General features: G+C 60.2%; 53 protein-coding genes, 1 tRNA gene and 1 pseudogene. 35 read left to right on the forward strand and 20 right to left on the reverse strand.

The genetic code is table 11. The features are described from left to right. Window positions 1-156: 156 nt before the first annotated feature. The gene (locus QM659_RS08145; protein ID WP_415188022.1) at window positions 157-1257 is read right to left on the reverse strand and encodes a tyrosine-type recombinase/integrase; all 1101 of its coding nucleotides are present in this window, start codon (window positions 1255-1257) and stop codon (window positions 157-159) included. 799 nt (window positions 1258-2056) lie between these two features. Then, complete coding sequence (locus QM659_RS08150; protein ID WP_415188023.1) at window positions 2057-2494, reverse strand: XRE family transcriptional regulator; 438 nt, start codon at window positions 2492-2494, stop codon at window positions 2057-2059. Window positions 2495-2660: 166 nt separating this feature from the next. On the opposite strand from QM659_RS08150, the gene QM659_RS08155 reads away from it, so the two are divergent. The 7 genes from QM659_RS08155 to QM659_RS08185 all read left to right on the forward strand — a co-directional run bounded on the left by QM659_RS08155 (window position 2661) and on the right by QM659_RS08185 (window position 9606). Next, complete coding sequence (locus tag QM659_RS08155) at window positions 2661-2807, forward strand: hypothetical protein (protein WP_415188024.1); 147 nt, start codon at window positions 2661-2663, stop codon at window positions 2805-2807. Then, entirely contained in the window at window positions 2804-3010 is a 207-nt protein-coding gene (locus QM659_RS08160; RefSeq protein WP_415188025.1) for a hypothetical protein, read from the forward strand. The genes QM659_RS08155 and QM659_RS08160 overlap by 4 nt, the downstream gene beginning before the upstream one ends. 343 nt (window positions 3011-3353) lie before the next feature. Next, entirely contained in the window at window positions 3354-3641 is a 288-nt protein-coding gene (locus tag QM659_RS08165; RefSeq protein ID WP_415188026.1) for a hypothetical protein, read from the forward strand. Between the two features lie 206 nt (window positions 3642-3847). Next, entirely contained in the window at window positions 3848-4342 is a 495-nt protein-coding gene (locus QM659_RS08170; protein ID WP_415188027.1) for a hypothetical protein, read from the forward strand. Further along, a complete protein-coding gene (locus QM659_RS08175; RefSeq protein WP_415188028.1) occupies window positions 4343-4801 on the forward strand; it encodes an NUDIX domain-containing protein in 459 nt (152 codons plus the stop codon). Window positions 4802-5005: 204 nt separating this feature from the next. Then, complete coding sequence (locus QM659_RS08180; protein WP_415188029.1) at window positions 5006-8221, forward strand: efflux RND transporter permease subunit; 3216 nt, start codon at window positions 5006-5008, stop codon at window positions 8219-8221. Then, complete coding sequence (locus tag QM659_RS08185; RefSeq protein WP_415188030.1) at window positions 8218-9606, forward strand: efflux RND transporter periplasmic adaptor subunit; 1389 nt, start codon at window positions 8218-8220, stop codon at window positions 9604-9606. Before QM659_RS08180 ends, QM659_RS08185 begins: the two co-directional genes overlap by 4 nt. Before the next feature lie 507 nt (window positions 9607-10113). Here the strand turns inward: QM659_RS08185 and QM659_RS08190 are convergent. Then, window positions 10114-10791: an NUDIX domain-containing protein gene (locus QM659_RS08190; protein ID WP_415188031.1), complete on the reverse strand. Its 678-nt coding sequence runs from the start codon at window positions 10789-10791 to the stop codon at window positions 10114-10116. Between the two features lie 101 nt (window positions 10792-10892). Here QM659_RS08190 and QM659_RS08195 point away from each other — a divergent pair, with 101 nt between their 5' ends. Genes QM659_RS08195 through QM659_RS08205 form a run of 3 tightly spaced genes read left to right on the forward strand, consistent with a single transcriptional unit; the run spans window position 10893 to window position 16620 of the window. After that, window positions 10893-13136 carry a TerB N-terminal domain-containing protein gene (locus QM659_RS08195; protein WP_415188032.1) on the forward strand — a complete coding sequence of 748 codons (2244 nt, stop codon included), beginning with the start codon at window positions 10893-10895 and terminating at the stop codon, window positions 13134-13136. Window positions 13137-13139: 3 nt separating this feature from the next. Next, window positions 13140-14447, forward strand: coding sequence for an ATP-binding protein (locus tag QM659_RS08200; RefSeq protein ID WP_415188033.1), 1308 nt, complete (start codon window positions 13140-13142; stop codon window positions 14445-14447). Continuing rightward, complete coding sequence (locus tag QM659_RS08205; protein ID WP_415188034.1) at window positions 14422-16620, forward strand: DEAD/DEAH box helicase; 2199 nt, start codon at window positions 14422-14424, stop codon at window positions 16618-16620. Before QM659_RS08200 ends, QM659_RS08205 begins: the two co-directional genes overlap by 26 nt. A gap of 44 nt (window positions 16621-16664) precedes the next feature. Here QM659_RS08205 and QM659_RS08210 read toward each other — a convergent pair whose 3' ends face one another. The 3 genes from QM659_RS08210 to QM659_RS08220 form a co-directional block, all read right to left on the reverse strand. Beyond that, window positions 16665-17402 (reverse strand): hypothetical protein, encoded by a 738-nt coding sequence (locus QM659_RS08210; protein ID WP_415188035.1) that lies wholly within the window; start codon window positions 17400-17402, stop codon window positions 16665-16667. A 2-nt stretch (window positions 17403-17404) separates the two neighbouring features. Further along, window positions 17405-17674: a helix-turn-helix transcriptional regulator gene (locus tag QM659_RS08215; protein WP_415188036.1), complete on the reverse strand. Its 270-nt coding sequence runs from the start codon at window positions 17672-17674 to the stop codon at window positions 17405-17407. 308 nt (window positions 17675-17982) lie between these two features. Next, the gene (locus QM659_RS08220) at window positions 17983-18564 is read right to left on the reverse strand and encodes a recombinase family protein (protein ID WP_415188037.1); all 582 of its coding nucleotides are present in this window, start codon (window positions 18562-18564) and stop codon (window positions 17983-17985) included. Between the two features lie 397 nt (window positions 18565-18961). On the opposite strand from QM659_RS08220, the gene QM659_RS08225 reads away from it, so the two are divergent. Further along, the gene (locus QM659_RS08225; protein ID WP_415188038.1) at window positions 18962-19672 is read left to right on the forward strand and encodes a hypothetical protein; all 711 of its coding nucleotides are present in this window, start codon (window positions 18962-18964) and stop codon (window positions 19670-19672) included. A gap of 178 nt (window positions 19673-19850) precedes the next feature. Here QM659_RS08225 and QM659_RS08230 read toward each other — a convergent pair whose 3' ends face one another. From QM659_RS08230 to QM659_RS08240, 3 genes are read right to left on the reverse strand one after another with little or no spacing between them, the layout of a single operon-like run. After that, the gene (locus tag QM659_RS08230) at window positions 19851-20321 is read right to left on the reverse strand and encodes a DUF2269 family protein (protein ID WP_415188039.1); all 471 of its coding nucleotides are present in this window, start codon (window positions 20319-20321) and stop codon (window positions 19851-19853) included. Window positions 20322-20323: 2 nt separating this feature from the next. After that, the gene (locus QM659_RS08235) at window positions 20324-21562 is read right to left on the reverse strand and encodes an SDR family oxidoreductase (RefSeq protein WP_415188040.1); all 1239 of its coding nucleotides are present in this window, start codon (window positions 21560-21562) and stop codon (window positions 20324-20326) included. Then, window positions 21559-21939: a hypothetical protein gene (locus tag QM659_RS08240; protein ID WP_415188041.1), complete on the reverse strand. Its 381-nt coding sequence runs from the start codon at window positions 21937-21939 to the stop codon at window positions 21559-21561. Before QM659_RS08240 ends, QM659_RS08235 begins: the two co-directional genes overlap by 4 nt. A gap of 156 nt (window positions 21940-22095) precedes the next feature. Here QM659_RS08240 and QM659_RS08245 point away from each other — a divergent pair, with 156 nt between their 5' ends. From QM659_RS08245 to QM659_RS08255, 3 genes are read left to right on the forward strand one after another with little or no spacing between them, the layout of a single operon-like run. Further along, window positions 22096-22251 (forward strand): hypothetical protein, encoded by a 156-nt coding sequence (locus tag QM659_RS08245; RefSeq protein WP_415188042.1) that lies wholly within the window; start codon window positions 22096-22098, stop codon window positions 22249-22251. Then, window positions 22236-23747 (forward strand): sensor histidine kinase, encoded by a 1512-nt coding sequence (locus QM659_RS08250; RefSeq protein ID WP_415188043.1) that lies wholly within the window; start codon window positions 22236-22238, stop codon window positions 23745-23747. The genes QM659_RS08245 and QM659_RS08250 overlap by 16 nt, the downstream gene beginning before the upstream one ends. Then, window positions 23744-25075: a sigma-54-dependent transcriptional regulator gene (locus tag QM659_RS08255; RefSeq protein ID WP_415188044.1), complete on the forward strand. Its 1332-nt coding sequence runs from the start codon at window positions 23744-23746 to the stop codon at window positions 25073-25075. The genes QM659_RS08250 and QM659_RS08255 overlap by 4 nt, the downstream gene beginning before the upstream one ends. 29 nt (window positions 25076-25104) lie before the next feature. Here the strand turns inward: QM659_RS08255 and QM659_RS08260 are convergent, their stop codons facing one another. The 3 genes from QM659_RS08260 to QM659_RS08270 form a co-directional block, all read right to left on the reverse strand. Continuing rightward, complete coding sequence (locus tag QM659_RS08260) at window positions 25105-25578, reverse strand: terminase small subunit (protein WP_415188045.1); 474 nt, start codon at window positions 25576-25578, stop codon at window positions 25105-25107. 8 nt (window positions 25579-25586) lie between these two features. Then, window positions 25587-26885 (reverse strand): hypothetical protein, encoded by a 1299-nt coding sequence (locus QM659_RS08265; protein WP_415188046.1) that lies wholly within the window; start codon window positions 26883-26885, stop codon window positions 25587-25589. Window positions 26886-28494: 1609 nt separating this feature from the next. After that, window positions 28495-28746 carry a hypothetical protein gene (locus QM659_RS08270; RefSeq protein WP_415188047.1) on the reverse strand — a complete coding sequence of 84 codons (252 nt, stop codon included), beginning with the start codon at window positions 28744-28746 and terminating at the stop codon, window positions 28495-28497. Window positions 28747-29113: 367 nt separating this feature from the next. On the opposite strand from QM659_RS08270, the gene QM659_RS08275 reads away from it, so the two are divergent. After that, window positions 29114-29308 carry a hypothetical protein gene (locus QM659_RS08275; protein WP_415188048.1) on the forward strand — a complete coding sequence of 65 codons (195 nt, stop codon included), beginning with the start codon at window positions 29114-29116 and terminating at the stop codon, window positions 29306-29308. Window positions 29309-29457: 149 nt separating this feature from the next. Here QM659_RS08275 and QM659_RS08280 read toward each other — a convergent pair whose 3' ends face one another. Continuing rightward, window positions 29458-30093 carry a hypothetical protein gene (locus QM659_RS08280; RefSeq protein WP_415188096.1) on the reverse strand — a complete coding sequence of 212 codons (636 nt, stop codon included), beginning with the start codon at window positions 30091-30093 and terminating at the stop codon, window positions 29458-29460. Between QM659_RS08280 and QM659_RS08285 the strand changes: the two are divergent. The 9 genes and pseudogenes from QM659_RS08285 to QM659_RS08325 form a co-directional block, all read left to right on the forward strand. Continuing rightward, window positions 29990-30808: pseudogene (locus QM659_RS08285) on the forward strand (alcohol dehydrogenase catalytic domain-containing protein); the annotation flags it as partial. The gene QM659_RS08280 and the pseudogene QM659_RS08285 sit on opposite strands and share 104 nt — an antisense overlap. 477 nt (window positions 30809-31285) lie before the next feature. Further along, window positions 31286-33214: an FTR1 family iron permease gene (locus QM659_RS08290; protein ID WP_415188049.1), complete on the forward strand. Its 1929-nt coding sequence runs from the start codon at window positions 31286-31288 to the stop codon at window positions 33212-33214. A gap of 48 nt (window positions 33215-33262) precedes the next feature. Continuing rightward, window positions 33263-33790, forward strand: a complete 528-nt coding sequence (locus tag QM659_RS08295; RefSeq protein ID WP_415188050.1) for an iron transporter — start codon at window positions 33263-33265, stop codon at window positions 33788-33790. Between the two features lie 136 nt (window positions 33791-33926). Beyond that, window positions 33927-35399 carry a Fe-S-containing protein gene (locus tag QM659_RS08300; RefSeq protein WP_415188051.1) on the forward strand — a complete coding sequence of 491 codons (1473 nt, stop codon included), beginning with the start codon at window positions 33927-33929 and terminating at the stop codon, window positions 35397-35399. Window positions 35400-35402: 3 nt separating this feature from the next. Further along, window positions 35403-36704, forward strand: a complete 1302-nt coding sequence (locus QM659_RS08305) for an ABC transporter permease (protein WP_415188052.1) — start codon at window positions 35403-35405, stop codon at window positions 36702-36704. Beyond that, a complete protein-coding gene (locus tag QM659_RS08310; RefSeq protein WP_415188053.1) occupies window positions 36694-37896 on the forward strand; it encodes an ABC transporter permease in 1203 nt (400 codons plus the stop codon). The genes QM659_RS08305 and QM659_RS08310 overlap by 11 nt, the downstream gene beginning before the upstream one ends. 4 nt (window positions 37897-37900) lie before the next feature. Beyond that, the gene (locus QM659_RS08315; RefSeq protein WP_415188054.1) at window positions 37901-38626 is read left to right on the forward strand and encodes an ABC transporter ATP-binding protein; all 726 of its coding nucleotides are present in this window, start codon (window positions 37901-37903) and stop codon (window positions 38624-38626) included. Beyond that, entirely contained in the window at window positions 38623-39132 is a 510-nt protein-coding gene (locus QM659_RS08320) for a TlpA family protein disulfide reductase (RefSeq protein WP_415188055.1), read from the forward strand. Before QM659_RS08315 ends, QM659_RS08320 begins: the two co-directional genes overlap by 4 nt. A 218-nt stretch (window positions 39133-39350) precedes the next feature. Beyond that, a complete protein-coding gene (locus tag QM659_RS08325) occupies window positions 39351-39650 on the forward strand; it encodes a c-type cytochrome (protein ID WP_415188056.1) in 300 nt (99 codons plus the stop codon). Between the two features lie 221 nt (window positions 39651-39871). On the opposite strand, the gene QM659_RS08330 is transcribed toward QM659_RS08325, so the two are convergent. The 4 genes from QM659_RS08330 to QM659_RS08345 form a co-directional block, all read right to left on the reverse strand. Beyond that, a complete protein-coding gene (locus QM659_RS08330) occupies window positions 39872-41560 on the reverse strand; it encodes an alkyl sulfatase dimerization domain-containing protein (protein WP_415188057.1) in 1689 nt (562 codons plus the stop codon). Window positions 41561-42070: 510 nt separating this feature from the next. Next, entirely contained in the window at window positions 42071-43291 is a 1221-nt protein-coding gene (locus tag QM659_RS08335; protein WP_415188058.1) for a hypothetical protein, read from the reverse strand. Between the two features lie 454 nt (window positions 43292-43745). Then, complete coding sequence (locus tag QM659_RS08340; RefSeq protein WP_415188059.1) at window positions 43746-45251, reverse strand: primase-like DNA-binding domain-containing protein; 1506 nt, start codon at window positions 45249-45251, stop codon at window positions 43746-43748. Window positions 45252-45411: 160 nt separating this feature from the next. Then, window positions 45412-45497, reverse strand: a tRNA-Lys gene (locus tag QM659_RS08345). A gap of 132 nt (window positions 45498-45629) precedes the next feature. On the opposite strand from QM659_RS08345, the gene QM659_RS08350 reads away from it, so the two are divergent. Continuing rightward, window positions 45630-46988, forward strand: a complete 1359-nt coding sequence (locus QM659_RS08350; RefSeq protein ID WP_415188060.1) for a tyrosine-type recombinase/integrase — start codon at window positions 45630-45632, stop codon at window positions 46986-46988. 15 nt (window positions 46989-47003) lie between these two features. On the opposite strand, the gene QM659_RS08355 is transcribed toward QM659_RS08350, so the two are convergent. Then, the gene (locus QM659_RS08355) at window positions 47004-47930 is read right to left on the reverse strand and encodes a toprim domain-containing protein (RefSeq protein WP_415188061.1); all 927 of its coding nucleotides are present in this window, start codon (window positions 47928-47930) and stop codon (window positions 47004-47006) included. Then, a complete protein-coding gene (locus QM659_RS08360; protein ID WP_415188062.1) occupies window positions 47927-48139 on the reverse strand; it encodes a LexA family protein in 213 nt (70 codons plus the stop codon). Before QM659_RS08360 ends, QM659_RS08355 begins: the two co-directional genes overlap by 4 nt. Window positions 48140-48609: 470 nt before the next feature. On the opposite strand from QM659_RS08360, the gene QM659_RS08365 reads away from it, so the two are divergent. The 3 genes from QM659_RS08365 to QM659_RS08375 all read left to right on the forward strand — a co-directional run bounded on the left by QM659_RS08365 (window position 48610) and on the right by QM659_RS08375 (window position 50988). After that, window positions 48610-48855 (forward strand): helix-turn-helix transcriptional regulator, encoded by a 246-nt coding sequence (locus tag QM659_RS08365; RefSeq protein ID WP_415188094.1) that lies wholly within the window; start codon window positions 48610-48612, stop codon window positions 48853-48855. Window positions 48856-48990: 135 nt separating this feature from the next. Then, complete coding sequence (locus QM659_RS08370; RefSeq protein WP_415188063.1) at window positions 48991-50307, forward strand: AAA family ATPase; 1317 nt, start codon at window positions 48991-48993, stop codon at window positions 50305-50307. 390 nt (window positions 50308-50697) lie between these two features. Further along, complete coding sequence (locus QM659_RS08375) at window positions 50698-50988, forward strand: HGGxSTG domain-containing protein (RefSeq protein ID WP_415188095.1); 291 nt, start codon at window positions 50698-50700, stop codon at window positions 50986-50988. On the opposite strand, the gene QM659_RS08380 is transcribed toward QM659_RS08375, so the two are convergent. Beyond that, complete coding sequence (locus QM659_RS08380) at window positions 50985-51596, reverse strand: recombinase family protein (RefSeq protein WP_415188064.1); 612 nt, start codon at window positions 51594-51596, stop codon at window positions 50985-50987. The two genes, QM659_RS08375 and QM659_RS08380, sit on opposite strands and share 4 nt — an antisense overlap. 199 nt (window positions 51597-51795) lie before the next feature. On the opposite strand from QM659_RS08380, the gene QM659_RS08385 reads away from it, so the two are divergent. The 7 genes from QM659_RS08385 to QM659_RS08415 all read left to right on the forward strand — a co-directional run bounded on the left by QM659_RS08385 (window position 51796) and on the right by QM659_RS08415 (window position 56694). Further along, window positions 51796-52155 carry a hypothetical protein gene (locus QM659_RS08385; RefSeq protein WP_415188065.1) on the forward strand — a complete coding sequence of 120 codons (360 nt, stop codon included), beginning with the start codon at window positions 51796-51798 and terminating at the stop codon, window positions 52153-52155. 392 nt (window positions 52156-52547) lie between these two features. Then, window positions 52548-53237 carry a hypothetical protein gene (locus QM659_RS08390; protein WP_415188066.1) on the forward strand — a complete coding sequence of 230 codons (690 nt, stop codon included), beginning with the start codon at window positions 52548-52550 and terminating at the stop codon, window positions 53235-53237. A gap of 21 nt (window positions 53238-53258) precedes the next feature. Next, window positions 53259-53576, forward strand: coding sequence for a hypothetical protein (locus QM659_RS08395; protein WP_415188067.1), 318 nt, complete (start codon window positions 53259-53261; stop codon window positions 53574-53576). A gap of 11 nt (window positions 53577-53587) precedes the next feature. Continuing rightward, window positions 53588-54847 carry a hypothetical protein gene (locus QM659_RS08400; RefSeq protein ID WP_415188068.1) on the forward strand — a complete coding sequence of 420 codons (1260 nt, stop codon included), beginning with the start codon at window positions 53588-53590 and terminating at the stop codon, window positions 54845-54847. 4 nt (window positions 54848-54851) lie between these two features. Then, a complete protein-coding gene (locus QM659_RS08405; protein ID WP_415188069.1) occupies window positions 54852-55298 on the forward strand; it encodes a hypothetical protein in 447 nt (148 codons plus the stop codon). Further along, a complete protein-coding gene (locus tag QM659_RS08410) occupies window positions 55295-56026 on the forward strand; it encodes a hypothetical protein (RefSeq protein ID WP_415188070.1) in 732 nt (243 codons plus the stop codon). The genes QM659_RS08405 and QM659_RS08410 overlap by 4 nt, the downstream gene beginning before the upstream one ends. Window positions 56027-56169: 143 nt before the next feature. Then, the gene (locus QM659_RS08415) at window positions 56170-56694 is read left to right on the forward strand and encodes a hypothetical protein (RefSeq protein ID WP_415188071.1); all 525 of its coding nucleotides are present in this window, start codon (window positions 56170-56172) and stop codon (window positions 56692-56694) included. Window positions 56695-56756 lie beyond the last annotated feature (62 nt).

Genomic DNA, 56756 nt, shown 5'->3' on the forward strand with positions numbered 1-56756 from the left:
TTGGTGAGCCCAGATGGATTCGAACCATCGACCCTCTGATTAAAAGTGTGATGTGCGCTCATCGCAATCATTGATTTTTCTGGCCTTTCTGGTCGAAAGCGGCTCGATTCTTCCCGTTTTGTTCGCACCTTTTCGATCGTTTCATTCGCCAATCATTCACGCAAAAGAACGCTTCGGAACACGTTTCGGGGCGATCGCTGATGCTGCTTTGGTTTGATAATCGGGGCAATGGTGCCCATAGACCTTTTCGATCGTTTTCACAGACATGCCTACGTATCCGGATACCTCCCAAATCGGCACTCCCGCTTGTAGCATCCACGTCGTCGCTGTGTGCCTGAAACTGTGCAGGACAAAGTGCTGATCGAAGCCAGCGATTTGGCGTGCCGAATCCCACGAGCGCCGAAGCTTCTTCACTGGGCCTTGATTGAAATGAATGACATGGGTGATGCCCCGCGCCACGTCCTCTTCGCGCCAGCGGCGCAAGTGGGGTAGAAGTCGGGCGTGAATGCGAACGGGCGGTGTGCGCTTCTTGGTTTCCGATTTGCCCCTGCCACGCCGGTACATGAGATCGTGTTCGAGATCGATCCATCCCCCATCAGTAGACGGCATCCACCGAAGGCCCAGAATCGCGCCTGATCTCGTGCCGGAGTAAACTCCGATCAGAATAAGCCGCACGAGGTGCGCGGATTTCGGTCGTTTCCGGACGACACGAAGTAGATGCGCAACCTGATCTCGCGTGAGCCACTCGTCACGCGGATCGGAAGGCTCGGGGATTGAAACCACGGGAACCATCGAAAGCGTGTGCTCCTTGTGCCAAAGCCGAATAGCGGCTCTGAGTGTCGCGAGATCTCGACTTGCAGTCGTGTCACCCTTCGCGCCGTAAGCAGCACGCGACCGGCGCCACTCGAAATACTCGCGGCAGCTTTTCCCTTTCACATCAGCGACGGTTTTCCCACCCCACCATTCGACCAAGTCGCGAACATGCCGCCGAGGATTCGCCTGCTCGCCTAGACTGGGAACATGCAGGCGGAGGTAGTTTTCCAAAACCTCGGCTATCGAGACCGCAGCGGGATTACTGCTCCCACTGGGCTCATATTTTTCAGAGATATAGGCTTCGAGGGCGCGCGCGGCTCCTTCAGCATCCGCTCGATCGATGCCCGTGCTGATTTTTCGGCCGGAGTCGAGAATGATCCATTTCGATTCCCGACCTTCGCGCTCTTCAAGCCAGAGGCGCGGCGGCTTTGCTCTGCGAGGCATGTCACCATCTCCTTCAGATCTTCACCACGAACGAATTTTTTCCGACGAACGGATATGACTGAAAGCTTTTTTCTCTTCGCGAGCGCACGGAGATCGTCCGGCGTAACGCCTAGACCGGAGAAGAAGCGCAAACATGCCTCTTCCAGAGTGTAAAGATCGAGCGGGGATGGCTCAGAAGGAGCGGCGTTCGCGTGCGACTTCTCCGAAGTCTCGCGACGCACAATCTGCCGCTCAGGTGCGGGACGCCACAGCCCTTGTTCATCGCGCTCCAAATATTCAAAGGTGCCGTCGCTGCGGACGCGGAAGGTTTGGGGGCCAAAGCGATAGTGTTGCACCTCATAATCGCCGCCGTACATTTCGTCCGATGGGTCAATTATGGTCATGTCCGCGCCTCGTCCAATGTCTGGGTGGTGGCGTCGTCAAGCCGATCGACGGCCGCATCGAGCGCGCGGACATCCCAAAGAACGCGCGCGTCGATCCTTTTCGGCTTGGGCATTCGCCCATCCGCGACAAGTTCGTCAAATTTTCGAACTGAGAGGCCCACGAACGCCGCCGCAGCCTCGCGGCCGATCAGGCGCGGCTGAAGAGTCAGGGGCGATGGGAGTGATTTTCGAGGTTCGCGCTGCACGGCGGCTTCTCCAGGGGTTGGATTAACCGACCGAACGAGGTGAGGGGAATGGCGTGTGACACGCAATAGATAGGGTTCGCTGAGTGCATGACACACAACATCCTGCGTGCGCGTACGGAACGTCAAGGTCGTGTGCGCCACGGTGCGCGGTTATGCACAGGCGCGCGCACCTCATGGCCGTGCCGCTAGGTCGTCAAGCGCGCGCGGATCACCGAGCGCCGCCTCGGATATCGCCCTGCGACCTTCGTCGGACAGGCGTGCGAGTGCTTCGGGGTGTTCGATCCAGAAGTCTGCGAGTTCTGGGTAGAGAGCTTTCACCCCGTCGCCAGCTTCGCCGTCATCGGACGTTCCCTTCTTCTTCCGCGCCAGATCGGCCTCGACGCCAGGTTTGAAGCGGACGCCACTTCCCCCATTTTCATCGGCCTCGATAAACGTAATCCCTTGCCCTTCCAGTATCTCTTGAAGATGAAGGAGGGTCAGGCGATTTGCCCTCGCTCCGGCCTCGATCCGGACAATCGTCATCTTGTTGATGATAGCGAGATCGGCGAGTTCTTGAATCGTGAGGCGGGCGAGTGCTCGCGCCGCCCGTAGCTGATCGCCTGTGATCATGCGTATTTCATCCAAACTTTAATATTTTGTATTGATGTGAGGCCACTTTGATATAAAGTAGGCATATCCATACTTTTTACTCAAGCGGAAAGGCCAATTCGCAATGCCCCTGTCCATTGCTGAAATCCGGTCGATTTCGATTTTGATCTCCCGCGCATGCCAATACGTGGACGACGCCCTATCTGTCGCCGAAAGCGGTAGCGATGTCGCCGTAACCGCCCGCGTCAAGACGCTCCTTTTCCGAGCGAAGGATGTCGAGCGCGACATCGACGCTCGCCTTGCGGCTGCCGAGAAGGCGGAGCGCGAGCCATGATTTTCACGCGCGCAGAAATTCACGCCGCCCTGCGGTTCGCCCTACAGGCGCGAACCTTGGCTGAGACTGCCGCCGAAATTCTGCACTGTGGTGGCGATGAGGAAGGCGCTGAGCGAATGTATTCGATTGTGGAGGCACTCGACGTGGAGGTCGAGCGTCTCGGATATCTGGCAGCCGCGACACCGATCGGCGGACGGGCATGACAGAGATAGATGAAGAAAGCGGCCGCGCGTTCGACAGTCTGACTGAAATCGAAAAGCGGGCCGTCCTTCAGGCGATCGACGCCGCTCGTGGGGAGCACGCTGTGCATGGCGTTCGTCTCCCCGATGGGCGCCTAGCGATCGCTTGGCCAACGCCCGCGTTCGGAATCGTTTGGAGTATCTCGCGCACGTCAGGCGAGAGGATTTCCGGGAAATTCCGTGCGTCCGGGTCCGCATGCCCGGACGAGCGGTAGCGGGGGCGGGGCGGGCGCTGTGGCCGCGTCCGTCCCGCAGCATCCTGCGCCACCCTTTTCAACCGGGCTGCGGCTCAACATGGAGAACGAACATGAAGGATATTACGGCACTCGAAAACGAGCTAACGCAGCTACGTGGAATCTACCAATTTTTAGCCGATCTGGAGCGCGAGCAGATGGAAGCGGCTGGCTTCTTCAACGATCTTCCCGCATATCGAAACGGTCCCGGCGCCAAATTCGGCTTTCTGGTCGAGAGCATGAAAGCGCGCGTTGATGCGCTCGCTTCTATCGTCGAGCGAGTAGCATATAAGGCGTCGGGATCAGACGCGTTCCAGCCAGAGAACGAAGTCGAGGAGGAGCCGCTGAAAGAAGCGGCATAGTCCATCTGACCACAAAATTGATAAAGCCTGCCTCGTCAGCGGGCTTTTTTCATGCCAACCTCCTGAAATTTTCAAAATATTATTTGAAAATGCGTATACTTTTTCAGAATATTCGACGCACACAGCATGAATGATGGGGAATGATATTGAACGTCGCAGTCGGAAACCGTGACGAATCCTTGACGCCAGCGGAGCGTCGAGCGGAGATGGCCGCCGTCAATCTTGCACTCTACTCGGACCAGTTCGTCGGGTGCCGTGATAAACAGTTCGATTTCGCTCGCGGCACGCTCCTGGCAAAGCTGCACTCGATCGGAAAACTTGACGAAGTGCAATTGCGCGCTGCTCACCGCGTCCTCGCGGACTTCGAGCGGGCGTCCGGTGCCTCCGGCGGCGTGACCATGATGTGGCGGGACAAAATTGACGCCTCCTCGGCAGGGTCACGTTCACCGCGCCGGGCGTGGACGAACACTGCGCATGACCGATTGACGGCACTTGTCGACGGCGAATTGACCGCCCGTGAGCGACAGCTGTTCGTGGATGTGTTCGTGAACGATTACTTCAAGCGCTGGAGTGGCGAACGGCTTGCCGAAATGGGCTTCCTTCTGTCTGGATATGCGGGAAAGGATCAAGCCACAAGTGCCGGGGTGAGCCGCGTTCAGGCGCTCTTTGATCGGGTCGCACGCTACTATGGCGAGGTTTGAGTGAGCCGCACAAACACGATCGAGGTGATCGCGCGAGCTGTCATCCGCAGAGGGGACAAGCTTCTGCTCTGCCGGATGAAAGAGGGCGCCAACTGGTTCTTTCTTCCCGGCGGCCACGTCGAGTTTGGCGAGCCGATCGAGGCTGCGCTTCTGCGCGAGCTTGAGGAAGAACTCGGGCTGAGGCAGGTGACGATCAAATCGCTGATCGGCACCGTTGAAAACATGTTCTCCATCGGTGATCGCATTCAGCACGAAGTGAATTTCGTTTTCGAAGTCGAAGAAAGCGAAGGGCTGCTGCCGATCGAGAGCCGGGAAGCACATCTCGATTTCGCCTTCCTCGATGTGCGTTCCCTCGACAAGAAGCTCATCCTTCCCAAGGCGCTGCATGACGGCTTACTGGAGTGGTTGAACAGCGGAAAGACCTTCTGGAAAGGGCTTGAGCCGTCACTTGTGCACTAGCGTCGAGGCATAGGACTTGTCGAGACAAACCGTGAAGTCGCAAGTTATTCTTCCCCCGGCTTTTGCCTTACCGCTCAGTGCGACAACCACTTTCTAAACACGAGAACGTGAACGCAAGGTGCGAACAATCAGCGACGTGTAAGGTTGCGCCTCTGTGCCGTTCATGCGCTGGCACGGAAAAGAAACTTGGAGGCCGAAATCTCCATGGGCATCGTTCGGTTCGCGCTCCGCTTTCCCCATACTTTTTATGTCCTCGCAATTCTTATCGTCTTTCTCGGCGCAAACGCCATCCTGACGACACCAAAAGACATCTTCCCACAGGTCAACATCCCGGTCGTTTCCGTCATCTGGCAGTATACTGGTCTAAGCCCGAAAGAGATGGAAGCTCGTGTCGCGACCTATAGCGAGTTTTCGATAAGCTCGAACGTGACGGGTATCAAGAACATCGAGTCTCAGACACTCGAAGGCATCGTTGTCGAGCGCATTTACTTCCAGCCGAACGTCAACATTGAGTTGGCAATCGCGCAGATCGTGTCTGCGTCAAACTCCATACGCGCCCTGATGCCGCCCGGAATCCAGCCGCCGATCGTCGTCCAATACAACGCTTCAAGCGTGCCGGTGCTTCAGCTCGTCCTGTCATCCGACACGCTCAACGAGCAACAGCTCTACGATTACGCCCTCTACCGCGTTCGTCAGGCGCTGGCCCCCATACCGGGGCTTACACTGCCCACTCCGTACGGCGGCAAGTTTCGTCAAATCATGGTGGACATTGATCCGGCGGCCCTGCTTGCGCACGGCCTGCGTCCGACAGACATTGTAAATGCCGTCAATGCTCAGAACCTCACTGTTCCAGCCGGCGACGCCAAGATCGGCGACCGGCAGTATATCGTCAGCGTCAATTCTCAGCCACCCAACATGGAGGCGCTGAACAACATTCCGATCCGGCAGGTGAACGGGGCGACCATCTATCTGCGCGATGTCGGCAATGTTCGAGACGCATGGGCCGTGCAGCAGAACATTGTGCGCGCCGAAGGCAAGCGCAGCGTGCTCCTGACCGTCATCAAGAATGGCGATGCGTCCACGCTTGACGTTGTGAACGGTGTTAAGGCAGCGCTTCCCGCGATCCGGGCAGCCGCGCCACCCGGCATGGAAATCAAGGAACTGTTCGATCAGTCGGTCTTCGTCTCGAATTCCATCGACGGAGTCTTGCGCGAGGCAGCGATCGCGGCGGGGCTCACGGCGCTGATGATCCTTGTTTTTCTCGGAAGCTGGCGGTCGACGCTGATCGTGCTGATCTCGATCCCGCTGTCCATTCTGACATCCATTGCGATCCTCTCCGCGCTCGGCGAAACGATCAACACCATGACGCTCGGCGGACTGGCGCTCGCTGTCGGCATCCTCGTGGACGACTCGACCGTTACCATCGAAAACACGCATCGCGTGCTCGAGGAGGGTATGGAATACGACAGGGGGATTGAGGAAGGCGCGGCGGGCATAGCGCTGCCGACGCTTGTCTCGACGCTGGCGATCTCCTGCGTGTTTGTGTCGGTGGTCTTCCTTCAGGGCGCGCCGCGCTACCTGTTTTCGCCGCAGGGATTCGCTGTTGTTTTCGCCATGCTTGCATCATACGGCATCTCGCGAACACTGGTGCCGATCGTCAATCGCATCCTCCTGCGAAAGGAATACGAGCCGGGCTACCGCGAAAGCCTAGGAGCCTTCGGCCGGTTTTCGGATTTGTTCAATCGCGGTTTCGAAAATTTCCGCAATTTTTACGCCTGGCTGCTCGAAGGCATTATTCGGGCCCGTTTCGTGATACCCGTGATCGCACTGGCGGCCCTGACGGGGGCCGGTTATCTCGCAACCTTTGTCGGGCGCGACTTTTTCCCGACCGTCGATGCGGGGCTGATCCAGCTTCACGTGCGCGCCCCGGCGCGCATGCGCATCGAGGATACGGAGAAGTATTTCCAGCGCATCGAGGATCGCATCCGGGATTTGATCCCGGAATCCGAGCGCGATCTCATCCTCGACAACATCGGCCTCCCCGCGCGTGCCTATAATCTTGCCTTCACCGACGGCAGCACCATCGGGGTAAACGACGGCCTCATCCAGATCTCGTTGAAAGAAGGCCACCGGCCGACCAGCGAACACATCGCCCGGCTGCGGCGCGAATTGCCCGAAGCTTTTCCGGACGTATTGTTTTACTTCCAGGCCGCCGACATGGTGACGCAGATCCTGAATTTCGGCGTGGCGACGCAGATCGATTTGCAAATCCTGGGCCGAGATCCGCAAAACGTCGAGCTTATCAAGGAAGCGCTCAAGCGGATGTCCAGCATTCCCGGCGTCGTGGACTCGCACATTCACCAGGAACTTGATGCGCCGAACCTCTATTTCGACATCGACAGGAGCCGCGCACAGGGGCTGACGCTTCAGGCGTCCCAGATCGTCAGCGACATGACCATCAGCCTCAGTTCATCGCAGCAGGTCTCTCCAAACTTCTGGACCGACCCAGCCCAACAGAACCCTTACTACCTCGCGGTGCAGACTCCGGAGCGCCTCGTCTCCACCGTGAACGATTTGCAGAACACGTCAATCGCCGCTGCGGGAGGGAGCGCGCAATCTCCCATTCCGAACACGCTCGGCAACGTGGCGACGATGTCCCGGCGCTATATCCCGTCGGTCATCAACCACAACAACGTGAACCCAGTGTTCGACGTTTATGCAAGTGTCACAAGCCGCGATCTCGGCAGCGTCTCGTCCGAAATTAACAAGATCATCGAGGACATCAAACCGCAGCTGAAGCCTGGCAACACGATTTCATTGCAAGGTCAGGCGGCGAGCATGGATTCGGCGTTCAGCCGCTTCACCATCGGGCTCCTCTTTGCCGCCGTGTTTGTTTACCTCCTCATGGTGGTAAACTTTCAGGACTTCCTCGATCCCCTTGCTGTCATCCTCGGCCTTCCGGGCGTGGCTTGCGGAATTGTGCTGATGCTGTTCGTCACGGGAACCACGCTCAGCGTTCCCTCGCTGATGGGGGCGATCATGGCGATTGGCGTCGCATCGGCGAATTCGATCCTGCTCGTCACTTTCGCGCGCGAGCGCCTTTTGGAAGGCATGCACCCGATGGAGGCAGCCGTGGCGGCTGGCCGAACACGCCTTCGACCGGTGCTGATGACGGCGAGCGCCATGATCGTCGGCATGCTGCCGATGGCCCTCGGCGGACCGGGCGAGGAGCAGAATGCCGTGCTGGCTCGAGCCGTCATCGGCGGTCTTCTCGTGGGGACGGTTACAACGCTCCTCGTCGTCCCCTACATTTACACCACCATCCACGCCTTGAAAGAGCGCGTTCAAGGCCCGCAGCATGGCGGCAAACGCCTGAGCCGAGACGACACCCCGATGGCGCAGCACGGAGGTACCGCATGAACGAATACCGAAGCGGCGAATTTGGCGGGGCGAACCGCGATGGCGAGCGCCATGACGAGAACCGCGAGGTGGGTAGCCCCGACGAAGCAAACCCCGTGCGCCTCGAAGCGGATGGAGCAAAACAAACAGGCCACGGCGCCCCCAAAAGATATTGGGGGCGCCGCATCGTCCTGGCGATTGTCGTTCTTGCCGTGGCTGGAGCCCTCGGCGTCGTTGTGAACGCCGGTTTCGACCGTCACGCGGCGAGCGAAGCAGCCGCACGGCAGGAACTCGTCGGGCGGCAAAATCGAGTACCCTCGCTTCGCATCGAAAAAGTGAAGGCGGTTGACACACCGAAGGAGGTGCGCCTCCCAGCGACAACGCAAGCTTTCGAATCCGCGACGCTTTTCGCGCGACAGAACGGCTATATCGAGAAGCGTTTCGTGGATATCGGCTCAAGGGTGAAGGCGGGCGCGTTGCTTGCCCTGATTTCAGCGCCCGAGGTCGACGACCAGCTCAATCAGGCGCGCGCTCAGCTGAAGCAGATGGTGGCCACGCTCGAACAGGTGACAGCGCAGCGCGACCTCGCGAACGTTACCAATCAGCGTAATGCGCCGCTCGTCCGCGAAGGCTGGCAGACAAAGCAGAGCGGCGACCAGACGCGCCTCACCCTTGCGGCGCAGAACGCGGCCGTGAACGTCGCCAACGCGAACATTGAAGCGCAGAAAGCGCAGATTTCGCGGCTCGAGCGCATGCAATCCTATGAGCGCGTGACTGCTCCGTTCGACGGCGTGATAACCCAGCGCAGCATCGATACCGGGAGCCTTGTCACGGCTGACACCTCTTCCGGCTCGCCGCTTTTCTCCATCGCGCGCGACAACGTGTTGCGCGTGCAGGTGCACGTTCCGCAGGACGTCGCCTTGCAATTGAAGCCGGGAATGGAGGCGGCGCTGGACGTGCCCGAATTGCCGGGCCAGAGGTTCGCAGGCGAAGTGGCGCGAACGGCGACCGCGCTTGACGCAAACAGCCGCACGCTGCTTGTCGAGGCGGACATCAAGAATGCTGACTACAAGCTATCGCCCGGGCTTTACGGAACGGTACGGTTCAATGTGCCAAGACCGGTCCCCATCATGATGATTCCGTCTGCCGCGCTCATCTTCGATCAGCACGGCACAAGGGTGGCCACGAACGTGGACGGGGTGGCGCGCCTCCATAAGGTTACCCTCGGCGACGATGAAGGCGCGCAGGTGCAAATCATTGGCGGTCTTGCGCCGGGGCAAAATCTGATCGTGAACCCGCCAGCCGGCATCGAGAATGGAGCGAAGATAGCGGTTGCCGCGCCGACTCATCCGGTCCCGGAAGCCGCGGCTTCCGCTTCCCATGCCACGCAGGCGGTACAGCGATAATGCTTCGCTGCGCGATACCGGTCGGGTGCCCCTGCCTGCGCCGAAAGGCGCGGAAGCGAACAATGTCGGCGCTGGATCTGCCGCAAGGACCGAAGTTGAGCGAGTGAAGGGGCGACCAGCACGCCCAGTTTTCGGCGAGGCGGCGACGATGCCCACCAGTCACGTTGAGACGCGCGATCCCAGCACAACGCGAGCTGCTAACGCGGCGATGAAGCGCGGATCCTGGCCTTCGCCTTTGCAACGTCGCAGTTCCTTTAATCAGCGCGTCGAGTATCCTGTCGTTCAGTCGCGTCCACTAGGGGAAAGCTGCGGAGCCGTTCCGGTGGCTGGCGTTCTCGCCGTGAGACGACGTCAGCGGCGCCGAAAACTGGTAGTTCGGGCCCGACCTAACAGGCTACCAACGCCGATGCGAGCAGCAAGACCGCGCCCGTTTCGATGCCCGTGCCGCTTTTTGCCGGAACGTCGCGCAGGCGCTCTTGCCGCGCAGATCGATGCGAAGGAGGCGCATTAGCGAGCTTGACGTGATCGCAGGATGGAGTCGCGTGTCTCGTCCGAGAGGTTCAAGGCTTCGAAGCCCGGCAAGTCGGGGTTGATCCAACGATAGGCATCGTGTTCCGCCGGGTTCAATATCACCGCGCCCTCGTCTGCTTCGATGACAAAATTCAGTTGGCGCGCCTTCTTGCCCGAACCACTGCGGTAATCGAAGGCGTTTACGTATCTGCGAACGGTCGCGACGGTTAGACCCGTTTCCTCCTTGATCTCGCGGGAAAGGGCCGCAAGCAGATCTTCTCCAGGCTCAACACCGCCGCTTGGAATTTCGTGTAACCCCGCGAGGAAAGCCTCGTCTGGCGATCGCCGCAGGATCAGCACGCGGCCATCCCTTTCGATGATCGCGCCTACGACGAGCTTTTCGATTCCGTCACGTTCAGCCACATCGAGAAGATGCGCGATTTCCGCGGGATTACAGGGCATAAGGGAACTCCTCAGCAGAATCAGGACCGTCGAGTTGGTCTCTAACCGGACGGTTTTTTGTTGTGATAGAGCAAATTGTAATGTGGCCACCCTGGCCGAATTGCTGTCCAATAGATTTGGGTTTAAAAATTTTGATTTCAGCGGGGCGCCGTAGGACAATGCTGGTGGTGACTTTTCAATCCTCTCATCGCGAGAAGAGGTAACCGGCCCCAAAAGGCCATCGAGGCGTCGTGGCGAACGCTTGGCTTCTATTCTTCGGATTTCTATTTCTGGTTTGGCTGTTTTCCCGGAACGGCAACAAGAGCAGCAAAACAATGACCGTCAAGGATGCGGCCGATGACGGGATTCGCGAAGCCGTGCGGGCGAGCAAGCCTACCAAGCGCGCAGAGCCTGTGCGCTGGGTTGCACCCGGCGAAACGATCGATGTCGGTGGCTTCACGATCCGCGGGGGGATGGTCTATATCGGAACTGTCGCCGGCCGAGATGCGGGTTCGCGTGAATTCGCACATGTCATAGACCCGGCCGCTTATGTTCATAAAAGCCATAGCGATCTTTCTGGCAGCGGCTTGAATTACTGGCCGACTTACAGCCAGATCCGGCCGCACGAACGCCGCGGCTATCTCGAATGGCTTGCAGGCGGGCGGCGCGATCCTCGCGCTGGGATCGGCCACGTCTTTCTTTTCTTTTACGGACTTGAGCGACGGGTCTTCGGGGATCGCGCCGTCGAGGACGCAGGAGCGATTTTGGCGGAAGCCTGCGCCTTGAAAGCGGTCTATGGCGTCCACGCTTCGTTCGGCTCTTATGCTGAGCGATTTCTGGCGACCTTGCGAATCGTTACAGGAGATTTCGTCAAGGAACCTGCCCTTGCACCGATGCAAGAATATTTGGGCGAGCTTTCCGTTGAATTGCGGGTCGCGCTCGGCAGGCGGCTGGCGGAAGGAAAGCTTACAGGGGAGTGGCTTCTAGCGTGGTATCTGGGCCATCCCGAAACGGTGCTAAAAACACCCCAGACGCGGTGTTTCGAGGAGTTTTGTCGGCTGTTCCAGATCAAGTTTGCCAGTGGCTATCCCAAGGGTTTGACGGTCCGCCTGCCGGCAAAGCGGCTAAAGCTCACTTATGCGCCTGCCAGCGGAACGCCTCCCGTGACCATTCCGGGAAGCCATGAAGAGTGGCCCGACCCAGCCGCATTGTCCGCGCCTTTGAAAATCGCCAAGGCGCTGGCGGATGATTGCTGCGAGCAGCTGCGCCCCTACAGCCGCCTTGTGGGGCGGAATCCGGCCGCGAAGGAAAGCGCGCAAGCGCAGCTCTTATTGCCGCAAGAGCTGCTGGATACCACCGCGCCGCCCTTCCGCAGGCTCAAGAGCGATCTAGAAAGCTTGATCCCTTCCGGGGCCGGCACAGTTTCCATAACACGGCTAAGAGAGATCGGGGGAATTCTCGCAGAAGAGAAACCAAGCACGGCGTCGAAAACCTTGGCGCGCATCCTCGCTGTGGCCGGGATTGGGATGGAGCCGGACCCTTTTGCCGCCAATAGCGCGACGCCAGGCGAGACGGTCGTTATCTTCAAAGCACCGGAGGGGGCTCCAGTGGATAGCACGAGGCCAGCCTATGCTGCGGCGCGGCTAATCGTGGAGGCCGGTGCTTTTGCTATTGCTGCGACAGTTGGCAAGGAGAGCGCACCTGCCGTGCGGGAAATTGTTTGGCAGGAAATCGAGCGCCTGCCTGGCCTCGCCGAAGCCGAGCGTTTACGACTTCTTGCTTTGCTCACCAGCCTTCACGTCTATCCGCCCAATCAAAACCGGCTTCTCAAGCGCTTATCCTCCTGTTCGCCGGAAGAAGGCGAGGCTGTCGTGGGGCTCGTGCTTCGGATGATCGCCGCGGGCAAGACAAAGGATGTGGCGCAAATTGCCTTCGCCGAGAAGCTCCACACCGCACTTGGACTGCCGGTAGCACGCCTTTATTCGCGGCTTCAGGAGCATTCCAGCGTTATGGACGGCATACATCACGACGACCTGGCGACGGTTATAACCGCCACGGAGGGTGCGCCTGGCGTGCCCCTTCCGGCGGATAGATACAGGCTCCTTTCCAACGCGGGCGCAACCAAAGCGGGAGTCGGGGACAAGAAGCATGTGGTTCCCAAGGCAACTATCTCGGTCGAAAAACCGGAGCTTCCGATTGTTGACTGTACTAAGCTTGATCGAAAAAGGCGTGAAACAGAGGAAGCACGCGGTTTGCTAAGCGGGATTTTCGCGGAGCCCGAATCGGATATGGCGTTCGTAGACGATCTGGTGCCAGAGCGCGAAGCAGCGGCGGAAGGGCACTTTGCCGGTTTGGAAAAAGAATATATTGAACTCATCGGCCTTTTCGTTGGGCGGGGCGGCCGAATTGGGCGTACCGAATTCGAAGCTCTGGCGGTTAAGCTGGATATTTTTGCCGGCGGCGCAATCGAAACCATCAATGATTGGGCCTTGACCCGGTTCGACGAGCCCCTAATCGAGGAGGGCGAAACATTGGCCATACCGGCGCATCTTCTCAATCAATTGCAGGAGCTGGCGTGAACTATGACGGGGGCATCGCAAACGATCCGGGTACGCGATCGGGACACTATCATTCAGGCTTTGGCGGCCGGGGTCGTGCCGAGATTCGGACTGCAACACATTCAAGTAGGCCGTGCGCGAGAGCTCAAGGCCGCCCTTCGCGATATCGAGCGCATCGCCGACAAGGGCTCCGCGATGCGGCTGATTATCGGGGAGTATGGCGCCGGCAAGACTTTCCTGCTTCATCTCATCCGGACGATGGCGCTCGAAAAACGGCTCGTCACCATCGAGGCGGATCTGGCGCCGGAGCGCCGACTTTATGCCAGCGGCGGCGAGGCGCGCAATCTCTACCAGGAAGCCGTGCGCAATTTGTCGACGCGGGCGAAGCCGGAAGGCGGGGCGCTGCAAAGCCTGATCGAGCGTTTCGTCGCCGACTCGGTCAAACTTGCGAAAAACGCCGGACGGTCTACGGAAACCGTGATCGAGGAGCGGCTTTCGAGCCTCTGCGATTATGTGGGTGGCTATGATTACGCGGTCGTCCTATCCTCCTATTGGCGCGGTCACAATGAGGGCAACGACCAGCTCAAATCGGACGCACTGCGCTGGCTTCGGGGCGAATTCACGACCAAGACAGAAGCGCGAAAAGCAGTCGGTGTTCGCACGATCGTAGACGACGAGAGCGTCTACGATCATTTCAAGCTTCTGGCGGCTTTCGTGCAGCTCGCAGGCTATGCAGGCCTTCTCGTTATGCTAGACGAGATGGTCAATCTCTATAAGCTGCAGCACGCCGCTTCTCGCAATCAGAACTACGAACAAGTTCTTCGTATCCTGAATGACGTCCTGCAGGGCAATGTTGCGGGCTTTGGCATCTATATGGGCGGCACGCCGGAATTTCTGATGGATACGAGGCGGGGCCTGTTCAGCTATCCAGCGCTGCAATCGCGCCTTGCACAGAACCCGTTTGCGGCCGGAGGGCTGGTCGATTTGTCCAGCCCGGTTATCAGTCTCGGTAATCTCACACCGGAAGACCTTCATATTCTGCTCGAGAAAGTGCGCCAAGTCTTTCTCGCGGGCGGGGAGAGCAAGCTGAACGTGCCGGATGAAGCCATTTTGGCGTTCATGACCCATTGCAACAAGCAACTGGGCGAAGCGTATTTCCGAACTCCGCGTAATTCCATCAAAGCCTTTGTGCAGCTGCTTTCGGTACTCGAACAAAACCCCGGCTCGGATTGGCGGGAGCTTCTCGGGGAGGTTCCGCTGACGCGCGACGAGGGCCCTGCTCCAAATTCCGACAGCGGTGCCGACGATGATCTCACAAGCTTCCGAATCTGAGCGTCAAGCTTTTAGCCGCCTGCATCCCAAGGTGCAGCGCTGGATTTACGACCAGGGCTGGAACGAACTGCGCGACATTCAGGCCAAGGCAATCGGGGCGGTGCTCGGTAACGAAGACGATGTGATTATTGCCGCCGCGACGGCGGCGGGAAAGACCGAGGCCGCCTTCCTCCCTATCCTGACCGTCGCCGCTTGTGAGCCTGCGGATAGTTTCGATGTGCTCTATATCAGCCCGCTTAAAGCGCTGATTAATGACCAGTTCCGTCGGCTTGAGGAGCTTGCCGAACGGCTTGAGCTGCCGGTCGTCAAATGGCACGGCGACGCTCCCGCGGTCGCCAAGGCCAAGGCGATTGCCAAACCCCGGGGTATCGTTCTCATCACTCCGGAATCGATCGAAGCCCTTCTCGTGCGGCGGGGCCCTGAGGTACGCCGTCTTGTCCTTGCCGCGAAGTTCATTGTAATCGACGAGTTGCACGCCTTCCTGGCGAGCGAGCGCGGCGTGCATTTGGCTTCGCTGTTGCGGCGGATCGAGGCGCAGGCGGGCCGGCGCATTCGGAAGATCGGGCTTTCGGCAACGATCGGCGACTTTTCGGCAGCGCAGCGATTTCTTAATCCCGGCGAGCCTGAGAAGGTCCAAGTGCTGCAGAGCGAAGGATCGCGGCCGGAGGTAAAGCTGCAAGTACGCGGCTACCGGGAGCCCGCCAATAGTGGCCAAGACGGCTCAACTGCGGCGCCAGCCAGCGCGGAGATTGTACAACATCTTTTCAAGGTTCTGCGCGGCAAGAACAATCTTGTTTTCGCGCCGCGGCGCCAGCTGGTGGAAGAATTCGCGGACGGCCTGTTGAAGCGCTCCGAGGCGGAGATGGTGCCGAACGAGTTTTTTCCTCATCACGGCAGCCTTGCAAAAGGCTTGCGTGAGGAAGTGGAAGAGCGGCTCAAAGATGGAAAACTGCCGACGACCGCCATCGCCACGACGACGCTCGAGCTTGGCATCGATATCGGATCGGTCGAGTCGGTAGCCCAGATCGGGCCGCCCGCTTCGATTGCGGGCTTGCGGCAGCGCCTTGGGCGCAGCGGCCGCCGCGCTGGGCAGGTTTCGATTTTACGAATTTATGTCACTGAGCCGGACCGTCCGGAAGAGAGCGATATCTTTGAGCGCTTAAGGCCGGACATCGTGCAGGCGGTTGCCGCCGTGCAGCTGCTGACGCGAGGCTGGATCGAGCCAGGCATTTCCACGAGAGTGCAAGTTTCGACGCTCCTGCATCAGATCCTCGCGGCCGTTCGCGAGCGAGGCGGGGTCATGGCAGCCGATCTCTATGCCTTGCTCTGTGGCCCCGGGCCCTTTAGCGCCTGCCGTCAGGGCGAATTCGCCGCGTTGTTGCGGATGATGGCCGCCTCCAATCCGAGACTGATCGAGCAAGCGCCGGACGGGCTGTTAATGCTTGGGGCCGGCGGCGAGCAGCTCACGGACCGCTGGGATTTTTACGCCGTGTTTGCGAGCGACGAGGAATACCGGATCGTCACGGGGGAGCGCGCCTTGGGCACCGTTCCGATTTTCAATCCGCTTCGCAAAGACGACTATCTCACCTTTGCCGGCCGGCGCTGGATCGTGGAATCGGTAGACGATAAAGCGAAAATCGTGACCGTACGGTCTGCTCCCGCGGGGCGCGTGCCAAAATTTCCCGCGCAAGAGGGAGCACCGCTCGACGACAAACTTCTGCTCGAAATGCGCGAGGTCTATCGCGGCGTTGAGCGGCCGGCCTTTGTGGACGCAACGGCGGAGGCACTTCTATTTGAAGGCCGGGAGGCATTCACGGCGTTCGAACTCGATCGCAAGTCTGTCATCCAAAGCGGCGACGATACTTTTCTTTTCCTGTGGCGAGGAACGCTGGCATCGGAGACATTTCGTCTGGCTCTAGCGCGGGAGGGGATCTCGACTGAGCCGGCAATCCTGGGCCTGCGAGCGCCCAAATGCGCGGTCTCGCAGCTGCTTCAGGCTTTCGGGCGCATCAAGCGTAATCCGCCCCATCCGCGCGATTTGGCGGATCTTGTCGAAAACATACGCCGCCAAAAATACGATCACTTGATTGCGGAGGACATATTGCGGGAAGCTTTTGCGCGCTCGCGCGTCGACACGTCCTCCCTTACAGCCATTCTTGAGGGTATCGTTTAGCAGCGACCCCTTTCGAAAGCTCACGAAAGGTTGCGGCTCGGCCTCTAAGCAGCGTCCCTCGGCCTTCTTTGCTTTTCACGCTCCTCGCGTCGTTGCTGTCGCAAAGCCACGCGCTGCTTCTCCGCTTCCTCGGCCTCTCGACGGCGTTGGATGCGCACTCGAACCCCGGCGGCTTTTGCTCTCTCCGCGAGAGCCTTCTCCTCGGCGAGATGTTTTTCGCGCTTCGTCCGATCGTCACGAATTCTCTGCGCGACCTCTGGAGGAAGAAGCGAGAGGCGCGCTTCCTCGTGCTGCGCCGCCAACGCTAGGACGCCCTCCCACGCTTCGGCGAGGCGCTGCTCCTCGACGGTGACGCCAGCGGCTTGAGAGCGTTCCCTTAGCGCCTGGGGGTTTGCATCCAACTGCTGATGAAACTGACGCCATGCCTCATCGCGGTCGAGGGGACGCCATAGAACAACGAACCGGTTCGCATAGCTAAGATTGTAGTCAATTCGAGGAGGTTTGAATACGCCGTCTCGGCTCCCGAAATATCCCTTAGCATAGGGCGCAACACGGGCGGAGAACTCGATCATCCAATACTCTTCGAGCTTGAGCGATGCGAGTTGCTTTCCAATAGTGAGCCAGAGATGATCGGCAACCAAGGTGCCATTTTCATCGTATATATCGGACAGCATGACGGTTCGATCCTCATGTTGTCTAAAGCGCTTCTTCCAACCAAAACATTTGACGGTTGCCCGGAATCTTCCACGAAGCCCGTTGAGCTTGCCCAGTTCCTTGCGCATATCTATGCCGCCTCCTGATCCGAAGCCGTCCACTCACCGCCTGCGGCCCAGATCGCAAGCAGCCGATCTATGTCGGAGCGCAGCCAGCATCGCGCGCGGCCTCGGGTAAATCCGGGCGGGAAACACCCCTCCTTGATTTTTGCGTATACGGTCGTCCGGCGCATGCTGGTGCGCGCCATGACTGCATCGATCCTTTCAATTGAATCGTTCACAATAATCCCCGCTGTAAACTGTTGGTTTACACAGCAAACATGACTACAAGTTGTTTCCATGACACCGCAAAAAAGCGCTTCTTGGTATTTTATACCTTAGACATCGCCACATTGTGCATTATATATATATTGGAATACTGACGAACGCAACAGAGGGCCGCGAAAATATTTCCGCGTGCTTTAGAAGGCGCAGCCCGCGTAGTTCCGGCGGTTCGAGGCTGGCGATCCATCTGGAAGGGCGCATCCACAGGATGGCTTTGTCCGGCGACCGCATTCGGCGAGGCGGCTGGTGCGATGCGTTGAAAATCCGACTCGGAATTCCTCCCATCAGCCCCACTCAAGCGTGAGCGCGGCTGTGAGTTCGTTAATCAAGCCGCGTCGACGGCATCCTTGCCAAGCACGCGATAGACGGACGAGCGAGCCATTTTCAGCTCTCGCGCGATGGCGGTAGGCTTCTTCCCCGAGGCGTGAAGCGCCTTGATGCGCTCCACGTCGAGCGAGGGCTTCCGCCCCGTGTACACCCCGGCCTCCTTCGCCTTGGCAATGCCTTCCAACTGCCGCTCGCGTCGCAGATTCGTCTCAAATTCCGCGAATACGCCGAGCATGTCGAGGAAGGCCTTCCCCGCGGCCGTCGACGTGTCGATAGGTTGCTCCGTTGCGCGGAGAGCGACGCCCTTCTCGCGAAGCTCAAGCACCAGATCTTGCAAATCTTTCACCGAGCGCGCGAGTCGGTCGATCCGCGTGACGACGACGACATCGCCCTCCCGAACGCATTCGAGAAGCACCTGAAGCTCGGTGCGGCCGTCGCGGCGCGTGCCGGATTTCTTCTCTGCAAAAATCTTGAGGCAACCAGCGGCCTCAAGCGCCGCTTGCTGAATGGAGAGGTCCTGGTCCGTTGTGCTGACTCGGGCGTAACCGAAAATTCGAGGCTGTGGAGCTTTGCGGATCATGGCGGAATGTCCGATTTGGTTCTAGACCATCCCTTTGTAGCGTCCGAAAATCTAAAAATCAACCCTAAAAAGACGTAAAAAGTGTCTCATTTGAGAGTAGCGTTTGGGTAAACTGAAATCGGACAGGCTGCATTATGCAGGAAGCGCATAACCGGGCCGAAAACCGCATTTTTTGCCAATTAAAAAGGCCGCGCAGCACTTGGTGGGTGGCACACAAAACAGCTGCTGTCGCGGTAGCGAACAAGTCACCCCGAATCCGCGCCGATGAATGCGTAGCTTGTGCTGCTCGGAATCGAAAATGTTTGCCGGATCGGTCGCAAGCGCATCTGCTCGCTTGTCGTGATCGTTGCCCGCACGACGTTTCCGGGTATTTTAGGATTGTGATCGAGGGCCGGAGATGAACGTGCAATTCGCAGGCTTTTTGTTTGATCGTCTTATCGCGCCAGAGTTTTTCACGCTTGCGCGAATCTCTCTCCCCGACGTCCCAGAGCTACCGAATTACTACGGCTCGTACTTCCTCCAGAACATATTTCGATCTGAGAATGAAGACCGGTCTCGTCCTCTCGTCTTTGCCTTTCTGCGTCATCTGAATCAGGGAATAAGAGAGTATCGATCTGGCCGCCTCGCACTCCTGGAGTTTGGTAGCACCGAACAACATAGTAATAATGCGATCGCGCACTACCTTCACGCACTGACGCATTTTGAGCAGGCAGTTTTTCATTGCGACATTGCAGCCAGTGCAAGCCATGCGATCGCGCGTTGCATTGTTGCAAGTACGCCGGAGAAACACTTCACGCCAGGAGGCAGGGCGCCGGAGGATAGGCTGAGGCACCTGTACAACGCAGTAAAGCATTTTGACGAAACTGTCGCCGAAGGTGCATTGGTGGACTATGTCTCGCCCATATGGCTCGTGTCAGAAGGAGTGCGGGGTATAAAAAACGACCGAAAAAGTGGGCTGCCTGTTATCGAGACATTGAAGTTCGAAGAGATGGCGGTCATTTTTTTAGAGCTGGCAAGCAATGCAGCATTTCTCGCCGAAGAAGTATTTCGCATCGCACATGAGCGGCAGGCGGTAAAAATCGCCGGAAACAAAGAGTCGCTCAGATAGAGCCACGTCCTTTGCAACATCACGCCTCACCACGAAGAGGTATTCGACTCGCGTGAAGCGTCATTATCGCAAGTCGGAAAGATGCGATTACAGAGTGGTTCCGGCCAGTCAAGACTCCGCCGATGCGTGTGAGCCGAAACCTTTCGGCAGGGGGAGGCCCGGAAGTGACGCCCCAACCTCACCAAAGTTGCGGTTTGACGACCATCAGCGCCACGGCGGTGATCATGGCGGAGAACGCGGGCCAGCCGAGGGCGAACCAAAGGCGGAAATAGCGGTGGTAGATCGCAGGAAGCTCCCTGCCAAAAGCCACCGCCTCATTCGCAAGGCGACGCATCCGGAGTTGCAGCCAAACCACGGGCAGCCAGCATGCACCGGCCACGAAGTAGAGTGCGAAGGACACGACGATCCACGGCGAGGTAAGCGGCCAGCCCTGTTCGACCGCCAGCCAGATGCCCGTTACAGGCTGTAGAATAACCGCGGGCGTTGTGAACAGCCAGTCGGCAAGCACGACGTTGCGGTTCGACACAGCGATGGCGCGCACGTCTTTCGAGAGGTTGCTGGCGAGTCCGTGAAACGCCGTGCCGAGGCCAGTTCCGAACAGCAAAATAGCGGAAAGGATGTGGAGGGTTTTCAGCGTCATCGCATCCATGGTCAGTTCTCCATCGCCATCATGGCGAGCGTGGCGGTTGCGAGCGGCAGGTTCTTCAGAAGGGGGGCAAAAGGATGCAGCCAGTATTCGGCGGGCAGCGATAAGGCGATGACTGTGAACGCGGCCATGCTCGTCAGCATGCCGCAGCCGACGAAAACGGGACGCCACCCGACGAGGAGCAGCGCTCCGAGCACAGCGTCGAGCGCCGCTGCGCCGAAAAGCGCGATATCAGCGATCAATCCTTCAATGCCGACGTCAGCCAGAAGGTTGTATGACTTGGCAAGCGGATAGAGTCCAAAAGACAAAATCCCCGTCGCGATCCACAACACGGCGAGACTCCAGCGCAGTAGAGGACGCACGAAATAGAGACGTGCGGCAAGCTGGTCAGCGTACTCAACCGGATGTGACGCAAGCGCGGCCTGAAGCTCACGCGGCGGACGCCCCAGCGCTTCTGAAAACGCGGTGGGGTTCGCCGTGTTGCCCGCCTTCAGCATGGAGATGGATTCGCGTGTAAACGGGCTGTCGCCTATGCGTTCGGAAATCGCGGCGGCGGGCCAAAGCAGTCTTTCGGGCACAGGAAGATGCCGTCTCGGCGGCATCCCTAGCCAGTGCCGCAATGCTGCCAAAAGTTCGGTGGTGGTCATCGGTGAAGGACCGACGACATCGATACGACGCGGGAGCGCTCGGTCCGCCGCCGCGAGACGGACGACCAGCAAGGCGAGATCGTCGACATGTACGGGTTGCAGCGTCCACGTGCCGGGACCGATACGCGGCGGGAGCGGCAGCGCTGCAAGCGCCGAAAAGAACGCGGTGCTCGCGCCGCCGCGACCGATCACCACCGAAGGCCGCAATATGCAAAAGTCCAGTCCGCTTTCTGCGAGGATTTCTTCAGCGCGCCCTTTCGTCTGATGATAGTGCGTATCCCCGCGCGTGGATGCCCCGAGCGCGGACATATGAATCAGCCTCGGAACTTGGGCGGCTATGCAGGCGCGAGCAACTCGCCTCGCGCCCTCGACAGTCACGGCTTCCATAGTGTTTCGGCTCCGGCTTCCGAGCAGCCCGGCGGCGTTGATGGCCACGTCATAGCCGGCCACAGCAGCTACCAGACATGCCTCCTCGCTCACAGTCAGATCGACAGCCGCACGGCCCGGAGCCTCGACGTTGTGCCCAGCTTCAGCGAGCGCTGCCGCCAGGTGACGCCCGATGAAACCGCCGCCGCCTATGAGCAGCACCTTGCTCATGCCGCCCCCCCACGGCGCGCCTCGTGCCTGTCGGCTGACGTCTCGGCGAGCATTTGCTCGACAGGAGCCCATATGATCCGGCCGACGATGAGGAACGCGCAAACGATGCCGGCGAGAATATAGAAGACCGCCTTTTGAAGGATCTCGCTCGACAAGCCGGAATTGTCGGGTGAATTCAGCAAACCGGGCGCAGAGACGACGAGAAGCGGAGCCGCAAGCGTAAGCACGGACGCATAGGCAGTCCAGAAACGCGCACGGTCGCGTCCACCGCACATATCTGTCAGGACCAGAAACAGGGGCCGTACGATGGCGGCGATGGCCGCCAGCGCCAGCACCAGGGCAATCGCCCAGATAGAAAGCAGAATATCGAAAGACATTTAGGAACCTCGCGTTTGACGTTTAGTGAGGTTGCTTTCCGCAAGGTGCGTGCCAGAAGGCAGGGTACTGATACAGCGTTGTTTTTTAGGAAAGCTGTTAACCGGAGTTATGAATTGCGCTACCTTGGCTGTTAACGCTGGATACAGGGGGACGGCATGGGGGCTTCGAGTGCGATAAACGCGGCGTTGTGGCTCGCGGCGGTCGGGGGGCTGGCGCTGGCGATTCTCCTTTGGCGGCATGCGTCGGCGGGGTCAGGCGCGCGTCCGCTCGGAGCGTTTCTTGTTGTGGTCGGCGCGTGGGCATCGGGCTGACGATCCCGAACGCGTCAGGCGCGGCCCTTTTATCACTCGCACCGCTTGGCGGCGCCGTCTTCCTCCACTTCTCTGCATCGCTGACCGAAAAAGGAGTCCGATGGGTTCGATGGGCGTATGGTATAGGCTCGGCGTCCGCGCTTGCGGCCCTCACGAAAGGAACCGGCCAGTTCATCGCCCTGCCGGATGACGGCTACACCTTTCGTTACGCCGAAGGAGGATTGCTGGCCGCCTCCGTGACGGTCGCCCTTGCAGTCGTAGGTCATTGCCTTCTGATCGCGGCTTGGCGCGGGAGCGAAGCGACCGGACGCCGCGAAATCGCTTTCGTTTTCCTGTCATCCGCGTTGGGGTTCGCCTCTGTGACCAGCCTCGGTCTGCCCTTGTTTGGAGTGAACGTCTACCCGTGGACACTATTGCTTCTGCCCGTCTATATCGCCGTCCTATCGTATGCCGTGCTTCGCTACCGGCTGATGGGCGTCAATCGCTGGGCGGTTCGAGTGGTTTGCTGGGGGCTCCTTGCTGGGCTTGCCGGTCTCGTCTCCGCCGTTTCGGCAGGCTTCGCGGCGCAGCAGGCGGGAGCGCCTTTCGGCTGGATCGCGTTGGCCCTGATAGCCGGCCTCACACTAGCTGAACCGATGCTAAAACTTGCCGATCGCATCGTCTTTCCTGGAGGCGCGGTGACGGCCGCCGATCTGGCGGACTGGCGACGGGAACTTGTCGAGGCGGCGAATGACGCTGAACTCGACCGGAAGGCCGAAGACCTTCTGAAACGACGTCTTGGCCTGCCTGCCGACGCAGATTCGACCGAACTCGACCATGCACCGCCCGGTCCTCGACGGGCTGCCGAGATGATGGCAGAAGTTCTGGTACAGGCGAAAGAGAACCTCGCGCATCGCCGCGCCGTCTCGGAGCGGAAACGACTGGCGGAACTCGGCGCGCTGGCGGCGACTGTCGCCCATGATCTTCGTAATCCGATGAACATCATTTCCATGGCAGTCGCCGACGCCGATCCCGGAACGCGCAGCGAAGTGAAAGCACAACTCGTTCGCATGGATGCGCTGGTGCGCGACCTTCTCGACTACGCGAAACCGTGGAAGGTCGAAGCTTCGAGCGTCGATCTCGCGTCCGTCGTCTGGGAACTCGACGCTTCTGCCGAGACGGCTTTTCCGCCCAAGTTTACGGTTCGCGCCGATCCCGCCCGCCTCCGGCAGGCGCTTGCCAATCTGCTCGACAATGCGAAAGCAGCCGGCGGCAAGGTGCTCGTGGCAGCCGAAACAAGCGGCGGCGGCGTGGCGATTCATGTCTGCGACGACGGCCTCGGCATCCCGCAGACCATACGCGCGTCGCTGTTTCAGCCGTTCGTCTCCGGCAACTCCGGCGGAACAGGCCTCGGCCTCGCAATCGTCGCCAAGGTCATGTCCGCGCATGGAGGCTCCGTGACGCTCGGCGAGCGAGCCGGTTGGTCGACCTGCTTTACCTTGAGATTCCCGTCATGAGCAAGCTTCTTCTGGTCGACGACGAAACGGCCTTTCTTCGGCTTGCGAAGGCTTGGCTCGAAAAACAGGGGCACACGGTTGTCACAGCGACGGACGTTGGAGCAGCGCGCGAAACGTTCCGTATCGAACGCCCTGACCTCGTACTGCTCGATCTCGTCATGCCACCCGAGCGGACGCCGGAAGCTGGGCTCTCGCTCGTGCCGATCTTCGCGGGTGTACCGGTCATTGTTCTGACCGCACATACAGATCACGTCCTTGCCTTGCGCGCGGTCGACCAAGGTGCGTGGGATTTTTTGGCGAAACCTGTCGAGCCGGACCTCTTGCGGTTTGCGGTCGCCCGCGCGCTCGCAAAGCGCGCACTCGAAAAGGAGATCGCGGCCCTTCGCAAGGCACTCCCGGCGGACGACGGCATCGTGGGCTCAAGTCCGGCCATCCAGCGCGTCCGCGACATGATCCGGCGTGCTGGTCCTGCGAATCTGCCGGTGATCGTGCTGGGACCGAGCGGCACCGGCAAGGAACTCGTTGCCCGTGCGTTGCACAAGGCAAGTCCACGCTGTGACGGGCCGTTCATCCCCGTGCACTGCGGAGCGATCCCCGCTGACCTGCTCGAAAGTGAGTTGTTTGGACACCTGAAAGGCAGCTTTACCGGCGCGCATCAGGATCGCGAAGGACTTATCGCTGCGGCGGACGGCGGAACGCTCTTCCTTGATGAGGTCGGCGAGATGCCTGCCGCCATGCAGGTCAAGCTTCTCCGTTTCCTTCAGGAACGCACTTACACGCCAGTGGGCAGCCGACAGGAGATGTTTGCGGATGTCCGCGTGATATCGGCAACGCACCGTGATCTTGAAAGCATGATCGCCGGGGGGACGTTCCGCGAAGACTTTTTCTACCGGCTCAAGGGGCTGATCCTTCGATGCCCGCCGTTGGCCGAACGTCGGGAAGATATCGCCATCCTCGCTTCCCGCTTCGCCGTGGAAATTGGAGCGAGGCGATCTTTGCGCTTGACGCCGGATGCACTGGCCTGGCTTTGCGAGCAGAACTGGCAGGGCAACGTCCGCGAACTGAAGGCTGTCGTAACGACCGCAATAGCGCTCGCCGAAGGAGACGAGATTACCGCCACCGACCTTGCCTTTGCGCGCACCGGGGATCCGGCGACAATGGAAAAAGCCGCAACGGGCAAGCTAAGCGAGGCCGTGGCCGCCCTCGAACGACAGATGATCGCTGACGCTCTTACGCGGACTGGCAACAACCACAGCGCAGCCGCCCGAATACTCGGCTTGTCGCGGGTCGGTCTCATAAAGATGATGACAAGGCTTGGGCTGCGCTAAAAACCTGCCCGATTTCCGATAATGATGGATCATGATCCTGCACTTGATGAAGGAAGGGTGTTCGCGATCCTTTCGAGTTTGGCGGCAAGCTCTAGTCGCACCGCGTCGGGATCAATCATGGTGACCGAGCCGGACAATTCGACACGAGATGGCGCAAAGAAGCGCGTGAGCTGCCCAAGCGCTGCAAGCTGATGCTTCAAGGTCGGCTTGTCGGCGATCGGAGCGAACGCGATCTCGGCAAGGCGGCCGATTATGCGTTCTGCCGTGACCTCTGCGGATGCCGCGACACGAGTGCGTGCCTCCTCGATGATCGCCTGGATGCGCGGATCACCAAGGAGGCGCGAAGCCGTTGTGGCTGCGCTCTTTTCCGCATACCCCGCTCGCATCGCCGCCGCCTTTCCATCGGCATCGATGACGTACTCCGATGCGAAGCGAAGTGCCCGCTCGGTCAAAGGCGACGACGCGGGCTCCCGTGGCCTCGATTTTTTCGGATTTTTCGCCATGCCGCGTCTCATTGGGGCGTATCTGACAGCGCGCCGCGAAGCTGTGAGCCAAGGTCCTGCCCCGCTGCACGAACAGCTCCAGCGATCGCGCCAGTCGTCGCCGGGGTTTGGGTAATATTGAACGTTTGCGAGATGGTGATCGGGGCGTTCACTGTGCGCTCGTTGTGATTGACGATCTGCGCGCCGCCTTGTGCCCGCTCTGGAATCGAGGTCGCGCGAACCTTTGGCTGCACCGGAGCCGATGAAGATGCCAGGGCGGGCGATTTCGGCTGATGTGCCGGAACAGGTGCTGGAGATGACGGTACGACCGTCGATCGAAGCCGAGCCGCTGCCTCCTTTTCAATCCGCCGACGCTCGCGCATCTGCTTGATCATTTCGGAAAACGGATGATCGTCCGGCGGGATGTACCCCAGATTCCAGGCGCGCATTTCCTCTGGCGAGAAACGCGTTTCCTCCCCGCCAAGCTGGCGGCCTAGCCAATCGCCGGCCCGCTGCATGGCCGAATCGATGGGCCGCAGCGCCTCGAAAAACTTCTCTCGCAGTGGTTTCAGCACCTCGGAAATTTCGTCGATGGCCCTGGTTGTGCGCGCAACAATCTGGTCCCAATGTTGGAAAACGGTCACCGCAACAACGGCAAGCCCGGTCGCGAGAGCGAGCCAAGGATTCGCGAGCATGAGGGCAGCGAGGCCCGAAATAAGCGTGCGCATGTTCGCAATAGCGCTCATCAAGAGGATGAGGCCACCGGCCTTGGCTAGGCCGGACATGCCAGCCGCCCACTCGCGGAGGCGGCTCCAGTTCAAGGCGATCGCGACCGTCAGGCCGATGATCGCCGCTGCCGCACCAGAGATCGCGAAAGCAATCCCGCCGAAGCCAGCGAGCATTGATGCGATGCCGGCTATAATCGCCGTGCTGCCGATGAAGATGAGAGCCGCGCCAAGTGTTGCAAAGGCACGAGCGAGATTTCGAACGGTTTCCGGGTTTGTGATGGCCCACTGCTGAATGTCGCGGATCGCAACCGTCAACGGCTTCAGAAAGTTGCGTACGAAGTCGGAAACATAAGCGTTGCCGACAGCTTCCTTGAATGATTTCCATTGAGCCTCAAGCGCGCTCCACCAGACTTTTGGATCGTCGGTCGACAGAAGATTAGGATCTTCGACGCCACGGATGTTCGTGCGCTCTTTGTTCATTTGCCTGTTTGTAGCAGGCAAAAGCAGTTCGTCGAGGATGGCCTGCAAGGCTTTGTTTCCGCGCGCTACCTCTGCGACGACGCCGCGCATAACGTCCATATCATCGACCTTGACGCCCATGCCCCTCAACTTCTCAATCAGGGCATTGGCCCAATCGAGAGGATTTTTCGCGAGGACGTCTGCACCCCAGACGGAGCCGACGCGGAAGCCTTGAAACTTGCCGGTTTTCGGATCGCGAACCTCATCGTCAGCGCTGTGTAAACCCCATTTTTCCTGAAGCTTCGCCTGCGCGTAGGATGAGGAAACCCCGCCCCAAAGATTGTTCGCAAGATGATAGAGACCGATACCCGCATTCGTGCGGCCTTTCATGATATTCGCGAGGCCGGGAAGGACCTCGGTCATGAACGAGTCGGTCCAGCCGTATCGCGCAGCGCCCGCGCCAGATACAGCTTGCAAAAAGTCTCCGCCGGTCACACGCCCGCGAAGCGCGATGATCGATTTGATGTATGCGTGCGAGATCGCCTCGATTGCCTCCGGTGTCGTTCGGCCTGCCATTTCGAAGGCGCGCGCGACGTTTGCGAGCTGCCTCGAATCTCCGGCGAAGCCTTTGGTTTCGTCCGACGAGAAGCTGAGAGCCGTGCGGAGCTTGTTGAATACAGGCAATAGCTCTGAAGCATGGTGCATCTCCTGCACTACGCCGTAAAGGTCGTGCAACGCTTCGATGTTGCCTGACAATGACGTTTGAAGATTACGTCCGGCCTCCGCGTAGGCGGTGGTCCGCGCAATCTGCATGTCCATCCCACGATGCGCGAGCGGAAGCGCGGCTGCCAGCGCGTTTTCCGCGTGCGCCAAGCCTTCGGCGGCCTGCTCAAACGCGATGAGGCCCTTGAATGTCGCCATGCCCGCCATGGTCGCGACAGTTCCGGCGATGGCTGAACGCAGGCCCGCGAAATTGTTCTCAATGCCATGCACAGTATGCTGGAAACGCTGCATCGACAGCAGCGCATGGTGCATCGGCCCCGTCAGGGCGTCGACAAGCCGAAGATGGACCGAAACATCGTAAGCTCCGCTCATTGCACAGCCCTCGAAGATGGAGCGTTCCCCTCGGAACCGCGCAGAAGGGCGATGGCGCCACGCGTGACAATGTCCACCGCGCGTTCAGCGGCGGGCGATCCGGTCCGAATATCATGTGCCGCAAGGAAGACCGCGAAAGACGCGGCGAACGCCTGGACGCCACAGTCGAAGCCGAGGGCTGAAGCGCCTTCCGCCATCGCGAAAGCGACTTCCTCAACGTCAGCATCACGCGGAGCGGGCCGAGTGACGCCGGCGAGTGGATCGAAAACTGTATCGTCGTGCATATCTCTGTCCTCGGATTGAAGAGAAGGAAGATGCGAGGTGGCGCGTCGAAGCCGCCGCAGTGCGGCGGACTTACGCCCTGCACGCGCGAGGGCCGGGCGGTTCGGACGGCGTGTCGCGGCTTGCTGACGGGGCGTAGCCCAGCGGCAGTTCGCGGGCGAATAAGGTCCATCGGGGTCGATGCGATCAAGGGTTGTGCCCTCAGGGCGTTCCCCCATGTCTGCGAGGAAGGCCGCGAAACGTTCCCATCGCGGGTCGACCGCGATTCCGCGGCCTCCATAGAGGGGATAACCGATGTGCTTCGTATCAAGGCACCGCTGGCGCATTCCTACCCACGAGGCCCACGCGCCCGGATGCTCGTGTCGCGCTCTCATCACGCGGCCTCGTCCCGGCGCTGCCCAGCGCGGATGCGGCGGGCGCGTGCTTCCCTGATCACGGCCAGCTCGGCGGGAGACAGAGGGTACGGACGCAGCGCGATGCCGTCCGCGATCGCCTGCATGAGCATACGCGTGTCCTCGCGCGGTACCACGGGGCCGCCTGCGCCATCGTACCCGCGCTGTAAATGACACACCGTGCTGCGGGCAAGTCCAAGCGCAATGGCGGCTTGATCAAGTGAGTAACCCACCGCGCGACGCCACAATGAAAAAGACGTTTTTGACATATTCTCACCGATGTATCGACAATTAATACAGTATAGCATGAAATGGAACGCCACCTCGGAAGGTGGCTTCAAAAGCGGACGTCAATCGCCAAGGAGTGCGATTATACTACTGATTTTAAGAGATAAAAATATTTTCACGGCGTCGTTTTGCGACCGGTTGCAAGCCGCTTAAGGTGCCAATTTGTACTTCATTGCCGTCCAATTTATTTGGAAAGCGACTTAATAAAAACACAACGAATCAAGTATCATTCTTCGGTTTAGGGCTGCGATAGCCGCGTGACCGTTCCGGACTGCGATAGGAAGGGCGGGCGCGAGATGCGGGGGAACCGAGATGAATGATGATACGAGCGCGTCCGCCGATGAGCGCGATGCGATGGCCGCTGATGGCGGCGAAGGCGGCGACACGACCGCCATTTGGGCGGCACTCCACCGGGAGCGTGCAGCACGCGTTCGGCAGAGGCCGAAGCGCGCAAGGCCGCTGATGCGGCAGATCGATATCGGAATCAGGCGCATCGTCTGCTCATAGAAAGCGAAATCGCCGATGCGGTCCACACGTCAGGCGGTGCGAACACGCGACTTCTGAAACCGCACCTCGAAGGCAGCGTCGCTGTCGTGGAAGAGAACGGGCACGATGTGGTGCGCGTCATTGGCGACGATGGACAGATTCGTTGGGGTCTACACGGCCCGATGACCGTGTTCGAACTTCTCCACGATTTGAAGCGCGACCCGGATTTGGTCGGGATATTCCAGCCACCTCGTGCGGCCGCTCCGGCAGCGCCGAAACCCGCTCGGACCATGTCGAGACGTGAGTGGCAGACTGAGATTGCGTCGGCCGATGCCGAGAAGCGCGCGGCTCTGATGAAGGATGCGGCTGCCGGCAAGATCGCTGTTCGCTGACGAGGTGCGCGCGCGGGATGCGCTGCCGCGCGCACCTCGGTTCAAGATAGCACGTACCGCGCTCGACTGACCTTGCAAGGGGCGCGCGACCACGACGGGATCCAGGTGCATGCTGAGCACCAGAAGCGGAAGCCGCGCGCTCACCATACGAATTCGACGAAGGAATGAGATGCCGCTCAATACTTCGAACGTACCGTGATTCGGGATATCCTTCTGCTCGGCCGGTCGATAGCGGCGGCACAGATTCGCAAGAACCTGGGCGATGTCCTTGAAAAAACCGACCGGCCGAATAACTGGAGGAGGATACGGGATTGAAAACACGCGCAGAGTGGCCTTCGAGCCGAAGAAGCCGCTCGAAATCGTGGACGTCGATCTCGAAGGCCCGAAGGCGGGCGAGGTGCTCGTCGAGATCATGGCGACGGGCGTCTGCCACACCGATGCCTATACGCTGGATGGCTTCGACAGCGAGAACATCTTTCCGTCGATTCTCGGCCATGAGGGCGCGGGCGTGGTGCGCGAGGTCGGCGCGGGCGTCACCAGCGTGAAGCCCAGCGATCACGTCAGCGCCGGAATGCCGCCAGTGCAAATCCTGCCTCAGCCGCAAGACGAATCTCTGCACGCATATCCGCGCCACACAGGGCAAGGGCCTGATGCCGGACGGCACGAGCCGCTTCTCCTACAAGGGGCGGACGATTTTCCACTACATGGGCTGTTCGACGTTCTCGAACTTCACGGTGCTGCCGGAAATCGCGGTGGCCAAGATCCGCGAGGGCGTCACGACGGGCGTCGGCTCGGTGATCTTCTCCGCGAAGGTGGAGCCGGGGGCGAATTGCGTTGTATTCGGCCTCGGTGGCATCGGGCTCAACGTGATCCAAGGTCTGCGCATGGTCGGCGCGGACAAGATCGTGGGCGACATCGTTGCTCATCTGGTGAACGTCACGGGCGGCGGCGCCGACTACAGCTTCGACTGCACCGGCAACACCACAGTGATGCGGCAGGCGCTTGAATGCTGCCATCGCGGCTAGGGAACGAGCAGCGTCATCGGCGTCGCTGAAGCGGGTAAGGAAATCTCGACGCGGCCCTCCAGCTCGTCACGGGCCGCGTGTGGAAGGGTTCGGCGTTCGGCGGCAACGTCATTATTTTTATATCTGTCAACGCTGCCTTGACTATTTTTTTCTTCTGAGGAATTCAGTGAAATCTATGACAATATAGGCGTTTGGCGTGGATGGTCATCGCTGCAACAGACATGAGAACACAGCACGGCTGGATCAGAACCGCCATATATTATAATTATTCTAAATATATTGTGTTTCTACGTTAGCACGCTGGGGATGTCAGGCCGTTAGGTTAGTCAATCAAAAGCAAGCCCATAAAGCCAGCGCAAACATACCTATAATAATTCTAAGAATAATTCCGAATTGTAGCTGGTGGCATGCCAGTCCAGATGCATTTCTTTACTCCCCGTTATTGCGAACTCCTTGATCACGGAAATTTGCTGCTTTATGGTCTCCCGCTAAAAGCACAGGCAGGCAGGCGGCATCGTGAGGGTCGTCCGATTCGAGAAAGGCTCCCGATGAGGATAATTTTGGCAGGTATCGCCTTAATCGTGCACGTTCTTTTTGGCGCCGCTCTCGCCGAGCAAGGGCCGAATTATCGCGATCTCGTCGGACGCATTGATGCCGCGCTCACTCAGGCAAAACAGGACTATCGCGGCGGACGTATAGACGCGGCTAAAGATAATGTTCAGCGCTCCTATTTCGAGATCTTCGAAAATCTCGAAGGCCCCATTCGCGTCAATATTTCAGCAAAGCGCAGCTACCAACTTGAGGCTGAGTTCGGAGCGATCCGGAAACTCATGACAACGGGTGCCTCGGCCGAAGAGATAGATGCGCGCATTGACAAACACATCGCCGCGCTCGACGAAATCGTACCGCTCCTCGAAAAGGGTCATCGGATCGTTGCGCAGAAATCGGACGCCGAGCTTGCCGCCGCGCAATCGGCATACGCGCCCGCTGCCGAACCGGTTTCAGCGCCGGCCGCGCAGGCCAGGGCAATCGAGCCGTATTGGCAGGCCGCCGTTGCCCGCATCAACGCCGACCTGCTCGCGGCTGCCGACGCGCTCAATGCCGGTGACAAGGTGAAGGCGAAGGCTTTCGCTCAGAAGGCGCATTTCGAAGGATACAAGAACAGCCTGCTCGAAACGGCAATTCGCCGTCACGTCTCCCAGAAGCAGGATGTCGCCTTCAATGCCGAATTGTCGCGCATCGCGGCGCTCACGAACGAAGAAAATGCCTCTTCCAAGGTCCGCGCCTCAGCGCGCGCGCTGAATGACGAGATGACGCCGCTGTTGCCTGGCCTCCCCCTCGTCGGCAACGCGAAATCGGAAGCCGTTGAAGCGCCTGCGGTGAACTGGCAAGGCGTCGCGCAAAAAATCCGGGCGGATCTTGCTTCGGCGCTCGCGTTGGCGGCGTCGGGACAAGGCACGAAAGCGATCGGGCAAATTCAGGATATCTACTTCGATTCATTCGAAGGCAGCGGCATGGAAGCCCGCGTCGGCGCACGCAGCGCGGATGCCAAGACCGGGATCGAGGCGCGCTTCAGCAAGCTGATGGCCCTCATCCGGGACGGCGCGCCCGCCGCATCCGTTCAGGCTGAAGCCGACGCGCTCAACGCCGATATCGCGAAGGCCGCCGACACGCTGTCCGATGCCGCGAGCGGAAGCTGGCTGACGCTTTTCTCCTACTCGCTGCTCATCATTCTGCGCGAAGGCTTCGAGGCGATGCTGATCGTCTCGGCCATCCTTGCCTATCTGGTGAAGACCGGAAACGGTGACAAGCAGCGGGTGATCGTGAACAGCGTGGGCGTCGCCCTGCTCGCGAGCGTCGCCACAGCGATCCTTTTAAAGCTCGTTTTCCGCAGCGGTGCGGCGAGCCAGGAGGTGCTTGAAGGCGCGACCATGCTGCTCGCCGCCGTAGTGCTTTTCTTTACAAGCAACTGGCTTCTGGCAAAGGCCGAAGCCGACAAGTGGAACGCCTTCATCAAGGACAAGCTCAAGGGCGCGGTTTCGGGAGGATCGCTCGCGGCGCTCTGGTTCGTGTCGTTCCTCGCGGTCTATCGTGAAGGGGCGGAGACGGTGCTGTTCTATCAGGCTCTCGTTCTTGATGCGGACAGTTCGGGCATGGGCGCAATTCTGGCGGGTTTCCTCGCTGGCTGCGCCGGGTTGGCCATCCTCTTCTTCGTGATGCGCTATGGCACGCTGAAGCTGCCGCTCGGCTTGTTCTTCAAGGCGACGGGGGCCCTTCTCTACCTCATGGCGTTCGTGTTCGTTGGCAAGGGCATCATGGAACTGGTCGAGGGCAAGATCTTCACCCCGACGCTTATCCCCGGTGCGCCTGAATTCACGCCGCTCGGCATCTACCCCTACTGGGAAACCGTCATTCCTCAGGCGCTGCTTGTGCTCGCCGCCATCCTCTCGCTTGTCGTCATCGCGAGGAAGCAAGCCCCGGGAGCCATTCAAGCGTCGACGCCGCGCTAGCGACGCATCCATGCAGAGACGTTTCACGTTCAACACAGGAGAGAACCTATGAAGAAACTTGCATGTGCAACCGCAGCACTGCTGCTCGGCGCGACGGGGGCCGCGCTTGCAGCCGAAGAGTTCAAGGAATATCCCATCGGCGAAGCGCAAAAGATCGGCTCGCTCGAAGTGGGCGCAGTTTATCTCGCCCCGATCGACATGGACCCGTCCGGCATCGATCTTCCCGCTTCGCAGGCCGATGTGCATCTCGAAGCCGACATCAAGGCGACCGAGGGTAACCCGAACGGCTTCGGCGCGGGCGAATGGATTCCGAACCTTACGGTGTCATATCGCCTTGAGAACAAGGACACCGGCAAGGTGCAGAGCGGCAACTTCATGCCGATGGTCGCCGTCGACGGTCCGCATTACGGCTCGAACGTGAAGTTCTCGGGCGCCGGTAACTACAAGCTCAGCTATCACGTCGAACCTCCGTCGCGCCAGGGCTTCGGCCGCCACACCGACAAGGCTTCCGGCGTCGGCAAGTGGTTCGAGCCGTTCGACGTGGCTTACGACTTCACCTTCGTGCCGCTCAAGTAGCCTCGAATTAACCTTTGCGTCGGTACCCGTAGCCGACGCCTCGGCGCTTCGTCTCACAAGGGCGGAGCGCCCGCTTTGTTCAAAGCCTTGCCATCACCGAGCGTGAAGGCGGGGTGCCTTAAGGACCAGACGCTTCATGGCGTTCTATATCACCATCCTCGCCAAGGCGTTTGCCGCGACCGCGCTCGTTCTTGCGCTCTGGCCGCTTGCGACAGCCCGCACGGGCCGTGGATACCTTTCATCCCTGAGCTGGATGGCAGCGTTGGGATTTCTGATCGGAGCGGCTGCGGCACTTGGGGCGCAGAGCTGGCCAACATCGGCCAAATCAATCGGGCTCGGGATGCATAGCGCGGCCCTGGCGACATCACTGCTCGCGCTCCTCATCCTGCCGCTTTCGCTCTTGAACCGGGGACGCGATGGCGCTGCTCCTCGCAGCGCGTCCTGCGCGCTCGCTGCCGGTGTCGGCATTCTGCTCATCGGCGCGCTTGCCGCTCAGGGCGCCTATGAAGCGTGGCGGCTGTCTGCCGACCACTCGCTGACCGCCACCGATGTCGTGAACACCGAACTCATTCTCAACGCCACCGGCATCGCAATCGGTCTCGGCGTACTCCTGCTGCTCGCCATCGTGACGCGAGCGGCGGGGCGGCTGGCGGGCAGGCGCGCCGCTTTCGCCTGTGTCGTGGCGCTTCTGTCTTTCGTGCTCCTTGCTGCGACGGAAAGCGTCGTGCTCGGGCTGCTCAAGTCCGGCTTCATCGGCGTGACGCCCGCGCGCGTGACGTTCGTCGCCAAGCTTTCCATCGCATTGCCGTGGCTGCCGTTCCTGGCGCTTGCCGTTCCGCTCGTTCTCGCGGCAATCGCGTTCGTCCGCCGCTTCCGCATCCCCGACGTTCCGGACCGCGTCGAACGTCGCCGCCTCCGCGCGCGCGCCGAAGGGGAGCGCGGCTGGCGAAACGGGCTCGCTGCGACGGCGGCTTTTCTGCTCACCGTGATGGCGTATCAGGATCTTTATGCGTCGCGACCGCCCACGCTTTCCGCTGCAACGCCTGTAAAAACAGACGATCAGGGTTTTGTTCGCATTCCCATCGCCGACGTGAAGGACGGCAATCTGCACCGCTTCGGCTATGTTTCGTCGGACGGGCATCTCGTCCGCTTCTTCCTGATCAACAAGTACGATAAGGAGCACGCAAGCATCGCGGTGGTGTTCGATGCGTGCATCATCTGCGGCGATGCAGGCTATATCCAGAAAGGGCAGGAAATCTATTGCAGTTCCTGCAATGTGCGCATGTTCCGGCCCAACCTCGGCAAGGCCGGCGGCTGTAACCCGATCCCGCTCAATCACAAGGTGGAGGAAGGCATCATCCTCATCGCGGATCGCGATCTGGAAAAGGGCGTCCGCAACTTCAAGACCATCGTCGACATGGAAGTGATCGACCCGGTTTCGGGTGCGAAACTGATCAACACCAAGGCGGCGCGGCAATATGAATACGGCGGCAAGACGTACTTCTTCGAAAGCCAGCAGAACTACGAGACATTCCGCGCCAACCCCGACGCCTATGCGAAGGGCCGTAAGGCCACCATCTCCCCGCCGGTTTCATCGAGGGAGGGCTGAGCCATGCTGGTGAGAATGCTGCGGCAATCCTTCTTCGAGGGCTACAGGCGCAAAGCGCTTGCCGCCGCCACGGTGGCGCTTGCCGCTACGCTCATCACCGCGCTCTTTGCGCTGTCGGTGGACGTGGGCGACAAAATGGCCCGCGAGATGAAGCAGTACGGCTCCAACATCCGCGTCACACCAAAGAGCGAGACGACATCGCTCGTCATCGGCGGCATCGACTATAACCCCCTCAAGGGCCGCGATTATCTGAACGAAACCGACCTGCCGAAGATGAAAGACATCTTCTGGCGCAACAATATCGTCGGCCTCGCTCCGCGCCTGTCCATGCCGGTGAATGTGGAGGGCAACGGCGCCGCTTCGCAAATCCCGCTCGTCGGAACATATTTCGATCGCGTCACGCCCCTGCCTTCCGATTCGGCCTGGCGAACCGGCGTCAAGATCACCAATCCTTTCTGGAAGGCCGAAGGCGCCTGGCCCGACGACGCTTCGACATCGGAAGTGCTCGTCGGTCAGGATCTTGCCAAAAGGCTGGGCATCGGCGTGGGTGGTTCGTTGATCCTGCGCGACGCCAACAAGCCGGACGCTCCCCCGCGCGACGTTAAAGTAACCGGCATTCTCGCGTCCGGCGCGGGTGAGGATCAGGCGATCGTTGCTCCGCTTCCGCTCGTGCAGGAGATGGCGAATCTGGCGGGCAAGGTGCAGTCGGTCGATGTCAGCGCGCTGACGGTCGCCGAAAACGACCTCTCCCGCAAGGCGAGCCACGGCTCCGAGACGCTCTCCTCCAAGGAATACGACACCTGGTATTGCACCGCTTACGTGAGCGCCATCTCGCACCAGATCGAAGAGGCGGTGGCGGGCGTTGCGGCGCGGCCGATCTGGCAGGTCGCTTCGGGAGAAGGGGCCGTCATCGGGCGAATCGATATGCTGTTGCTCGTGGTGAGCCTTGCCGCCATCGCCGCGGCGGCCATGGCCGTCGCCGCGCTCACCAACACGACCGTGTCCGAGCGGTCGAAGGAGATCGGCCTCATGAAGGCGCTCGGCGCGACGACGGGGCAGGTCTACACGCTGTTCATGGGCGAAGCGATTGTCGTCGGGCTGTTGGGCGGGGCGCTTGGCCTCGTGCTCGGATATTTCGTCGCGCAAAGCGTCGGCTGGAGCGTGTTCGGAACGGACATCGAGATTCAGCCGATCACGGTGCCTGTCGTCCTGTTCGTTTCGGTCATGATCGTGCTGATCGGCTCCATCCTGCCGTCGCGCGCCATTGCACGGCTTCTGCCGGTGGAGGTGCTCCATGGGCGCTGAAGATCGCCTGCGGGCACGGAAGGCCGGCGGCGCAAGGTTGCAGCGCGCGGCAGCCTTTTCGCGCTTCATCCTGCACTCGCTGACGCGGGGCAACCGGCTCGGCGTGGCGCTCGCCGCCATCGTTGTCGGCTCGGCCATCGTCACAGCGCTCACGAGCCTTTACTTCGACATCTCCATCAAGATGAGCGAAGAGTTGCGCGCCTTCGGGCCGAATGTCATCGTTTCTCCGAAGCCTGATATGGCAGCCGCAGCCCGCGGCGAACGCGGCACCGACGCCAAGACGCTGCGCGACGCCATCGCAGATCTTCCGCGTGATCGTCTTGTCGGTGGCACGCCCTATCTCTTCGGCCTTGTTCGTCTCGACCTCGGCAATGCGGTGCTGGTGGGCGCGGATCTCAGCCAGGTGAAGGCGATCTCGCCCTTCTGGCAGGTGGACGGCAGTTGGATCAGCGTCGATTTCGACGAGCGAAACGCGCTGGTTGGCAGTGGCCTCGCAAAAGCGATGGAACTGACCGTCGGCAAGCCCGTGACGATCCGAAGCCTCGATGGCGCACGGCAGGCGCGCGTGACCGTAAAGGGGATCGTCGAAACCGGTGAGAACGAGGACAGCCAGATCTTCGTGAACCTCGCGCTCGCCCAAAGACTGCTCGACCTGCCGCGCCGCGCCGATTTCGCTATGGCGAGCGTCGTGGCGCAAGGACCCGAGGCCGATGCGATGACGTCCGCCATGACGGCGAAATTCCCCGTGCTCGACGCGCGGCCAATTCGCAAGGTCTCGCAAGCGGATGGGCAGATCCTCGACAAGATCGAGGGGCTGATGGCGCTCGTGGCGGCCATCATCCTCGTCATCACTACCCTTTCCGTGAACGCGACGCTGACAGCCATGGTGGCGGAGCGAGCGCCCCAGATCGGGTTGCAGAAAGCCATCGGCGCGTCGAACCGCATCATCGTGGCCCAGATCCTTGCCGAAACGGCCATCATCTGCCTCGTGGCAACCGCGATCGGCCTCGCGCTCGGCTTTCTGCTTGCGCAGCTTCTCGGGCAAGCCGTCTTCGGTGCGTGGGTTTCCTTCCGCCCCGTGGTGCTGCCCCTGACGCTTGGATTATCGCTTGTCGCGGCGCTTGTCGCAGCGGCGCTGCCGGTGCGTGGCGCGGTCAATGTTGTGCCCGCCCGCGTGCTCAGAGGAGAATGATGCCGTGACCTTTCGAGAAAACGAGGCCGCGCCCCAGGTTCAAAAAGAGGACGCGCCGACGCCTGCGGTCAGCGAAGAGCGTCGCGCCGTGATCGCGGTCGAAAGGCTGTCGAAGCGCTTCGGCGCTCTTGCAGCGCTCGACGACGTTTCTTTCCGGGTGAACACGGGCGAATTCGTGTCGATCATGGGGCCGTCCGGCTCCGGCAAGACGACACTGCTCAACATCCTGTCACTGCTCGATACGCCGAGCGGCGGTTCCTACAAGCTCGACGGGATCGAGACGGCTGAACTCACCGAGCGCGAGCAGGTGGTCATCCGGCGCGAGAAGATCGGCCTCGTCTTCCAGCAGTTTCACTTGATCCCGTATCTCACGGCGGTCGAAAACATCATGCTGGCGCAGTATTATCATTCCATCGCCGACCGAGAGGAGGCGCTGGAGGCACTGGACCGCATCGGGCTTGCGGCGCGCGCCGATCATCTGCCCTCGCAGCTTTCGGGCGGCGAACAGCAGCGCGTCTGCATCGCGCGCGCGCTCATCAACGAACCGCCGCTGATCCTGGCCGACGAGCCGACCGGCAATCTCGATGCCGCCAACGAAGAACTTGTCATGAGCCTGTTCGAAAAGCTCAAATCCGAGGGACACACGATCATCCTCGTGACCCATAACCCCGAACTCGGCGCGCGGACCGACAGGATCATCCGCCTTCAGCACGGAAGGCTGGCGCAATGACGAAAGCTTTCAGGATTTTGTTTGCCGCTGTGTTTTCCTGCGTCGTTCTGACGGCCTGCTCCGAACCGCGCGCGGCGAAGGAGGGCGAGGCGGCCATCGAGGTTGCCGCGATGACGCTCGACGGAGCGCCTGTCGACATCGACGCCTATCGGGGCAAGGTGGTGCTCGTCAATTTCTGGATGACCGGCTGCGGACCATGCCTCAAGGAAATGCCGATCCTCGACACCTATTACCGAACCAACAAGGACAGGGGCTTCGAAGTTCTGGGCGTGAACATGGGCGACTCGAAGGAGTCCATCAAGTTCGTCCTCAAGCGCTTCAAGTTTTCCTTTCCGCTGCTTGAAGATCCCTTGAAAATCACGTCAGAACGCTGGCAGGTCGAGGCGCTTCCTACGTCCTTCATCATCGACCGTCAGGGAATTGTGGTTCGCAAGATCGTCGGGCCACTGGATGAGCCGAAACTTGAACAGGAAATCGGCAGGCTTCTTGACGGCGCGAGCATCTGAAGCCGGGCGGCGGACGCAACGCAGCCAGCGTATCAGGCTGAACTTTTCAGATCGGGAAATCCGTCTCTATTCCACAATTCGGCGCGGAAAACCGGTTCCCACCTTTCCTGGAATTGCTATGGCCCAATGGAGGAAACATGAGTGTGCGGCACGCCGGCGGGCGGGCGGTCCATACCAGCCAGCGGGGTACGAAGCGCAAAAGCGTTCGGAAGGCTTTATTGCTCGGCGTCTCCGCGCTTGTTTTGGCGGTTGCCGGTGCGCGCGCGCAAGACGTTGAGGCGGGACGCGATCTCTATGAAACGACCTGCGCCAACTGTCATGGAGAACGGGGCGACCGTGCCGCGCTCGGTCAGTCTCGTCCGCTGAAAACCCTCGCCGCATCCGATATTCGCACCTACCTCAAGGCGAAGCAGGGCATGGCAGAGCCGCAACGTACGCAGGATCGCATCAAGGCAGCCCTGACTGATGAAGAAATGGAAGCGGTCGCCGCCTATGCCGCGCAGTTCGGACGGCAGTAAACGCCCGGCGGAGTGTGACGGTTCGCGTTGCCGATCCGATTCCCGTGAACGTTGTGGGGCTATGATTGTACGGAGCGCGGGCCGCCTTGCCTCGCGACGGGAACTCAGGGGCGGGGCGGCCCATAAATACCGGCGCCGTCGTCTCCCAGCGGGCCGGGGGGTGAGAGAGAAAGGCCGCGCTATGGTGAGATGAGCGGCCTTTTCTCAGATCCGCTGGCGCCTCATTTTTTCGCGGTCGTCTCTTTCGGCTTAAGCTGCGTTCCCGGCGGAAGCAGCAAGTTCACATCGTTAGGCGTAACAACGTCGAAAAGCGCGAGGAAGCGCGTTGCATCATCCCTGTTGCCGCCGACATACACGCCGTTGCCAAGCTTTCCGGTGGTGGCAGTTTCAAGTATCGCTGCCTTCGGTCCTTTCAACGTAACGTCCGCCGCTGGCAGCGCGCCTTCTGTGAATGCCGCGATACGGTTGCGAACCTCGAAACCAGCCTTCTCGCCCGTGTCGGTCACGTCGAACTGCACTGCCATTTTCGCGTCCTGCGCCCGCTCAGCGTTCAGCCGAACGCCCATCGTCTTCAGGAATTGCGTCGTCGGCAGAGCGGCCACGATAGCGGGATCGGCGAATTGCCATGCTTTCGAACGGTCTATGCTGCCGTCGAGTTCTTTCGAGCCGGAGATGCCGAAGACGCGCCAGTAGATATTCGTTTGCAGATAGGCCCATTCGCGGAGCGCCTTTGCCTTGAGATTGCGCGCCTGCATGTCGGTCGGGTCGGCGCGCGTCAGGTGCGTCAAGACCTCGGCCGCCCAGCCGTAGTTCCGTGCGTCGATGGACTTGCGCCCCTCTTCGAGCACCGCGTCGCGGCCGCCCATCACGCGCACATATTGCTTCGACAGTTCGATGAAGCCGGGCCGTGCAAGCTGCGTGGCATCGCCTTCCCACCAGCCGAGATAGCCATCGTAGATGTTGCGCACCGAATGCGCGACGGTGCCATAATACTCCTGTAGCCACGGATCGCTCGCGAACGGCTCGGGCAGGATTACCTTTTCCGCGAGTTGGTCACGCTTGTAGCCGAGGTTCATCCAGTAGATGGATTGATCGTGTACGTATTGGATCGCGTCGCGATAGTTGCGGATGCGGTCCACGATGAAGTCGTTGCCCTTCCACGCTCGCATGTGCGAGCCGGAATAGGTGTCCGCGTTCTTTGCATACTGCAAAAGCGCGTCGACCCCTTGCATCCATTCCTCCACGTCGCGGTAGGACGTGCCGCGCAGCGTGTAGAGGTTGGGGAATGTTTCGCCCTGCACCGTTTCCGAGCCGTGAACGTGCTTGAAGTCGGGCAGCCACACGTCGACCTCGTCATCGCCCGCGTCGCCATACGCAGGAAAAATCTCGAAGTTCACACCAGAAATCGTCGTCTTGAGCGGCCTGTCGCTCGGCACCGTAACCGTTGGCATGAAAAAGGATATCGGCCCCGCGCCGAAGGTCGGCCCGATACCGAAGTGCACCGCTCCCGCGGGGCCGTGAGGCACGTATCCACCCGCATAGGCGGTGCGCTGCGTCAGGATATTGCCGACGACGCCGACGTCGTTGATGAGGTTCTTCACGAAGTTTTCGGACGCGATGATCTGCACCTTGCCAGAATCCACGGCGTCCTTCGTGACGCCCCAGCCGGTTGAACCGAACGCGTGGTCTGGATGGCGATGGGTGTAAACGATGGCGACGACGGGCAGCTTCGCCGCGTCCGGCGCAGCTTGAGCGAAGGCGTCCCGCGTCGCCTTTGCGCTGTTATCGTCCGAGCCGGGATCGACGACGATCAGGCCGTCATTGCCGACGACGATGAGGGTGGATGCAAGCTGAAAGCCGTAAGCATGGTAGATCTTGTCTTTCACAACCTCCTGGATCGTCTTCGGCATCATCCGCGCGTATGCAGTCTGCGCCGGTGCAATCGTAGGGGCAGGTTCCGTGTAAGCCAGGTTCTCGCCCTGCCAGACAGCCGGAGCGAGATGGCTTAAGATATCCTTGCCATTGAAAACTGCGGCGTTTTGACTTCTTATCGGGCTATTCATCGGACCCTGTTCGTCGGCTGCCGCGAAGCCAGCCAAAGCAAACATCGAAATCGCGCTTCCGAGGATGAGTCTTCTACAAAACGTCATGAACCGGCTCCGCATGAATGGATGCGGAGCAAGGCGCTTTTCGGCGGGTTCGTTCCGGGATAACTGCCTTAAGGGCGAACAGATTGTTAAGCTTGCCGCTTAATGTGCCTACAACGTCGGCGATGAGCGGCTCAAGTGCTACGGTGATAGCGGAACCGCAAACGGGGCCTCTCGGGTCATCCTCGACGATTTTGCACCGTGTCAACATTTTTCCGGCATGGCAGCCCGTTATTCTCTTCTTCGAGAAGAGGAGGCTTTTGGCCTCCCCCCTTATACTGCAATCTTGAGTTGTGTGGCCAATGGTTTTGCCACCAATGCCCATGAATAGAGATATCGATCTCTTCGAGCTGCTTCAATATGCTCCATCAATACAGGCAACGCTTCTCGCACAGTCTCTGTGTCCTCTGCCAGTCGTGCCAACATTCGACGAACCGTCAGGATGCCCCGCTCCTTCAACAACCCCTCTTTGATATTCTTACATGTTGCTCGACGGATCGCCTGCCTCAGCTCCTTGTCCGTCACCTCATAGGTGCGAGCCAAATCCGCCTCGGACACTGCGCTGATAAATTCTTGAAGGACAAGACGCCGATCATCGGACTGGATCTCGTGCAGGCTGGCTCCTTCTTCGTTCAGGGGATCGCGAAAGAGATTGCGCTTTCGTTCTTCCTCTTGCCTGCAGAGCCTGTCGAACTCTGCGAGATCTGCATCCTCCGTCTCGTCCTTCTTCCTTTTTCGTGTAAAGGAAAGGTCTGCATCGAGGCCGCTTGCGGCCTTGATGTCCTTCCTTTTATTTTCACTGTCGAAGTTATTGATAGGTAGAAGGTTATTTTTAGTTATGTCCCGACATTTTTCCGTTCCGGCTTTTCCCGGTCCTGAAAAACTCCGTGCCGGAGAAATGTCGTCACGGTGCAATCGATAGCCTGAGAGAGCGATGCGTCCACGCTCGCGCTTCGATGCCTTCTCGACGATACCCTCGTTCACGAGCGGCTTCAGGAGCGCCTGGATCGCGTCCCTCTTCATACCGAATCGCCCGCCGATGTTCTCGGCGCTCATGATGAATGACGCCTCATGCGACCGCAGATATTCCATGAGCGCGAGGTGACGCCAGGGGCGCGCAGGTAGGCTTCGACTCAGCAAGAGATAGCCGTCGCGCTTTGGCCCCGGAGGCGGAGCCGCGTCGAGATCGAGGTCTTCGACGGCTCGTCCCCATTCACCGTCAGCATCCCGATACTGACGTCGGGTCACGTAGCCGAGATGCTTCGCCTCGGCAATCGCGCGTCGAAACAGGCGTTCTCCGAAGCCGAAGTCGCGGCGAAGGGTGATCTCGCTCGACACCCAGTCGTCGGCCTGTCGAGCGCGCCAGATGATAAAAAAATATGTGGCTAGGTCGAGTCTTTGATCATCGCTGACGGCATGCGGCAAGCGTCGCTTCTCGGCTCGACGTTCGGCATCGGTAGATGATCCGACCGATGCCGTGTTCAGGGCAAGCATTTTTCTCGTTTTCCTGTGAACGAACGAGCTGAAAGGCTTGCGTGGCTAGCATGGTGCGATTAAATACGCAGTGCATTGTTGGCGTCGCCCTTCTTCTCAAGGTTTTTTGAAGCCGATCGGCAAATCGGCTCAGTTCGACGCAATACATCTCGCACTCGTGTTCAGCCCCACCCTTGAAGGTGGGGCTTTTTTCTTTTGTCAGATAGAAATCTCTGCTCGATGTGGTCGTTTTTCAAGAGCGTTTCTTGATGGGCTGTGAATATCGTCAAGGTGTATGTTCCGCGCGCTTGATAAATGATCGGCTCACGACCGGCCCCGCCTTTGGCCCCTGCACTGGCCCGGTAACAGGCCCTTTACACGTCTGATTTCGAGCGAAAACCTCCATTTTACGGGCGTTCGAGCCATCGATTCACTGGCCCCACGACTGGCCCCTGAAATGGCCCTGCGTTGGCCCTCATCCTGCACCTGCATTGGCCCCGACCGATGCTCCGACGCTTGCCGATGTAGCGCGGAAAGCGGCGCTTGTAGCGCCCTGATGCGCCGGCATGGCGGTCGCAGAAAGCCGCACGTCCCGTGCGTGGTCCGTGCCGAACGCGATGTCTCGGTAGTGGATGCGCCCTCCACTCTTGTAACGCTGGGCATAAGAGGGGCGGCCCATGCCGAACGCGGTGACAGAGGCGGGAGTGATGCCTCGCGCCTTGCACCACGCCCTGTAACCCGCGTAGAGCGTGCTAGACGATGTGCGGCTGCCCGGAGAGGGATAGGTGCGCTCACGGTAGAAGTCGGCGACGGAATCGCTCGCAAGCGCCTCCGTGGCGGCTGGAACCGAGCGGCGCGGCAATCCCTGCGGTGCGGGGGACACGCCAGCCACTGGCGCGCCTTGTGCCGCTGGCGATGCATCCCTCGCAGGAGAGTCACCGGTAGGCGTCTCTATGGTGACTGCGCATCCACGACGGTCACCGTCCCGTGTGCTGGTATCCCCCACAGCATCCCCGTGCGCGGCTCCCAGAGAGGGGGATGCACCGCTCGTCATCCCGCCCTCCCTCGCGGGCATCTTCCCGCTGTCGAGCCTGAGCGCGTCGAGATCGGGGACAGGCAGGGACACCATGGGTGCCCCCGAGACGACGCGCGATGCTTGAGAAGAAGGGTACCCCTCGTTCTCAGCACCGTGGAGCGCAATCGAAAATGAAAGTGTGCGGAGCGCTGCCAACGCGAGCAGGCCGATCATGAGGGAGGCATGCTCGACAGTCCGTTCGTCGAGCCCAGTCATCTCGGCGATCAGCGCCTCGCCTGCGTTCGCAGGGATCGGCATCTCCGGCGCAGCGACGCGGGTGCCGATCACAAATTTTGCCTTTTCGATCTTCTCAATCGTGGCGAGTTCCATGCGAAGAGAGAGAACGGTGGAGCACAGCGAATACGCGGGCACGTCGGTTTTCGTGCAATCCTCCGTCGATTTCGCCAGCGATTCGCGCATGCCCTTGCCGAGGTTGACGCTGCGCGATAGTTCCCGGTAAATCTCGGCGAGAACCTCGCCCTTGTCGCGCGTGCTTTTCAGCGTTTCGAGCACGCGCTGCGCGTTTTCGATAACTTCAATTTCGCCCTTTGCTACGGCCTGCGCCGCAGCTTGCTGGAAACGGCTTTGCTCCTGTGCGACGATGATTTTCGCTTTCCACCATGCCGCCTCATAGAAGAGAATGTAGCCTTCTGATAGAACGAGGCCACAGAGGAGTGCCATGCTCAGCGCACGGCGTCCCTCCTTTCGCGCCTGACGCGACATAAAGATTGCGGTCAGGGAGTAGAGGACCATCGCCACGCCGACTCCGCCGACGACGATCGATGCGAGCGGGGAGACGCCTGCGCGTGCTGCGCCGCCTTGATAAACCATGACGGCTGAGAGGATCGCGACGCTGATCGCCAAGATGATCGCGATGCAGCGCATGACGAACAAGCCGCGCGTCATCGTCGGCCTCGCTCGAATGAGCGCGAACGCATCTTTTCCGTTGTCGGAAGGCAAGCGCGTTGCGGCTTGATCAGCCGTTCTTTGAGGGCGAATCTGATCGTTTCATTCGCCGTTTCATTCGCGCAGGTTCCGTTCGCAGAACTTATGTCTTTGATTTTGTTGGTGAGCCCAGATGGATTCGAACCATCGACCCTCTGATTAAAAGTTAGATGCCGACCCATTTCAACCCTGTGCAACCATGGACACGCTAACACAAAATTAGCTTTGTTTTTTAGCGATTTAACGCAAAATGGCCCGGTACTCTTCGGAAGAACGAAAGGGGCCTAGCCGGGACGGTTTGTTGTCCCCGTGTTGTCCCCGTGACGATGGGAGCGGGACTTGAAGAAAGCCCTAACGGTGAAGGGGATCGAGGCTGCGAAGTCTCAAGCCAGCCGGTACGAAATCGCCGATGCCATCCTGCCCGGCTTCGTTGCCGTGGTGCATCCCACCGGCAAGAAGACATGGGCCTACCGCTACGTGACACCGGATCGCAAATGGCGGCGGCTGACATTAGGCTCTTACCCGGCAACGGGGCTGGAAACCGCGCGCCAGCTCGCGCGCGAAGCGAAGGAACAGCTCACGCTTGGCAACGATCCTACAGAACAGAAGAAAGTTGCCCAAAGCGCTGTCGGTAAGAGCGGCAACGTCGCTCTGACTGTTGACGAGTTGATCCGCGCGTTTGTCTTCCGCCATGTCCTCAAGAAGCTGAGGACAAAGACACAATCTTCCTATCTCGGAATTCTGGGCGCCAAACCCGATCCGCAGAAATCGGGCCAGATCGTTCGCACCAAGAGCGGCGGCCAGATCATGCGGCGCTGGGCCGGGCGGAGAGCCGAAGCCATCACAGCTGGAGACATCAAGCGCCTTATAGGCGAGATCAAGGAACAACATCCCGCAATGGCTGCGGCTACATACCGGGTCATGATGTCGATGTGGTCATGGGCCGATCAGGCCGGCATCTTCTCCGACGACTATTCCGAGAAGCCGTCTCCATTCTCGAAGACGAAGACACCGGATCGGGTGAAGTCGCGGGCGCACGTTCTGAAGCCGGAAGAATTGCGCGTCGTCTGGTCTGTGATGAACGAGACGCCATACCCCTTTGGCCCCTACTTCCAGTTGCTGGCCTTGACGGCGCAGCGGCGGCAGGAGGTCGCCGGACTGGAATGGCAGGAAATCTCATGGAGCGATGAAGTCTGGCTGATCCCGGAACATCGGACGAAGAACGGGCTGCCGCATCTGGTGCCGCTGACGCCGACGATGATGGCGATCCTCCGCGATCTCCGCGACAACCGCATCTCTGATCGCTTCGTATTCACCACGACGCGGGCGTCTTCGGTTTCAGGATTCTCGAAGGCGAAGAGAACGCTTGATGCCAAAGCAGCGGAGAGGCTTGCTGGTGGCTACAACGGCGCGGCAGGCACTGAGATGCCGCTGACCGAAATCGCGCCGTGGCGGGTTCATGACCTCCGCCGAACCGCTTCCACGATCATGCCAAGCCTCGGCGTCTCCCGCGAAGTCGTCGACAAGGTCACGAACCATATCAGCGGCGAGTTCAGAGGCGTCTCGGGAATCTACAACCGCTACGAATACCTACCGGAGAAGCGGGACGCCTTGCTGAAATGGGACCGCTATCTCTGCGGGCTGACGGTCCTCGTTCCTGCTGGCGTGACGCGCTTCGCCGATCGACGTGCGGCCTGATCGCGGCGGCTGCCCTCAGCAGCCGGCCACGGCCAGGATCTGGTCCCTGACCTCATCAAGCCCGTAACGCTGCGCCACGTCGTTGAAATCCGTGTCACGGTCACCCCGATCGGAACCGAAGCGGGGGATGATTATCAAGCCGCCAACTGCGGCGGCGGCTTCCCGTGCGCTTGTGATCCCTGGATTGCCGGGCGTTTTCCAGTCATCGTCTGACGCGATAATGATGTGAAGGTCGGGGCGATGGTGTCGAAGCGCCTCGGCCACGGGCTTCAGGTTCTGGGCATTGTACGCTACATAGCAGACCAATCCGGTCGCCTCATGCAAAGTGGCGGCTGTTGCAAAGCCCTCGGCGATGATGCGGACCGGCGACAAAGACGGTTTTGCCTGGAGCCTGAACCCGCATCCCGACGTTCGGCCACCTTTCAAAAAGCACTTCGAACCGTCTTCCCGAATGAACTGGAGTGATTGCAGAACGCTATCTGCAGTCCGCACCGGGACGACCAGAGAGTCGCGCAGTTGCAGGATCCCGTGCGGTTTGATGCCCTTGCGGACGAGGTAGGGGTGGCTCGGGTCTACTGGTTCGCATCTGACGAGTAACGCCTCGGCGCGTTTCGCCGCGGCTTCGTAGGAGAGTCGCTGTTCCTCCTCGCGGCGGCGACGGGCATCCTTCGCCTGAATGGAGAGGGCACGACGCTCGACTTCCGACATCGCATAGGGCAGATCGGCCTTCCATTTCTCCCAGCCGAGCCCGTCGCGGTGATTCTCGAAGCCCCCGGCCGGGCGGCCATCGAGATGCAGCAGGTAGGTCGCATCATTACGACCGCCACGCCCCTCGGCATCGCAGCGCTGGATGTGACCGTTCGCGATCAGGTTGCGGATTAAAACGCCCCGTCGGGCGGCGGCGCCGATAAATTCGGCCTCGACCTCGGCGACGTCGATCATGCCAGCACCTGCACGCTACGGGGCTGACCGCGCCGACGATGGATCCGCCCTCGGGCTTCCATGCGCGCCAGCAGGGAGCAGACCGAGGACGGCGCCTTATTGAGGCCAACTGCTATTTCGCGGATGGAAGGGGCGACACCGTCATTCGACGCCATATAGGCGATGACGAATCGCTCGACGGCGCGCTGCTTGGAGGTCGGTGGCAACATACTCAAAACCCGAACTAAAAACGGACCTGCACACAGTTATTGCGTAGAACCGGGATTTCAAGGCGCGCAATAACAATGGGGCTGTGGCCTATATGAGAGGTCTACTGCGCGCATTCATTTCGATCGCTCGGCCATCTACGGCAAGGTGCCGGGCATTATTTTATCGCTTGCAGCCAACAAGATGAGCGCACAGGCGTTGCTGAATCATTGCGTACGACCTGATGTGTACCTCTAAATATATTCGCGATATAATTTGGGTAAAATTAGCGATCGTTTTGACGGTGGCGGAATCGTAACTATAATGCGAATGATTTGGTAATGATTCAGTTACCAAAAATAGACGGCCTACTTCGCTCATTGCCAAGCAAATCTTGACTAGTCGCATCATGCTTCTATTTTAGGTGATGTGTGAGTAGGCCATTAAGGGGATGTTAATGTATTCGGTGACTGGCGCAGATGTAGGGCGACCGATGCGAGCAGCGAGCAAAATTGCAGTTGATGATGACGATCTCCTGACGTCGGCACACGTCCGTGCCGCTCTCGGCGGAATCTCAGCGGCCACAATCTATCGCTGGACCCAGCGAGCTAACCTAAAATTCCCGGAGCCGATAAAAATAGCTGGTCGAAAATTCTGGCGGCGGGGTGAGGTCCGGGCATGGTGTGAGGCGCAGCTAATGCAGCGAATGCACAATTCATTGCGCGACGGCGGCGCATAAAAAGAAAGCCGCCCGGAGGGGCGGCTTTCGATTGTTCTGCGTCCGGTCCGGCAGACCGAAAATGGTTGCTAGCATGTTGTTATCACGAACGTTCCCTGCACGCAATCCCTCCCCGCGCATCTGGGAGGGCTGGCGATGACCGTCGAGCCCGCCTTTGAATCTCCACAGCCGACTGACCGGCCGCCCCGGGATCCGGCCTACTGGCAGGGACTGATGGAGCAGGCGGAGGACTACGCTCGCAGAGGTGAGGCGTCGTCTGACCAAGGGGCGATCAGTCTATTTGGTGCGGTCCAGCAGAGCCGTCATCCAAGCGATTCTCCCTCGCGCGCCCAGGCGCCAAAGATCTGCGCCACTCCGTTCAGATATCGGGATCCGTCGCTGATTCCACCCCGCCGATGGCTCTATGCGAACCACATGATACGCGGGTTTGTCTCAGCAACTATCGCCCCCGGCGGCATCGGAAAAAGTTCCCTCGTGATCGGGGAGGCGTTGGCTATCGCATCCGGGTGTCCCCTGCTCGGTATTATGCCGACGGAACGGACACCGGTTTGGATATGGAGTGAAGATCCAAATGACGAATTGGAACGCCGCGTGACTGCCTTCATGCAATGCCACGGCGTGCGGCCAGAGGAAATCGAGGGGTATCTGTATGTAGACTCGGGTCGCACGATGCCCATAAAAATTGCGGTCGAAAATCGCGGTCAGGTGACCGTCAGTTACGAGGCTGTCTCGTCGATTGCCCGAACAATAATCGATAGAAAAATAGGGCTTGTGATATTTGATCCGCTCGTTAGTGCTCATAGTGTTCCCGAAAACAATAATCTGGCCATGGACGTTGTTATAAAAGATGGGTTTTGCCAAATTGCCGAGCAAACCGGTGCCGCCATCGAAGTGATTCAGCACACCCGAAAAACGGGTTCTTCTGAGGTCAATATCGAGGATGCTCGCGGGGCCTCAGCGTTTATCGGCGCTGTGCGATCTGCCCGAACGCTTCAGCTAATGTCGAAGGATGAAGCTGCAAGATTTAATGTCGCGGATCCGAAGAATTTTTTCCGGGTCGATGGGGGGAAGGCGAATATGGCCGCTGTATCCGATCGCTCTGCCTGGTACGAAAAACTTGGGGTTAATTTGGCGAATGGAGATGAAGTCGTAGCCGTGAGGCGCTGGCAACCACCTGGCTTGTTTGACGATGTCCCAGCGTGCTCGCTCGCTGAGGTGAAGAGGCGTCTGAGTGAACCGGAACGATGGTGGTATAACCATCAATCGAATAATTGGATTGGTGAATTGGTTGGAGAAATTCTCGGCCTTGATGCTCGGGATCCCGACGCAAAGCGGAAAATTAAGGCCATCGTCGCGACGTGGATCGAGAGCGGCGAATTGGCGAAAGTAAAAACACAGAACAGTCGACGCAAAATACGGGAGGCGGTGATATGCGGCCCCGGAGCGAATTAATGTGCGTCCCTTTTGTTCACTCGACCCCGCTCCACCGCTCCACTCCCCCGCCACCCCTAAAGGTGGTGGAGCGGTGGAGCAGTGGAGCAACGCGGATCTGCGCTCCACTGCTCCACTATATTCTTGTGCCAGTGGAGCAGGGTGGAGCGGTGGAGCAAGTAAGTCGTTTTGACGCCTGCGCCTCATTGATTATCGGGGGGATCCACATCGGCAGAAGGCAACCACGCCATGCCCCTGCTGCAGCCTGAAGCGCGCGCGTCATGGGCTTTATAGGGTTCATCTGAGGTGAGACGCGAACTGCGTGAAGAACGCGACGCTGCAGCGCGCCGCTTGCTCTATGGCGGAGAAATACCGACATGGCGAGAAGCCGTCGCCAAGGCCGATGAAGCGATGCTCTGCGGCGCTCGTACCAGAGCCGGCACGCCATGCCGTCGGCCGAAGCTGCCGGGACGCTCACGTTGCAGAAATCACGGCGGGCTCAGCACCGGCCCGAAAAGCCCCGAGGTGCTGGAACTCCTCCGCCAGCGTCTTCTCACGTTGAACCGGACGCCTGAGGCCCGCGCGAGGCTCGCCGCGAGGAACCGATCGCCGGAGGCGCGGGAACGGCAAAGAGCCCGCATGCTCGCCTATTGGGCCGCGAGGCGGGCGGAGAAGGCCCGACAGGCGGAACCGTCCGTCTAGGCTGCTTCACTGCTCCTATGGGCCTTGCTGGCGGCCAGGATGCGGAAGACGGAGCGGACGGAGATCGGCGCCGCCTTGCTGCGGCCATTCGTTTCTGCGCTCAGTTTCGCCGCGATCTCTTCGGCCCGGAGCCCCGCACCGGCGAGTTCGATGACGCGATCTGCGCGGCTTCGCGCCGTCGGTGCCCGGCCCTTGTATTTGCCCTCGCCCTTCGCTTTCGCGATCCCTTCGCGCTGCCGCTCCAGCATGATTTCCCTCTCGAACTGCGCGACGGCGGCGAGGATGTTGAAATTGAGCCGTCCCGTCGGTGTCCCGGTGTCGATGCCGAGGTTCAGGATTTGCAGATGGACACCCTTCGTCTTCAGTGCGGCCTCGATCTCGACGAGGTTGGCAACGCTTCGAGCGAGGCGATCGAGCTTCGTCACGATCAGCGTGTCGCCGCTGCGCGCGAATTCGATGGCAGCCGCAAGCTCGGGGCGTTTGGCGTCCACCGAAGATAATTGCTCCTGAAAGAGCTTCTCGATGCCAGCAGCTTCAAGCTCGCGGATCTGGGCTTCGAGGCCCGCGACCTGTTCGGTGGTCGATGTTCTGGCGTATCCGACTTTCATGGCGCACCCTGCCAATAGAATTTTAAATAAAATGGCAGCTATTATGCCAAAAGTCAAAACTGATTTATATGGCAGTAATTTGGATGGGTTTTTGGGGTGACACACGGGCTTGCCCTAGTGGCAGTTGCTGCCGAGTTTTCGGCTCGCTTCTGAAATAACCGTCAGGCTCAGAACCGTTCATCTGGCGATCTCGCCTGTCTTGAAGACGGGCTTCTACGCCCGCAGAAACGAGCCGTGGCGCCGCTTTGCAAGCGATCGGGGCAAGGCCGAAACCGAGGCCAGGGAAGCCAAAGAGATCAGGAAACGGGCGCGGTTCCATGCGTCAGGCGCCTTCGCGCGGGTTCGTGCAAAGAAAGACGCGCGGCGGGCACGGCAGCCACTTGCTGACAAGCGCCTCCTCGCCCTGGGCCTGACATCGAGCAGTTTGACCCGCGCCGATGTCATCGCTGCGTTCCGCACCGCCAGCAAGCGCGCTCATCCCGATGCCGGTGGCAGCGATGCCGCGGCGCGAACTGATTCCAGCTCGCAACTTCGCTCTTTCATGTGCGCTGTGAGCTGATCGTAGCACCCAATGCTGTTTTTCCTGCGATCGAACGCGAAAATGCCTGCTAAAACAGCGCGTTAAGTTGCAAGCCTTCGTCAACCATGATACATTGAGCGCATGAGTAATGCGTCTAGTGCCTTGAATTCGCGCGAGGATATCCATCCGGCCACCAACTATATCGTGGCCCGACAGGGTGTCCCTCTCGCATCCTCGCCGCTTTCCGGTTCCGGCGATGAGCCCCCATCGAAGCGAAAGCGCCCTCCCCGCAGATTGTCGAAAGCCGAGAAGGCCCGGGAGACGATGCAGCAGCTCTGGCGCGTGACCGGCAGGCCGCTGAGCTGCGAAGGACGAACCCGGATCAGCGAGGCCCAGAAACGCCGCTGGGCGGCATGGCGCGAGGCACGGCCATGAGACTGCTCCGTGAACCGAAGCCGTTCGGGGTCTGGCAGGTCATCGAACCGGGATGGGAGATGACCGAGATGACGCATCTTCGCGTCACCGCGGACCAGATCTTCGTCCGGCATCCCAAAGGGGGCAATCCGATCCGGCTCCCTCGCCGGACGCTCGTGAATAAGGGCTATTTCAGGCGTCGCAACGAAGAATACCGCTTCTTCATCAGCGATCGCTGCAAGGCGGAAGGCGATACCTACCAGGCGGGGGAAAAACGGAGGCGGATGATGAAACCCACGGTCGTCGAGTGCCCTCATGTCGTGATGAGCCCCAGGGGAACCGAGGTCGGCCCCCTGAGCCGGGAGGAACTTTTCGGCTACCGGTGGCCGCGTGGAACCTTCGAGATCCGCGGCAGCGCCTTTGTCGGCACGCTCGAAAGCGATGGCGTTGTCGTCTACGAAGTCCCCGATGAGCGCGGAAGGCTTCCCCTCTCTACTGCCGCAAGGCGCGGCGTGGTCCTGATGCGACAAACGCCTGGAATGACCATAAATCGCGCCGCGACCGAGGTTTTGCCGCTGGTGCAGCCAGGCGCTTCTAAATCGCTGGAAGGGCTCCACGCCGCGCTCCGCCGTCGCATCAAGGCCATCGCCGCCATTGTCGATGATTTGTCGGAGCCAACTGCGGCGCAGCAGTCCTGCGAGCGGTAAGATCGGCGGCAGGAGGATCCCATGTCCAAACCGAATTCCCCGCTGAAGCCCGTCGAGCGTCCGGCCTATCAGCGCTACCGTCTCAGGCTCGAAGACATCGGGCTCGGCCATCTTCGCCCCGGCGACTTTCCAGGCAGCCACCTTCTCGATCGGTTCCGCGGCACGCTTCGCGCTGGCGACGTCGTCGAGATCGTCGGGCGCGATTTCGAGGTCGAAGTTGCCGTCAGCCGCTACATGGTCGACGGCCATGCCGTGGTGACGCCCGTCTCGGCAGACTTTCCGACTGACGACTTCACGCCCGGCCTCGACGACGATCCGTCGGGCGGTCGCCTGCAATAGGAGCCGGGCCAATGCCACGCGATTACAAGGCCGAACTCGACGCCCTTGCCGGCCCGGATGAAGACCGGATCGATGCGACGACGAAACCCACCTCGGAACTGGCGAACGGACCCATTTATGGATTTCGCGGCTGGCGCAACGACCCGTCTGAAGTTTACGCGGCATCGCGCTTTCCGGCGCCCGCTCCACGCGCCTCGACACAGCGCGAGACGAGGATCGCATCGTCCGATGACGGCGGCGACCGCACTGCGCTCGACTACCTCGGTGACTTCAACCGTCTGACACCGGAAGAACGGCAGAAGTCTGCTACGGAGATGTATCAATCCGCGACCGATGAGCTGCAGCAATTCAAGGACAGCCTTGGCAGCGCCGAGCAGCTCATGGCGCAGCAAAAGGCTGACCATGATGCCTGGCTGCAGCAGCGCCCCCACATAGCGTCGGCCCCCGACAGGGCCGAACGCACGAAGCCGAAGGCCCTGCAGATGCAGGAGCGCTATGTCGGCGAACTCCGCTCTGAAATCGATCGCGCCGAACAGCGCTTGCGTCTTGCTGAAGATATTCGCGCCGGGCGCGCCCCGGCGCCGTCGATGACGAAGACGCGGTCTTATGCCGAGTCCTTCACCTCGACCACCGGCGACATGATGGTCGCAAACCCCGTGAAGTTTGCCGGCATCATCGGCGGCTATCTCGGTATGGCCGCCGGCACCGACATCGGCCCGGACAACAATGCGGTGTATCGTTTCGGCGAGACGATCTCGAATTTCGTCAACCAGCAATTCCCTGGGGATCCGGCGCGACAGTATGACCTCGGCACCCGCATCGCCAGAGGCGCCGGATCCCTTGCCGCGCTTTATGGCACCGGAGCCCTGAGCCGAATCGCAGCCCAAGGTCCGAACGTGTTGCATCGGCTGGCACAGGGCAACTTCGCCGTGACCAACATGGCAAGCGGCGGCGTCCCGCAGTTCGAGGCCGCCTCACAAGCCATGCGGGCCTCCGAAGCCCCGCGCGCCAGACAACCCTCGAATGCGGCCCGGCCTGACGACGCCTATGAGAGCGGCGGCGCCATCGAGCGCCTGTTCCGCGAGCAGGACGCCCGTCAGGCAGTCCGAGCCCGCAAACAGGCCGAGACCCGCGCGACTTCCGAAGCGTTGAGGAACCTTCCCGCGGTTCGTCGCGCGGAGATCGAAGACCTCATGGCCAGAGACCTCGCCGAATACTACCGCACCGGCGCGGACAAGGAACTCGCGAAACTTCTTCAGGAAACGGAGTGATCAGATGGCTCGCAGCCACAAGGAAGTGCTTCCCGTCGGAGCGGTCTCGCTCTCGCATCGTGTCGAATATGTCAGAGACAATTTCATGGTTACGATCCCACCGGGCTTTACCGTCGAGGATCTTCTCGACCCCGAGTTCTGGCGCAACCAGACCTGCTTCAAAGCGAACGATCGCATCGAGGCGGTGGCCGCCGATGGGAGCTTCGATTGCGATCTCCGCATCATCTCGGCCGGCCCCGGCTTCGTGATGACGCGCCTGCTTCGGGAATGGCGGGCTCCCGAGACGAGCGATCACAACGATGGCGCCCGCGTCGGTCTGGCACCCGGGCAAGGCTTTGTCGCCTATGGCCGTGACGGCAGCCCGATCTCGCGGCACGGCACGAAAGACGAGGCCAAAGCGGCACTCGATGCCTGGCTTGCCGCCAACCCGGCACCCGCGGAGGCCGCATGAGCGAGCGCCGGCACGTCCTTGTTGCGCCGGCGGACCCGGACTGGACGAGAAGTGACAGGCAGATCGATGGCATCTGGTTCCACCATCCCGGTACGGCTGTGCTTTTGAACCGGATCCCCGCGGCTCTTGATCTGATCGAGACGGGCTGGGACTTCACTTTCAGCTCGCATCGTAGCACCCTTGCCGGCGATCCGGCCGTGTGGCCCATCGCCGAGGGCGTGGTGCCGATTACCTATGTGCTGGCGCCTCTGACCCCAATCCATGGCGAGAATGTCTGGGCGGTGGTCGTCTATTCCAGCTCCGACCGCGAGCCCGTCCAACTCGGCGAGAAGTTTAGCAGCCAGGCCGGTTGCCTTCGCCGCCGCGTGGAAACCTTCTTCACGGGCGGCCTCTATGACCGGCTCCGGCGCCAGCGCTGGGCGGTGCATGAAGAAATCTGGGTCCGCCATGATCTTCGCGCCGACGAGCTGGCGCCGAACGCCTTCCCGCTCTCCGTCTCGCAACAGGCGGACCTGGCGCGCCTCGAAGACGAGCGCAGCGGCAACGATGTACCGAAACACGCTGCCGAGCCGGATAATGGCTATCTCGACTACAAGGCCGCAAGCGAGCTTGGCCGCGACAGGACACAAAAAGCCGCGGCGGCCCGCGAGTTCAATCGCCGCTCCGCAAGAGCGCATGGTGCCCGCGTGCTTCGCGAGATCATGGAGCAGGCGAAGGCGCAGCGTTGAGTTTCTCCGTCGCACGACGGGGACAGGGAGGGGCGGACAGGAGGTCACGCTTGTCCGCCCCTTCTTCACGGTGTCACGAGCGCAATGACGGGGCGGCCGGGTAGCGTGATGCGCCCCGCCGCCCACTTTGTTGAGGCAGTAAGATGGATCCGATCACGAAAGCCGTGCTGAAGCGCCCCGAGGCGATGACGCCGGAGGTCGAGCAGCGCATCCTCGAGGGCATCGCTTCGGGACGAACTCTGGCGGAGGTCTGCGCCGATCCCGGCATGCCGTCACCCTCGACCGTGTACCGCACCCTTCGTGTCGATCCAGCCTTTGCCGACACCTTCGCGCTAGCGGAACGTCAGTTCGCCGATGAGAAGTTCCGCGAGATCTCCGTGATCGTGGCGAAGGTGCAGGCCGGCAAGATCGATCCGACATCCGCCCGCGTCGCCATCGATGCCTTGCGCTGGCAATGCGCGAGGCTCGCCAAGAAATACAACGACCGCATCGAGGTTACCGGCGAAGAAGGCGCTCCGCTGCTGCCGCCGCCACCGCGCGAGATCAGCGACATCGAGCTTGCTCGCCGCGCCGCAAGTCTCCTCCTCCGCACCGGCAAGGAAACCGGCGTGCCGGCGGCCCTGCTCGGCTATGACGACGGGGACGATGGGGAAGACGAAAGGGCCTGACCTGGTGCGAAAAAGGGCTTAGCGGACGATCCAATGTCCAAAATAACTCACCTGAATTAGTC

The sequence above is a fragment of the Rhodomicrobium sp. genome, from assembly GCF_047605405.1.
Classification (GTDB): Bacteria; Pseudomonadota; Alphaproteobacteria; order Rhizobiales; family Rhodomicrobiaceae; genus Rhodomicrobium; species Rhodomicrobium lacus.

Excerpts from the sequence above, each read along its gene's own strand:
- QM659_RS08280 (WP_415188096.1), bottom strand. The coding sequence starts at position 30,093 with ATGATCTCGACGAGCACCTCGCCCGCCTTCGGGCCTTCGAGATCGACG.
- QM659_RS08215 (WP_415188036.1), bottom strand. The coding sequence starts at position 17,674 with ATGGAAACAACTTGTAGTCATGTTTGCTGTGTAAACCAACAGTTTACA.
- QM659_RS08260 (WP_415188045.1), bottom strand. The coding sequence starts at position 25,578 with ATGGCGAAAAATCCGAAAAAATCGAGGCCACGGGAGCCCGCGTCGTCG.
- QM659_RS08310 (WP_415188053.1), top strand. The coding sequence starts at position 36,694 with ATGGGCGCTGAAGATCGCCTGCGGGCACGGAAGGCCGGCGGCGCAAGG.
- QM659_RS08305 (WP_415188052.1), top strand. The coding sequence starts at position 35,403 with ATGCTGGTGAGAATGCTGCGGCAATCCTTCTTCGAGGGCTACAGGCGC.
- QM659_RS08415 (WP_415188071.1), top strand. The coding sequence starts at position 56,170 with ATGGATCCGATCACGAAAGCCGTGCTGAAGCGCCCCGAGGCGATGACG.
- QM659_RS08370 (WP_415188063.1), top strand. The coding sequence starts at position 48,991 with ATGACCGTCGAGCCCGCCTTTGAATCTCCACAGCCGACTGACCGGCCG.
- QM659_RS08300 (WP_415188051.1), top strand. The coding sequence starts at position 33,927 with ATGGCGTTCTATATCACCATCCTCGCCAAGGCGTTTGCCGCGACCGCG.
- QM659_RS08145 (WP_415188022.1), bottom strand. The coding sequence starts at position 1,257 with ATGCCTCGCAGAGCAAAGCCGCCGCGCCTCTGGCTTGAAGAGCGCGAA.
- QM659_RS08165 (WP_415188026.1), top strand. The coding sequence starts at position 3,354 with ATGAAGGATATTACGGCACTCGAAAACGAGCTAACGCAGCTACGTGGA.
- QM659_RS08210 (WP_415188035.1), bottom strand. The coding sequence starts at position 17,402 with ATGCGCAAGGAACTGGGCAAGCTCAACGGGCTTCGTGGAAGATTCCGG.
- QM659_RS08395 (WP_415188067.1), top strand. The coding sequence starts at position 53,259 with ATGTCCAAACCGAATTCCCCGCTGAAGCCCGTCGAGCGTCCGGCCTAT.
- QM659_RS08205 (WP_415188034.1), top strand. The coding sequence starts at position 14,422 with ATGATCTCACAAGCTTCCGAATCTGAGCGTCAAGCTTTTAGCCGCCTG.
- QM659_RS08150 (WP_415188023.1), bottom strand. The coding sequence starts at position 2,494 with ATGATCACAGGCGATCAGCTACGGGCGGCGCGAGCACTCGCCCGCCTC.
- QM659_RS08355 (WP_415188061.1), bottom strand. The coding sequence starts at position 47,930 with ATGATCGACGTCGCCGAGGTCGAGGCCGAATTTATCGGCGCCGCCGCC.
- QM659_RS08265 (WP_415188046.1), bottom strand. The coding sequence starts at position 26,885 with ATGGGCGTCAAGGTCGATGATATGGACGTTATGCGCGGCGTCGTCGCA.
- QM659_RS08230 (WP_415188039.1), bottom strand. The coding sequence starts at position 20,321 with ATGGATGCGATGACGCTGAAAACCCTCCACATCCTTTCCGCTATTTTG.
- QM659_RS08180 (WP_415188029.1), top strand. The coding sequence starts at position 5,006 with ATGGGCATCGTTCGGTTCGCGCTCCGCTTTCCCCATACTTTTTATGTC.
- QM659_RS08275 (WP_415188048.1), top strand. The coding sequence starts at position 29,114 with ATGAATGATGATACGAGCGCGTCCGCCGATGAGCGCGATGCGATGGCC.
- QM659_RS08410 (WP_415188070.1), top strand. The coding sequence starts at position 55,295 with ATGAGCGAGCGCCGGCACGTCCTTGTTGCGCCGGCGGACCCGGACTGG.
- QM659_RS08320 (WP_415188055.1), top strand. The coding sequence starts at position 38,623 with ATGACGAAAGCTTTCAGGATTTTGTTTGCCGCTGTGTTTTCCTGCGTC.
- QM659_RS08240 (WP_415188041.1), bottom strand. The coding sequence starts at position 21,939 with ATGTCTTTCGATATTCTGCTTTCTATCTGGGCGATTGCCCTGGTGCTG.
- QM659_RS08375 (WP_415188095.1), top strand. The coding sequence starts at position 50,698 with ATGCTCTGCGGCGCTCGTACCAGAGCCGGCACGCCATGCCGTCGGCCG.
- QM659_RS08255 (WP_415188044.1), top strand. The coding sequence starts at position 23,744 with ATGAGCAAGCTTCTTCTGGTCGACGACGAAACGGCCTTTCTTCGGCTT.
- QM659_RS08295 (WP_415188050.1), top strand. The coding sequence starts at position 33,263 with ATGAAGAAACTTGCATGTGCAACCGCAGCACTGCTGCTCGGCGCGACG.
- QM659_RS08335 (WP_415188058.1), bottom strand. The coding sequence starts at position 43,291 with ATGCTTGCCCTGAACACGGCATCGGTCGGATCATCTACCGATGCCGAA.
- QM659_RS08360 (WP_415188062.1), bottom strand. The coding sequence starts at position 48,139 with ATGTTGCCACCGACCTCCAAGCAGCGCGCCGTCGAGCGATTCGTCATC.
- QM659_RS08390 (WP_415188066.1), top strand. The coding sequence starts at position 52,548 with ATGAGACTGCTCCGTGAACCGAAGCCGTTCGGGGTCTGGCAGGTCATC.
- QM659_RS08400 (WP_415188068.1), top strand. The coding sequence starts at position 53,588 with ATGCCACGCGATTACAAGGCCGAACTCGACGCCCTTGCCGGCCCGGAT.
- QM659_RS08405 (WP_415188069.1), top strand. The coding sequence starts at position 54,852 with ATGGCTCGCAGCCACAAGGAAGTGCTTCCCGTCGGAGCGGTCTCGCTC.
- QM659_RS08195 (WP_415188032.1), top strand. The coding sequence starts at position 10,893 with ATGACCGTCAAGGATGCGGCCGATGACGGGATTCGCGAAGCCGTGCGG.
- QM659_RS08160 (WP_415188025.1), top strand. The coding sequence starts at position 2,804 with ATGATTTTCACGCGCGCAGAAATTCACGCCGCCCTGCGGTTCGCCCTA.
- QM659_RS08380 (WP_415188064.1), bottom strand. The coding sequence starts at position 51,596 with ATGAAAGTCGGATACGCCAGAACATCGACCACCGAACAGGTCGCGGGC.
- QM659_RS08330 (WP_415188057.1), bottom strand. The coding sequence starts at position 41,560 with ATGCCGAAGACGATCCAGGAGGTTGTGAAAGACAAGATCTACCATGCT.
- QM659_RS08245 (WP_415188042.1), top strand. The coding sequence starts at position 22,096 with ATGGGGGCTTCGAGTGCGATAAACGCGGCGTTGTGGCTCGCGGCGGTC.
- QM659_RS08340 (WP_415188059.1), bottom strand. The coding sequence starts at position 45,251 with ATGACGCGCGGCTTGTTCGTCATGCGCTGCATCGCGATCATCTTGGCG.
- QM659_RS08225 (WP_415188038.1), top strand. The coding sequence starts at position 18,962 with ATGAACGTGCAATTCGCAGGCTTTTTGTTTGATCGTCTTATCGCGCCA.
- QM659_RS08200 (WP_415188033.1), top strand. The coding sequence starts at position 13,140 with ATGACGGGGGCATCGCAAACGATCCGGGTACGCGATCGGGACACTATC.
- QM659_RS08365 (WP_415188094.1), top strand. The coding sequence starts at position 48,610 with ATGCGAGCAGCGAGCAAAATTGCAGTTGATGATGACGATCTCCTGACG.
- QM659_RS08170 (WP_415188027.1), top strand. The coding sequence starts at position 3,848 with ATGGCCGCCGTCAATCTTGCACTCTACTCGGACCAGTTCGTCGGGTGC.
- QM659_RS08220 (WP_415188037.1), bottom strand. The coding sequence starts at position 18,564 with ATGATCCGCAAAGCTCCACAGCCTCGAATTTTCGGTTACGCCCGAGTC.
- QM659_RS08185 (WP_415188030.1), top strand. The coding sequence starts at position 8,218 with ATGAACGAATACCGAAGCGGCGAATTTGGCGGGGCGAACCGCGATGGC.
- QM659_RS08235 (WP_415188040.1), bottom strand. The coding sequence starts at position 21,562 with ATGAGCAAGGTGCTGCTCATAGGCGGCGGCGGTTTCATCGGGCGTCAC.